Here is a 40,627-nt window from a genome sequence, read left to right on the forward strand (position 1 = left end):
TTCCCTTCTGCGATTCCACCGCGCATCCACTGACTTACTGCCTGATTAATCATCGCCAGCACGCTGAGCAGCAGCATCCGCTGCTGCGCTTCCAGCCGCAGATAACGGCGCAGCGGCGGCATTTTACAGACCACTTCGCTGGCGGCCCAGGGTTCAATGCTGCAGCGCCAGCCGCTACTATCAAAGGTCAGCGAAAAGCGGCGGTAATCCAGCTCGCTTAAGGTCTGCTGGAGATTAGGAAAACCGTTGAGATAGCTGGCGAGTTCCTCGCTGCCTTTGCCGCCGATAAAGCGGATCGGCTGGCGTTTCCACCAGCCGGATTGATGGGCGCGAATGTTACCGCGCACGGGCCGGGTCACCGGCCCCTCGACGACAAACTCGCAGCTGTGAATGCTGGCCATAAACAGCCGCTTCTGACGCACGCTGAAGGTCACGGCGGTGGCGTCGTTCAAGCGCAGCAGCGCGCTGCGTTCGCTCAGCTTTTCGCACGGCCAGCCCGCCAGATCGCGCTGCACCGCGTTCATTAACGGCGTCTCAAACCAGGGGACGGAGGACATCTGGCGTCATCTCCCCGCGGGTCTGTTTTTCATAATTGTTGATGGCGCGCTCCACCACCTCTTCCACTACCAGCGGCTTGAACGGATTGACGCGCTGCACGCACACCGTCCAGAACAGGGCGTAGGTGGCGGTCAGGCCGAGCATAATGCCGAACGGCACCAGCACCTGGCGGCTGTCCATCCCCGGTGGCGTGATATTGACGATAGCGATGATGATCCCGACGCTGGAGATAATCTGCGGCAGCGGGAACCACGGCGAGCGGTAGGCGCGCGGCAGGTCCGGGCGGCGAATGCGCAGCATCACCACCGACAGCGTCACCAGCAGATAGGCGACGCCCCAGGCGCAGACCGCGGCGAGGATCAGCGGCACGATGCGGTCCAGATCGCCGTTCAGATACCAGGCGTGCAGGCAGGGGATCGCCACCCCGATGGCAATGGCGATCACCGGCGTCTTAAAGCGCGGGTGCAGCCAGGTCAGGAAGCGGGGCAGCGCGCCGTCCAGCGCCATGCCGTAGATAATACGCGGCACGGCGGCCATCAGCGTATTGATGGTGGCGCAGCCGGCCAGCAGCAGCCCAACCCCCAGCCAGTACTGGCCGGCGTGGCCCATCACCCGTTCGGCGAAGGCCGGGATCGCCATCGGTGTATCCAGCAGATGGACGTTGTTGGCCGCGTCGAGCACGGTATTCTCCACCTGGCGGTTGATCGCCGCGCCGTAGATAAACATGCAGCTGGCGACTCCCAGCAGGCCCAGCGCCATCGCCCGCGGAATAGTGCGGTGGGCCTGTTTAATCTCCGGCGCCATCGGCGTCACCAGTTCGCAGCCGACGAACATAAACATCGCCATGCCGATATAGCCGAACAGACCGTTGATATCGCTGATGTTCAGCGGCGTGCCGAACCAGCCGGAAAGATGAGTCACCGGCGCCATAAAAATGCCACACAGGCCGAAAATAGTCAGTGTGGTCCACATGCCGAAGGTCAGCACCACTTCGACCTTGCCGAAGATTTCCACGCCGATGGCGTTGAGCAAGCCGAAAATCACCACCATGCCGACACCCACCATCCAGGTGTTCTGGTGGGCGGCCATCTGAGCGTTGATCGATTCGAAGTTTACCAGCGCCATAATGCCCGCCAGGATCGTCTCCGCCGTCCCGGCGAAAATATGGACGATCAGATAGGCGCACAGCGCGCCGGTGATAGCGAAGAAGCGGCCCATGCCGCAGGAGATATAGTCGTACACCGAACCGGTGGTAGGAATGAGCGTCGCCGCCTCGGCAAAGGTGGTGACCTGCGCCTGCATCATAATAAAGGCCAGCAGCACCGCCAGCGCGAAGGTATCGCCGCCCATGCCGAAGCCGCTGGTGACCGTCAGGATCACCGGGCTGGCCATGATCAGCCCGACGGAGCTGGCGAGGGTGGTCGGGAAGCCGACGACGCCGCGCTCAAGATGGCTGGCGAGTCTGTTACTAAACATAGTCAACCTCTGCACAATAATGGGGTAGGGCAGGGAATAGCCAGCGCCACTCCCGGATAGTCATAATTTAGGCGGGCATCCTGCTCAATGAATATCGTCCGGAAGGTGGAGGGCGGCGCATGATTCTGTGACGCAGTCGATGAATGTCGCGGTGGATAAACAACATGACCCCGAAAACCGGGGCCATCCGTCTTGCCACGTTGCGCGTATTTCTGCCGGATGGCGGCTGCGCCTTATCCGGCCTACGGTCCGTGCGGCCTGCCTTTAATTTATTCACCATGCTGACTGAAACGCCGGTGTTGGCGGCCTCAAAACCCCCGGTGGCGCTGCTGCTTACCGGGGCTACAGCGCTGTGCGATTTGGTAGCCCGGAGAAGGCGCAATGCGCCGCCTCCGGGTCCCCCTGTGCGCTCCCTGCGCCGCCGGGCATTATCAGCGTGTTAGCGCGTCTCGACGTTCGCCAGGTAGTGCTTCACAAAGCGCGGCGTCAGGATTTTCCACTCCACTTCGGTGCCCTGTTTAACAAACCAGCTGTCGCCCGGCGCAAAGCGCTGCGGCTCGCCACCGGCGACGGTCAGCTCCACTTCGCCTTCCAGCACGGTGGCATGCTCGGTAAACGGATAGGTCATGGTAAAGCTCCCCTCAGTGGACGAAAACAGTCCGCAGGTAAAGGCGTCCTGCGGCTCGCCGTAGATCATCGCCCCGGCCACCTGCGGGTCTCCCGCGGTCGGCGTCGCGCCGAGCAGGCTGACGCTGCCGATCGGCTGCAGGTCAGGTACCGGGTGTTTAAGTTTAAAAGCGTGCATAGCGTTCTCCTGGTTAACTCCGGCCTTTCCAGAAACCGGCGGTTTGATGCATCAATTTTCCGGCTGTGACTAATAGCAAGCGCAGGCTGTCACGGCCGTGGATGGTCGCGTGGGGGATGCTGCTCAGCAGGCGATAGCGGTCGGAACCGCCGTTGATCCCTTCGGCGAGGATTTTGCACACGATGTGCGACGGGGTGACGCCGAAGCCGGAGTACCCCTGGACGTAAAAGACGTTGTTGTGATCGCGTAGGGTGCCGATCTGCGGGAACAGGTTGGCGCTACAGGCCATCGGCCCGCCCCAGGCGAAATCGATCTTCACATCCTTCAGATAGGGGAAGACCTCCGCCAGCAGGGTGCGATTCCAGGCGGCGAAATCGTTCGGCGTATATTCCACAAAGCGAGTCGCGCTGCCGAACAACAGGCGATTTTCCCGGGTGACGCGGTAGTAGTTAATCACCGGGCGAATATCGCTGAAGGCGCCGCGCAGTGGGCTGATGCGCTCGATCAGTTCATCGGAAAGGGGCTCGGTCGACACCTGATAGGAGTAGGTCACCAGCGTCTTGTTGTAGATCTCCGGCTCCATATTGTTGAGGAAGCTGTCGCAGGCCCACAGTAGTTTGGCGGCTTTGACGCTGCCCATCGCGGTGCGTACCCGCACCTGTTTGCCGTAATTCACCTCCACCACTGGCGAGGATTCGAAGATCTTTACCCCCAGCGAATGGGCGGCCTGCGCCGAACCGAGCAGCATATTGAGCGAGTGGATCTGCCCGCCGCCCATATGTTTCAGCGCGCCGCAGTAGACCTCGGAGCCGACCACCTGCTGTACCTCTTTGCCGGTATACAGTTCGATTTCTTCATCCGGGGTAGCGGCTTTAAACTCCTTCTCCCACTGGCGCAGCGTTTTGAGCTGCCGCTGGTTATAGGCGAGATAGCCGTAGCCGGGGACGAAATCGGCGTCGATATGGTATTTGCGGATGCGTTCGCGAATGATGCCCGCGCCGAGGTTGGCGATTTTAAACAGCGTCTCCAGCCCCTCTTTGCCGACGTGCTTTTTCACCGCTTCGATGTCGTGACCGATACCGGCCATCACCTGGCCGCCGTTGCGCCCGGTACCGCCGTAGCCAAGATGGCGCGCCTCCAGCACCACCACGTTGGTGATACCCTGTTCCGCCAGCTCAAGGGCTGTGTTAATCCCCGAGAAGCCGCCGCCGATAATCACCACGTCGGCTTCAATATCTTCCCGCAGCGCCGGGAAATGGAGGTGGTATTTCTTCGTCGCGCCGTAGTAGTTCAGCGCATCGATTTTAATGTTCATCGCGTTACCCTGTGGTCTTGCCTGGCTCAAGGTCCTCATCACAGCACGCCATGCGGGCGTTGAATATCGTCCGGAAGAATGACGTTCTTTAGAACGATGGGCGGCGCAGAGCAACCGTGCTGTGATAGGCCAACTTTGCTAAAAAAACGGGTGCTGACGATGAGCGAGATAACCTTACTGGCGGAAGTGACCGCCTTTTTACGCCAGCCACACGGGCAGTTTATTGCCGGTCAACGTGAGGCGGGCCACGGCGCGCCGTTCGCGGTGATTAACCCGGCCACCGGTCAGGCAATTGCTGAGGTGACGGCAGCGGATGTGGATCAGGCGGATCGCGCCATGGAGAGCGCCCGCCAGGCGTTCAGTCAGTGGCGCGAGATCCCGACGCTGGCGCGCGGTACGCTGCTGCTGAAGCTGGCGGATGCCCTGGCTGAGCATCGCGAAGCGCTGGCGCAACTGGAAAGTCTCTGCTCCGGCAAGACCATCATGCTGGCGCGGATGTTGGAGCTGGATCAATCGGTGGCGTTTTTGCGCTACTTCGCCGGCTGGGCGGGGAAAGTCACCGGCGAAACGCTGGATGTCTCGCTCCCCTCCATGAACGGTGAGAAATATACCGCCTTCACCCGCCGCCAGCCGCTGGGGGTGGTGGTCGGCATCGTGCCGTGGAACTTCTCCATCATGATTGCCATCTGGAAGCTGGCGGCGGCCCTGGTCTGCGGCTGCACCATCGTCCTCAAACCGAGCGAGTATACGCCGCTGACGCTGCTGCGCGTGGCGGAGCTGGCGAAAGCGGTGGGTATCCCGGATGGGGTGATTAACGTGGTCAACGGCACCGGCGGCGAGATTGCCCAGCGGCTGATGACGCATCCGGCCTGCGCCAAGGTGAGCTTCACCGGCTCGGTGGCCACCGGTGAAAAAGTCCAGCAGTCGGCCTGCGCGTCAGGTAAACGGGTGACCCTTGAACTGGGGGGCAAAAACGCCGCGCTGTTCCTCGATGACCTGACGCCGGAGGCGATGGTCAACGGCATTATTGAAGCCGGCTACCTGAACCAGGGGCAGATTTGCGCCGCTGCGGAGCGTTTTTATCTGCCGCAGGGCAAACTGGATGCAGTGCTGGCGCTGCTGAAAGACAAGCTCAGCGCCTTCGCGCCGGGATCGCCGCTGGATGAACAGACGCTGATGGGGCCGCTGGCCAACCGCCAGCAGTACGAGAAAGTGCTCAAACTGATCCAGACCGCGCGCGACGAGGGGGATACCATCGTCTGCGGCGGCGAAGCGCTGCCGGGAGAGGGGTATTTCCTGCAGCCGACTGCGGTCAAAGTCCGCAGCGAAGAGAGCACCCTGATGCGCGAGGAGACCTTCGGTCCGGTGTGCAGCTTTATCGGCTATCGCAGTGAAGAAGAGGCGCTGGCGCGGATCAATGCGTCGCCATATGGCCTGGCGGCCAGCGTCTGGTCCGATAATATTCGCCAGGCGCTGCGCTACTCGGAGGCGATTGACGCCGGCATCGTGTGGGTCAATATGCATACCTTCCTCGACCCGGCGGTACCGTTCGGCGGCATGAAGGGCTCGGGCATCGGGCGCGAATTCGGCAGCGCGTTTATCGATGATTATACGGAGCTGAAGTCGGTGATGGTGCGCTATTAACCGCCGCTCAGCGACATAGCGCAGGCATTTGTCGTTTTGCGCCAGATGGGCGACACATCCTGCGCCTTCTGGCCCTGAAACCGGGAGGGGGCACTGCCTCGCTTCCGGGACTCTTTTTCCCTTCGCGGATCCTTTCTTCCCCTCGTTATCCGCCATTGCCGTAAAAAAAATCAGCAGATTATCTTTTTTGCCCGCCAGGACTTGTTTGACATTAGATAATGAGTATAGTTCTCATTCTCTTTTTCATTCGTAATTTTGGCAAGGTTCGAGCTGCGCCAGTGAGTCGTTCACTAAGAGTCGCGAAGGCGTAGGGTGACGTAAAGACAGCAGGCTGGAAACAGACAATATCGGTCGCTGCGCGTCCATCGGGTCATTGATTTTTTATAGGGTTGATCCAATGAAATACACACTTCCGACGTTGACGCTGGCCATCAGCGCGGCGTTAAGCGGCTGCGCGACGCCTCATTCCTCTGCCGTTTCCCAACCGGTTGTCGACTCGCCAGCCCCTAACGTGGCGCAACCGCTGCAGCGCCAGCTAGCGGAAGGGCTGTACGAGATGGCGTTAAGCCCGCAGGGTGATGCGCTGTACGTCGCCAGCGCCGAAGGCTTTAAAAATGTGCAGGGCGGGGCGGTCTACACACTGGATCCGCACACCCTCAATACCATCGGCCTGACGCACACCGATCTGAAAAACTTCGCTTTACAGCTCTCTGCGGAGGGTAAAACGCTGTATGTCAGCAATTCGCTGGACGGCGGCATCAGCGCTATCGACACCGCCACCGGCAAGGTAAAAAACCGCCTGCTGTTCAGCGAGCGCAATGAAAAAGGTCGCCCTTATGGGGCCCGCCAGCTGCTGTTGCTGAACAATACTCTCTACGTTGGTGCGGTCGCCGACCCGGCGCAAATCTGGGTGGTTGACGCCACCACTCTGAAGCTGAAAACACGGATTAAAAATACCGGTAAATGGATGACCGGCCTGCACTACTCCGCACAAACCGGTCGCGTGTACGCCGCTAACGGCAGCGGTGAAATTCTGGTGATCAACCCACATAACCAGCGCATTGAACAGCGCTGGAAGCCGCTGGGCGACAAGCCAGCGCTGCTGCTTAATATGGCCGAAGATAGCGACACCGGCCGCCTGTTTGTGACTGATAACTCGAAAGCGAAAACCACTCTGGTGCTGGATATCCACAGCGGCAAGCTGCTTAAACAGCTCGACGTCGGCGATTCGCTGGCAGTGCAGTTCAATAAGAAACGCCACGAAATTTATATTTCGCAGCGTGAATCCGGCAAGGTTATCAGCCTTGACGCCAGCCGCTACACGCTGAAGAAAAGCTGGGCGCTGCCGGCCAATCCCAACAGCCTGCTGCTTTCCGCCGATGGTCAGACGCTATTTGTCACCGTCAAACAGCCCTTCAATAAAGACCACTCCACAAAAGGCCCGGACAGCGTCGTACGCATTGACCTGAACGCGCAATAAAAATAACGGGTCCGGCGACGGGCCCTTTGATTCATTTATCCTCATCCATGGGGCAAATTATGCACACCACGCACTATTCATCCTTCCCGCTGCGTAAAACGCTGCTGGCCTTAACCATCGGCGCTGCCAGTCAAACGGCGATGGCCGCGGACGCTGCCGCCGCGAAGCAACCTGGCGAAGAGACCCTCATCGTCGAGGCTAACGAAACCAGCGATTTTAAATCCGGCGGCAACCTTGTGGTTCCGGCATTCCTCGACGGGCAGATCGCCCACGGCGGTCGTCTGGGGATGCTTGGCGAACAAAAGGCGATGGACGTTCCTTTTAACGTTATCGGCTATACCTCGAAACTGATTCAGGATCAGCAGGCGAAAACCATCGCCGATGTCGTCAGTAACGATGCTGGCGTGCAGGCCGTACAGGGCTACGGCAACTTCGCCGAGACCTATCGAATCCGCGGGTTTAAGCTCGATGGCGATGACATGACCATGGGCGGCCTGGCGGGCGTGGTGCCGCGTCAGGTGATGGACACCCAGATGCTGGAGCGCGTTGAAATTTTCAAAGGAGCTAACAGCCTGCTTAACGGTGCGGCCAGCAGCGGCGTCGGCGGGATGATTAACCTTGAGCCGAAACGGGCGGAAGATCTGCCGACCGCGCGCGTTGGCGTCGACTATACCTCTGATTCTCAGGTGGGCGGCACCCTCGACCTGGGACGCCGTTTCGGCGACAACAACCAGTTCGGCGCCCGGGTCAACCTGGTGCATCGCGAGGGTGAAGGCGCTATCGATAATGATAAACGTCGTACTACGCTGGCTTCGCTGGGGCTTGATTACCGCGGCGACCGTTTCCGCTCCTCGCTCGATTTCGGCTACCAGAAGAAAACGTTCCACGGCGGTACGATGGGCGTCAATATCAGCGGCGTGGATTTCGTTCCGGCGCTGCCGGACAACAGCAAAAACTACAGCCAGAAGTGGGGCTATAGCGATATCGAAAGCGAATTCGGCATGGCGAAGGCAGAATACGACCTGACCGATAGCTGGACGGTATACAGCGCCCTTGGCGGCCAGCATTCGCATGAAATTGGTACCTACAGCGCGCCGAAGCTTCTGAATAAAAACGGCGATGCGACGGTGGGCCGCCTGGATACTAACCGCATTATCGACGCGATCAGCGGCATGGGCGGGGTACGCGGCGATTTCAATACCGGCGCGATTTCGCATAAGGTGAACCTCGGCTATGCGGCGCAGGTGCATACCGATGCTACCGCCTGGCGGATGTCGGCGAAGAATCCGACCACCAATATCTATGACAACCGTGATGTGGCGATGCCGGATAACGCCTATTTTGGCGGCAACTACCACGATCCGCTGGTCACCTCGCGCAGCCGTACGCAGGGCTGGCTGCTGAGTGATACCCTCGGCTTCTTTAACGATAAAGTGCTGTTTACCGCCGCCGCTCGTCATCAGAAAGTGGTTGTGCGCAACTACAGCAACGCCACCGGGCTGGAAGATACCTCTTCGCGTTATACTCAAAGCCGCTGGATGCCGACGTTTGGCCTGGTGTACAAGCCGTGGGAGCAGCTGTCGCTGTATGCTAACCATACCGAAGCGCTGCAGCCGGGCTCTGTGGCGCCGACGACGGCGGCCAATGCCGGGCAGAGTACCGGGATCGCGCACTCGAAGCAGGACGAAGTGGGCGTCAAGATCGACTACGGAACGATCGGCGGATCGCTGGCGCTGTTTGAAATCAAAAAACCGAACGCTATTTCCGATACCGCTGGCAATTACGGCCTCGACGGCGAGCAGCGTAACCGCGGCGTAGAGATGAACGTCTTCGGCGAGCCGATGCTGGGGCTGCGTCTTAACGCCAGTACGGTGTGGCTGGATGCCAAACAGACTAAAACCGCTAAAGGCGCAACCGACGGTAAAGATGCCATCGGGGTGGCTAACTTCTACGCAGTGCTCGGCGCCGAGTATGATATCAAGCCGGTGGAAGGCCTGACCGCCACCGCGCGCGTCAATCATAGCGGGTCGCAGTATGCCGATGCGGCCAATACCAAGAAGCTGGATAGCTACACCACCCTGGATTTAGGCCTGCGCTATCGTATGCGCCTGAACGCCGACCAGAACGAAATGACCTGGCGCGTCGGGGTGACCAACGTGACCAACGAGAAGTACTGGTCTGGCATTGACGATACCGGTACCTATCTGTTCGAAGGCGATCCGCGTACCGTGCGCGTCTCAATGAGCTACGACTTCTGACGCTAAAAAAGCGGGGCGGGCGGCTGACGCTCGCCCCGCGCAACTTGCGACAATTCCCCCTAAGTGATAAAAGGTGCCCCTTCACAAAAACACACAGGGGAACGACGTGAAAGACGCGTCAACGTCGTCGGATGCCGTAGAAGAGAGCGGCCCGACGCTTCATCGCGGTTTACAGAACCGACACATTCAACTTATCGCCCTTGGCGGCGCGATTGGTACCGGCCTGTTTCTTGGCATTGGTCCTGCGATTCAAATGGCTGGCCCGGCGGTCTTATTGGGCTACGCCGTGGCCGGGATTGTCGCTTTTCTGATCATGCGCCAGCTGGGCGAGATGGTGGTGGAAGAGCCAGTATCCGGCTCCTTTGCCCACTTTGCCTACAAATACTGGGGCCCGTTCGCTGGTTTCCTGTCCGGCTGGAACTACTGGGTGATGTTCGTGCTGGTAGGGATGGCGGAACTGACCGCCGCCGGGATCTACATGCAGTACTGGCTCCCCGACGTGCCCACCTGGGTTTGGGCGGCGGCCTTCTTCCTCATTATTAACGCCGTCAACCTGGTCAACGTCCGTCTGTATGGCGAAGCGGAGTTCTGGTTCGCACTGATTAAGGTGCTGGCGATTATCGGCATGATTGCCTTTGGCCTGTGGATGCTGTTTGGCGGCCACGGCGGCAGCAAAGCCGGGTTCGACAACCTGTGGAAACACGGCGGCTTCCTCGCCACCGGCTGGCACGGTCTTATTCTGTCGCTGGCGGTGATTATGTTCTCCTTCGGCGGGCTGGAACTTATCGGCATCACCGCCGCCGAAGCGCAAAACCCGGAAAAGAGCATCCCGAAAGCGGTGAACCAGGTGGTTTATCGTATCCTGCTGTTCTATATCGGTTCGCTGGTGGTGCTGCTGGCGCTCTACCCGTGGGTGGAGATCAAATCCGACAGCAGCCCGTTTGTGATGATTTTCCATCATCTCGACAGCAACATGGTGGCCTCCGCGCTGAACTTCGTCATTCTGGTGGCCTCGCTGTCGGTCTATAACAGCGGTGTGTACTCCAACAGCCGGATGCTGTTCGGCCTGTCGGTGCAGGGCAATGCGCCGACGTTCCTCGCCCGCGTCAGCAAACGCGGCGTGCCGGTGAATTCGCTGCTGCTGTCAGGCGTCATTACCTCGCTGGTGGTGGTGCTGAACTACCTGCTGCCGCATGAAGCGCTGGGGCTGCTGATGGCCCTGGTGGTGGCGACGCTGCTCCTGAACTGGATCATGATCTGTATGGCGCACCTGAAGTTCCGTGCCGCCCAGCGCCGCAAAGGGCGTGAATCGAAGTTCAAAGCGCTGCTGGCGCCCGCCAGCAACTACTTCTGCATTGCTTTCCTTGGGTTGATTCTGGTGCTGATGTGCACTATCGACGGCATGCGCCTGTCGGCAATCCTGCTGCCGGTGTGGATCCTGTTCCTGTTTATCGCCTTCAAACTGCTGCGCCGCCCGGCGTAAGCGAGACGCCCCGCCGTCCGGCGGGGCTGCCTGCCTTTTTATTGTGATCCTCTTCGCAGGTGGGGAATTTGTCTGGCGATCTTCTTTTTGTAATCGATTACTTTTGTGTTGAGTGATTTTGTAATCGATTACTTTTCTGAGGGCGAGCAACATGGTCACAACAACAGAAGGTCGGGAAAGTGTCCGCGTGAGCCACCGTTTTCTGGTGCCGCGGTTGTCGTTAATGATGTTTATGCAGTTCTTTATCTGGGGCAGCTGGTCGGTGACCCTGGGGCTGGTGATGACCCGCTATGAGATGTCACTGCTGATCGGCGATGCGTTCTCCGCCGGGCCGATCGCCTCCATCCTGTCCCCCTTTGTGCTGGGAATGCTGGTGGACCGCTTTTTCGCCTCGCAGAAGGTGATGGCGGTGATGCACCTGGCCGGGGCGGCGATCCTGTGGTTTGTCCCCCAGGCGCTGGTGGCGCAGAACGGCGCCCTGCTGATTGGCCTGCTGTTCGGCTATACGCTGTGCTATATGCCGACCCTGGCGCTGACCAACAATATTGCGTTCCACAGCCTGGCCAATATCGATAAAACCTTCCCGGTGGTCCGCGTGTTCGGCACCATCGGCTGGATTATCGCCGGGATCTGCATCGGGGTGACCGGCATCTCTGATACCACCGGCATCTTCACCGTGGCGGCGCTCTGTTCGGTGGCGCTGGCGATCTACAGCCTGACGCTGCCCCATACCCCGGCGCCGGCCAAAGGCATGCCGGTGCAGTTTCGCGATCTGCTGTGTGCGGACGCCTTCGCGCTGCTGAAAACCCGTCACTTCCTGATTTTCTCCCTCTGCGCCACCTTAATTTCCGTGCCGTTAGGCACCTATTACGCCTATACCGCGTCGTATCTGGCGGATGCCGGCGTCAAGGATGTCAGCACCGCGATGTCGTTCGGCCAGATGTCAGAGATCGTCTTTATGCTGGTGATCCCGCTGCTGTTCCGTCGCCTCGGGGTGAAATATATGCTGCTCATCGGCATGGTGGCGTGGTTTGTCCGCTACGCCTTTTTTGCCCTCGGGGTCAGCGAAGAGGGGCGCTTTCTGCTCTATCTGGGCATTTTGCTGCACGGCGTGTGCTATGACTTTTTCTTTGTCGTCGGTTTTATCTACACCGACCGCGTGGCGGGCGAGAAGGTCAAAGGCCAGGCGCAGAGCATGATTGTGATGTTCACCTACGGGATCGGCATGCTGCTGGGCTCGCAGATCTCCGGCGCGCTGTATAACCATCTGGTGGCCGGCCAGAGCGTGCCGCAGGCCTGGGTGACCTTTTGGTGGATCCCGGCGGTGGCCGCCGCGGTTATCGCGCTGATTTTCCTTTTCTCTTTCCAGTACAACGAGAAAGAGCCGCACTAATTTTTCAGGAGGGGGTATGAAAACGATTAAGGGACCGGGCATTTTTCTGGCGCAGTTTATCGGCCCGCAGGCGCCGTTCAACACCCTGGCGGGGATGGCGCAGTGGGCCGCCGGCCTGAGGTACAAGGCATTGCAGATCCCCTGCAACCACCCGGCGATTTTCGATGTCGAGCGGGCGGCGGCGAGCCAGACCTACTGCGACGAGGTCCGCGGCACCCTGGCGGAGCATGGGCTGGTCATCAGCGAGCTGTCCACTCATCTTGAAGGGCAACTGGTGGCGGTGCATCCGGCGTATGACGCGGCGTTTGACGCCTTTGCCCCAGCCGCGTTACATGGCGATCCGCAGGCGCGCCAGCGCTGGGCGGTGGAGAAAGTGCGCCAGGCGGCAGTGGCCTCCGGCCGTCTGGGGCTGAAGGCCCATGCGACCTTTTCCGGGGCGCTGGCATGGCCCTTTTTTTATCCGTGGCCGCCGCACAATCAGCCGCTTCTGGATGAGGCCTTTGCCGAGCTGGCCCGGCGCTGGCGGCCGCTGCTGGACCACTTCGACGAACAGGGCGTCGATGTCTGCTATGAGATCCACCCCGGCGAAGATCTGCACGATGGCGTGACCTTTGAGCGTTTTCTCGCGCTGGTGGATAACCATCCGCGCTGCAATATGCTCTATGACCCGAGCCACCTGCATCTGCAGCAGATGGACTATCTGACTTATATCGATATCTATCACTCGCGTATTAAAGCGTTTCACGTCAAGGACGCCGAATTTCGTCGCAACGGGCGCAATGGCGTCTATGGCGGATACCAGCCCTGGCAGCAGCGGGCCGGGCGTTTCCGCTCTCCTGGCGACGGGCAGATCGACTTCAAAGGGGTGTTCAGTAAGCTGACCGAATATGATTTTGACGGCTGGGCGGTGCTGGAGTGGGAGTGCTGCCTGAAGGACGCCGAGACCGGCGCGCGCGAGGGCAGCGAGTTTATCCGCCGCCATATCATTCCCGTTGCCGGACGGGCCTTCGATGACTTTGCCGCCGGCGGGAGGGAATAACATGATTCAGGTTGCGATAATCGGGGCAGGGTTTATTGGCCCGGCGCATCTGGAGGCGCTGCGGCGGCTGGGAGATGTCGAGGTCGTGGCGCTGTGCGACAGCCGCCTTGAGGCGGCGCAGCGCAAGGCGCAGGCGCTGAACATTGCCCATGCCTACGACAGCGTGGAGGCGCTGCTGGCCCATCCGGGGCTGCAGGTGGTGCATAACTGTACGCCGAACCATCTGCATGCCCAGATTAACCGGCAGATCCTCGCCGCCGGGCTGCACGTCTTCTCGGAAAAGCCGCTGTGTATGACGGTGGAGGAAGCGCGGGAGCTGGTGGCGCTTGCCGCCCGGGCCGGCGTGGTGCATGGCGTCAGCTTCGTCTATCGCCAGTTCGCCATGGTCCAGCAGGCGGCGGCGATGATCCGCCATGGCGATGTTGGCAGGATCTTCGCGGCGCACGGCAGCTATTTACAGGACTGGATGCTGCTGGAGACCGACTACAACTGGCGGGTCGATTCGGCGCAGGGCGGCGCGTCGCGGACGGTGGCCGACATCGGCTCCCACTGGTGCGATACCGTGCAGTTTATGTCCGGTCGGCGGATTGTCGAGGTGATGGCGGATCTGTCTATCGTCTGGCCGACGCGTAAAGCGCCAGTCAATGGCAAAGCGACCTTCAGCGCCGTTCACGAGGCGCAGGCATATGAAACCCGGCCTGTCGATACTGAGGACTTTGGCTCGGTGCTGTTGCGTTTTGACGATGGCAGCAAAGGCAGCTTGATGGTCTCCCAGGTGAGCGCTGGGCGGAAAAACCGTCTGGCGGTGGAGATTAACGGCAGCCTCTGTTCTCTGGCCTGGGATCAGGAAGTGCCCCAGCGACTGTGGATCGGCCACCGCGAGCAGCCGGATCGCCTGCTCAGCGACGACCCGAGCCTGCTGCGGCCGGAGGCCGCCGCCAGCGCCCATTATCCCGGCGGCCATATTGAGGGCTGGCCGGATGCCTTCAAGAATATGATGGGGCATTTTTATCAGGCGGTGCGCGCCGGGAAGATGCCGGAGGCCGGGGCCCGGCGCTTCGCCGCTTTCGACGACGGCGCCGATGTGATGTACATCATCGAGGCGATCGTCAAAAGCCATCAGCAGCAGCGCTGGGTCAGCGTCGAACGCTGAGCGCAGGCGGGGCGCAGGATTATTTCACCCCAAGATAGCCGTCGAGATAGGCACCGGAGAGCTCGTTGCCGAACAGGACGGCATCTTTATTTTCCATCGCATTATCCCATTTGTCGCTGGCGTTGCCGGTAAAGGCGTGCTCGGTGCGGGTGCCCTGCGCCGCCTGTTGTTTGATGGCCTCAGCGGTGCGGCGGGCGTCGCTTTCACTCATGCCAGCGGCTTTATCCTGCTGGCCGCGGGCGTACATTGCCGTGAAGGTCGGCAGGTTTAAACGGTAATTTTCCTGGCGGTTGACGGTGAAATTGCCGCCGACAAAATCGGAGCGGTGGGCGACAAACGCGTAAGCGTGGCGTTCCGGTGACGATTTTGACGAGGTGCAGCCGGTGATCGTTGCCAGGGCACAGCTGAGGGCGAGAACCGCGGTGGAGAGCCTCATGGAGATATCATCCTTAATCATAAACGAAGAAATAGGGCGCCAGGGGGGCTGTCGCCAGAGCGCGAACCGGGTGGAACGGCAAAAGGATGCGCGTTAACGGCGTGGGAGAGAAGCCCTGATTTTTAATAGTTTTCTCGTGCGTTCCCGCGCTTTCGCGCCAGGCTGGCAGGCTGACCAGAGGTCATTTATGATAGCCTGCAGGATCCACCTCTATCGCAGGAAGTGCAGGGTTTATGTCTATTCAGAAAATTGCTCGTCTGGCCGGCGTCTCGGTGGCCACGGTGTCGCGGGTGCTGAACAACAGCGATACGGTAAAAGCCAAAAACCGTGAGCGCGTGCTGCAGGCGATCAAAGAGAGCAACTATCAGCCGAACCTGCTGGCGCGTCAGCTGCGAACCGCTCGCAGCAATATGATCCTGGTGATGGTCTCCAATATCGCTAACCCCTTTTGCGCCGAGGTGGTGAAAGGGATAGAAGAAGAGGCGGAGAAGAATGGCTACCGCATTCTGCTGTGTAACTCCGGGTCGGATCTGGCCCGCTCGACCTCGGGCCTGCAGCTGCTCTCCGGCAAAATGGTCGACGGCATTATTACCATGAACGCGCTCTCCAGCCTGCCGGAACTGACCACCATGATTGGCGATGCGCCCTGGGTGCAGTGCGCGGAGTATGCCGACACCGGCAGCATCTCCTGCGTCGGGATTAACGACGTCGAGGCGGCTCAGGGGGCGGTGTCCCGACTGGCCGATAGCGGCCGCCGCCGCATTGCGCTCATTAATCACGACCTGAGCTATCGCTATGCCCGTCTGCGCGAGCGCGGCTATAAAAGCGTGCTGCACGTGCACGGTCTGGTGTATCAGCAGGTGACTTACGCGCAGGATCTTAGCGCGGCGGCCGGTAAACGGGCGATGGAGCAGCTGCTGTCGCAAGACGAGCAGCCCGACGCGGTGTTTGCCGTTTCGGACTCACTTGCTGCCGGGGCGCTGCGGGCGATTGACCAGGCCGGACTGCGGGTGCCGGAGGATATCGCGGTGATCGGCTTCGACGGCACCGAGCTGGCGGAAGTGGTCTCCCCGCAGCTGACCACCGTCGAACAGCCCTCCCGGGCGATCGGCCGCACGGCGGTGGATCTGTTAATGAAACGCATCGACGATCCCGACGCCGCCGTCGAGCGGGTGATGATGGACTGGCGCGTGATAGCCCGCGCCAGCGCCTGAGGATCAGCGGGAGAAGGCGCCCGCCAGCGCGCGAATGTCGTTGCCGGTGGGCGTTTGATGAATGCGTAAGCCAAACTCCTCCACCACGGCGAAGACATGGTCGAAAATATCCGCCTGGATCCCCTCATATTCCGCCCACACCACGGTGTTGGTGAAGCAGTAGATCTCGATGGGCAACCCGTTGGCATCCGGCGCCAGCTGGCGCACCATCAGGGTCATATCCTGGCGGATGCGTGGATGATGGCGTAAATACTCCTGCAGATAGGCGCGGAAGGTGCCGACATTGGTCATTCGCCGCTCATTGAGAACCGACTGTTCCCCGGCGTACTGCTGGTTCCAGGCGCTAATCTCCTCGTGGCGCGAATCCATATAGGGCTTAAGCAACTTCGCCCGGATCAGGCGCTGCTGCTCCTGTTCATCAAGAAAATGAATGCTGGTGGTGTCGATGTTGAGGCTGCGTTTGATGCGGCGGCCGCCGGAGGCCGACATGCCGCTCCAGTTTTTAAACGAGTCGGAGACCAGCGACCAGGTTGGAATGGTGGTGATGGTGTTGTCCCAGTTGCGTACCTTGACCGTGGTGAGGCCGATATCGATCACCGCGCCGTCGGCGCCGTACTTCGGCATCTCCAGCCAGTCGCCAAGCTTGAGCATATCGTTGGCAGAGAGCTGGATACCGGCCACCAGACCGAGGATCGGATCTTTAAACACCAGCATCAGCACCGCGGCCATCGCGCCGAGCCCGCTAATCAGGATCGCCGGTGACTGGCCTATCAGCAGGGAAATAATCAGGATGCCGATAATAATCGCCGTCACCAGCTTAATCCCCTGGAATATCCCCTTCAGCGGCAGCTGAGAGGCGGCAGGAAATTTCTGCGCCAGCTTTAAGATCACATCCAGCAGCGAGAAGAAGGACAGCATGGCATATATCATCACCCATAGCTGAGCCACGGTGGTTAATATTTCCGCCGCCTCGCTGCCTTTTTGCAGCCACAGCACCGCCTGCACGTTGACGATGATCCCCTGCAGGGTAAAGGCCAGTCGGTGAAAGAGTTTATTCTGCGTGATGATTTGCAGCCACAGATGGCTGCTGGCCAACGCCCGTTTTTCAAAAGCGCGCAGGACCACTTTGTGCAATATCAGATGCACGACCACGGCGGTGAATAAGATAATGCCGAAGATAATCATCAGCGAGCGGGTGGGGGTTATTTCGATTCCTAAGGCGGCAATTTGCGATATTAATTCCTGCATAACGTCTCCTGAATATCCAGCGGGTATGATGACCGCTGGATAGCTATTATGCAAATCACCGCCGCCGGTATTACGACGCTACCGTCGCCGGCTGTCGGTTGAGATGATGGCGCAGCCACAGCGCGATCGCCCCCAGCAACAGCATCATGGCCACCTCGACCAGCAGAAAATCAATCAGCGCCTGCGGATAGTTTCCGCCGCCGCGACGGGCCAGCGCCAGGAACAGCGAACCAAGGATAGCCGGTCCGAGACCGAGGGTCGCCTGCTGCAGGGTGCTGAGGATGGCGCTCCCGGCCCCGGCGTCGCTGGCGCTGATATCGCGCATGCCAATCCGGTAAAAGCTGTTGACGATCAGCGCCTGACCGTAGCCGATCAGCGCCGTGGCGGGGACCAGCGTCAGGGCGGTGGTGGCGATGCCGAAGCGGGAGAAGGTGGCGCACAGCAGCAGTAGCCCGGCGATCTGCACCGCCAGACCAGTCAACAGGATCCGCCCCATGCTGTGGCGGGCGATAAGCCGCGGGGCATACAGCGCCGAAATAAAATAGGCCACGCCGAGGGCGATAAAGCTATTGCCGGACTGCCACGGCGCCATCCCCAGCCCCTCCTGCATGGTCAGCGCCATGCAGAACATAAAGCCGGACCAGGCGCTGAAAAATAGCAGGGCGATGGCCATCCCGAAGCGGATGCTGGTCAACTGCAGCAGACGCGGCGGCAGCAGGGGATGGTCGCCGCGCTGCTGCTGGCGCAGGGCGCTCTGACGCATGGCGAACAGCAGCGGCAGGACCGCCACCAGCATCAGCTGCAGCCACAGCGGCCAGTGCAGCTCCGGACCGAGGGCCATCGGGAACAGCAGGCAGCAGAGGATCAGCGCGAGGTACAGCGTGCCCTGCCAGTCAATACGCGACGGCGTCTCGCGACGGGTTTCCGGCACATAGCGGCGGCTCAGAGCCAACACCAGCAGGCAGATCGGCACATTGATAAAAAAGGCGTTGCGCCAGCCCAGCCCGGCGATGTCCGCCGATACCAGCCAGCCGCCGCCCATCTGTCCGACAATAAAGGCGATCCCGCCGATGCCGCCATACAGGCTGATGGCCCGGGCGTGGGCGGGGCCTTTGAGGGTCACGTGCAGGGTGGCGAGGATCTGCGGCACAATCAGCGCCGCCCCGGCGCCCTGCAGGGTGCGGGCCGCCAGCAGGGCGCTGATGCTGTTCGCCATCCCGCACAGCAGGGAAGCGATGCCAAAGAGGGCGACGCCCCACATAAACAGGCGCCGGCGGCCATAGTTATCGCCAAGCTTACTGCCCATCGCCAGGCAGACGGCAAAGGCGACGCCGTAGAGCGCGACGATAAGCTCCAGCTGCGTGGCGCTGGCCGCCAGGGTGTGGGTGATGGCGTCCAGCGCCACATTGGTGATCGAGGTATCAATAAGCGGCAGCATCTGGCCGCCCAGCAGCAGCAACAGACCGGCGCGGCCGGGTGAAACAGCAGACGTATTCATGGGATTCTCCATTGCGTCATTCAGCAGACCGACGTAGCATTACCGATAAATTAAACGGGTACCAGTTCCTGTCTATACTGGTACTGGCACTACTATGCTGGAGGGGTGATGACCACGATGCCGCAACGGGAGTTGACGATCGCCGTGCCGGACGATCGACGCAAACAGCTGGGGGCATTTTTGCGCGCCCGCCGCGAAAGCCTCGATCCGCAGCGCCTGGGGTTGCCCCGCGTGGGCCGCCGGCGCACGCCGGGCCTGCGTCGGGAAGAGGTGGCGATGCTCGCCGACGTCGGCGTCACCTGGTACACCTGGCTGGAGCAGGGGCGGGAGGTGAATCCGTCGGAGGCGGTGCTGGTGGGGGTGGCGAATGCTTTACAGTGCAGTCCGCTGGAGACCCGGCACCTGTTCGTACTGGCCGGGCTGACCCCGCCGGAAGCCACCCAGGTGACAGTGTGCGAAGGCATCAGCCCCGGCACCCGCCGGATGCTGGACAGCCTGATGCCGCAGCCAGCCAGCATTCAGAAACCGAACTTTGATATTGTGGCCTGGAACGACAGCTTCTGCCGCCTGATGGGCATCGATTTCGCCACCCTCCCGGAAGAAGATCGCAACTGCATTTATCTCTATCTGACCCATGAGACCTGGCGCAGCCGGATCGAAAATCGCGATGTGCTGCCGACCTTCGTCTCTTATTTTCGCGCCGCGATGGCCGAGCACCGCGGCGATCCGGCGTGGGAAAACAAGCTGGCGCGCTTTTTCGCTGCCTCGTCGGAGTTTGAAACGCTGTGGCATCAGCGCTACGAGGTGCGCGGTGTGGAAAACCAGATTAAACATTTTAACCACCCGCAGCTCGGGCGATTCAGTCTGCAGCAGATGTACTGGTATTCGGCGCCGCGCAACGGTTCGCGCCTGCTGGTCTATCTGCCGATGGACGAGGCGGGCGAGCAGGCGCTGGCGTGGCTGGACCAACATTAATCACAAGGAATCAGATGGCTGGCAATGTGCCATCTTCGGGTATTCCCGGCCGGCGCTGCTGGACGGTTCCCTTACCCTCCGGGAGAGGGGTAGGGAAAGCACTGTCGGGAAGTCCTGTATGTGATCTACGACTTCAGCACACATTGCGCTCCCGATACGCCTTCTGCGTTATGTCACTCATGGCGCAGGGAGCGCACAGGGGGCGGCCAGTCGCCGCCGCCCCCTGTACCCCCGGGCTCCGGCCAGCAACATCGCCACTGCGTGGTGCCTTCGACTTATCCCTGCAGGCTTCGGGTCGGGCCGAGGCAGCGTCCCTGCAAAACACGGCCCTCAGCCCGCATCCATGCGGGCTGCCCCGGCCTGCCGGGAACGTCTCAGCGATTTTGAGGCCGCAACACCGGCAGTTTCAGCAGCCCTGGTGGGTAACTTCCGGCAGGTCGCACGAACCCCAGGGACCGTAGGCCGGGTCAGGCGTAGCCGCCACCCGGCAATATGACGGGTATCGAGCCTGATATCATGCCCGGCGGCGTTGCGCTTACGCGGGCTTACGGTAAGGGGTAACAATCTGATATATAAATGGTTAAGTAGGCCGGGGAAGGCGACAGCTGCTGCCCGGCAGAAAGGCGAGCACATTAGCGAAAACAGGTTTGTCATCAGTCTCAAGGAATGCCTATGAACGTAACCCGAAAAGAGCAGCGCATTATTCAGCGCGCGCTGAACGCCTGGCAGGCCAGCGGGGAGTTAACCCCGTCGGACAGTCAGCGGCTGACGCACACGCTGCGCGTCTCCCCCTTCGACTGGCGGCGCCTGAGCCGCTATGCCTTCTGGACCGCGCTGGCCTGCGTGCTGATTGCTCTGGGCAGCCTGTTCGCCGACAGCGAGCTGGTGGCGTGGCTGCTGAGCCTGTTCAGCCACTCGGCGCTGACGCGGATCCTGCTGCCTGCGCTGCTGGCAGTCGTCTGCTACGGCTGGGGCTTTCGCCGCCAGCGACGGGAAACGCAATGGCACTACAGCACCGAGGCGATTTTGTTTCTGGGCGTCGTCTTTACCGCCGTGTCGCTATGGCAGCTTGGCGAACGGCTGGATAACGGCAGCGGCCATATCGCGCCGCTGTTTCTGGCCGGATGCGTGATTTACGGCGCCATCGGCTATATTGCCCGCTCCGGGCTGGTGTGGCTCTTTTTTCTGCTGGCGCTGGGCAACTGGTTCGGCGCGGAAACCGGCTACGTCTCGGGGTGGGGCGCCTACTGGCTGGGCATGAACTACCCGATTCGCTTCGTCCTGTTCGGCGGCGCGCTGCTGGCGCTCTGCTACGGCGCGCAATCCCTGCTTCGCCAGCGGCAGCTGTTTACCGTCAGCAAGGCGATGGGCCTCACGTACCTGTTTATTGCGCTGTGGATCCTGTCGATTTTCGGCAATTACGACGCAGACAGCTGGTACCAGGTGAGCCAGGCGCGACTCTTGCCGTGGGGGCTGCTGTTTGCCGTAGCGGCCGGCGTCTGCATTTTTATCAGCCTGAAAACCGATGACGGAATGCTGCGCGGCTTCGGACTAACCTTCCTGGCGATCAATCTCTATACCCGTTTCTTTGAGTTTTTCTGGAACGGGATGCACAAAGTGCTGTTTTTCCTGATCCTTGCCGTCTCGCTGGCGGTGATTGGCCGCTATGCCGAGCGCATCTGGCACGCGGGGAACGTTAAGCCATGAAAAATTAAGCGCTTTTAAAGAAGTGTGGCTGACGGCAGCGACGTCCTGCGCGAATTGTCGTATAAGCGAATTTTACGCTTTTGACAGGGGAGCGAGATGAACAAGGAGTCGATTTTTCGCCAGCTAGAACAACGGATCGCCGGGCGAGCGCTGACGGCGGAAGCGCTGGGCGAGTTTAACGCTATGGCCATTGCCGATAGCTTGAAGCAAAAACGCAGCATCATCAGCCATCATCTGAATAATCTCCATCGCGAGCAGCGGGTGGTCAAAGTGAATGGTCGCCCGGTGCTGTTTTTACCCGTTACCGTTCTGCGCGATCATCACCGCCTGGCGGTTCGGCACGGCGAATACGCCTCCATTCAGGCGCTGTGCGCGGAGCGTCAGGATAGTCTGGCGCAGCTGATTGGCGCGCAGGGCAGCCTGCAGGAAGCATTGCGCCAGTGCAAGGCTGCCATCAGCTACCCTGGCGCAGGTCTGCCTCTGCTGCTGCGGGGCCCTACTGGCACTGGGAAAAGTTTTCTAGCTCGCCAGCTCTGGCACTACGCAATAGATGAAGGCATTTTACCTGCCGATGCGCCTTTTACCGTATTTAACTGCGCCGAGTACGCGAATAATCCAGAACTACTGACCTCGAAGTTATTTGGTCATGCGAAGGGGGCCTTTACCGGCGCCGATAAAGCCGTTCCTGGTCTTATCGAGACCAGCAACGGTGGGGTGTTGTTTATCGATGAGGTTCATCGGCTGCCGCCCGAAGGTCAGGAAAAGCTGTTTCATTTTATGGATAACGGTAGCTGGCGCCGGCTGGGGGAGAGCACCGATGAGCGCAGCGCCACGGTGCGGCTAATTTTTGCTTCAACCGAGGATCTGGAAAAACATTTCCTGGCGACCTTTATTCGCCGTATTCCGGTAATTGTAAAAATTCTGCCGATCGCTGAACGCGGCCAATTCGAGCGGCTGGCGTTTATCCACCACTTTTTCCGCCGTGAAGCCCAGCGTTTGAACCACGATCTGGCGTTGGATGGCGAAATCGTCAGCCAGCTCATGCGTGAAACGCTTGAAGGAAATGTCGGTGGGCTGGAAAATTTGATTCGCAATATTTGCGCCAGCGCCTGGACATTTGGCGAACGTGATAGCGGTCTTTTACACATAAAAGCGGGTTTGCTGCCCGACCGATTACTGGCGGATGCGCCTTTTTCCCTTCAGCAAAATAGCGAGCGGGTTATGATTTACCGCGATGGCGACGCGCAGCCTCTTTTTTCTGGTCGTCACCATGAATACCAACGGCTAACGGAAAATATTTGTAGCCTGTGCGAGGAGTTGGCTCAGGATAATATTAGCGTGCGGACCTTTGAAAAGCTTATTTATCAGAACGTGACGCTCTATCTTGATGCGCTGATGAATCAGGAGAGTACGGTCTCTCTGCAGGACAAACGGCTGCGCTTTATTGAAGATGTGGGCAAAGCAATCGCTGTCAATTATGACCTTCAGCTAAATGTCGAATTCGCTTATCTTACCGGCCGCTACCTCACCAGCCTCCCTCTGGCGCCGCGTAGCGTTGCTGAGCCCGTGCGTCTGGTGATGCAGCGCTGGCTGGACTCCTCGGCGGGGCTGGCGCAGCGTATCGCGGAGAAACTACTGGATGTCGTCAATAATAAATACGATCTGCTCATCGATACGCTTGACCGCCTGGCGGTTGCCGCTATCGTCAGCAATGCGATTGATGCGACCAGCGGCGGAAAAGTGAAAGCGCTGATAATCGCCCACGGTTATTCGACCGCCAGCAGCATTGCCGGCGTTGCCAACCGCCTGATTGGCGAGAAGATCTACCAGGCCATGGATATGCCGATGGAGGTGGCGTTTAACGATGTCAGTCGCGCCGTGGTTGATTATCTCCAGCATACGGACACGCGTGCGGGTGTGATGGTGCTTATTGATATGGGCTACACCAAGGAGATTGCCGATGCGCTTTTGTCGGTGATTCACGGCCCGCTGGTGGTGGTGGATAACGTAACGACCCGCATGGCGCTGAACGTTGCCAGCGAGATCGCGCTGGGAAAAAACATCGAACAAATCGCCGAAGAGATCGTGCCGCTTAATCAGTCGCGTTGGGATGTGTTCTGGCCCGCAGAAAAAAAAGAGCGTGCGCTGCTGGTGACCTGTATTACAGGTATCGGTACCGCATTTAAATTTAAAAATCTGATGGAGAAGAGCCTGCTCAACGATTTTGATATTAACATCATCGCCTGCGAGTATACGCGCTTAAAAAACAGTCGTACGGCGGTATCGTTACTCCACCAGTATGAAGTTATTGCGGTCGTGGGTACCCACGACCCGCAGCTGGCCGGAGTGCCCTGGGTTGGCATTGAGGAACTACTTGGCGAGCAGGGGCATCGACATCTGAGTCAGCTCTTAAGTGGCTATCTTAATGAAAAGCAAATTGCGCTGATTAATAAAAATATGGTTCGTGAGTTTTCGCTGCATAACGTTGTCAACTCTCTGACGATACTGAATGCCGGAAAAACCATGGGCCATATCGAAACCATTATCGCTGAGTGGCAAAATACGCTTGGTTTTCATTTTAATAATAACTTAATTATCAGTTTATATGTGCATCTCAGCTGTATGATTGAGCGTCTGGTAATGCGTAATGAAATTAGCCATTATAAAGATCTTGAGCAATTTACCCGCCAGCATGGCGAATTTATTGCCATGGTGAATCACTCGTTCCAGCGCCTGAAAATACTCTATAACGTGGCGCTACCGGTAGCGGAAATTGGCTATATTCACGATATTTTTGAATTACGTATTGAAGATTTTAGCTGGTAATTCTCAACGCAGCCCCGGAGAATTACGCCGGGGCTGGCAGGCGGCTAGCGAATCAATATTCGACTTTCCACATATAGCGGCGGGTGGTCAGCGGGTGGTTGCGGGCGGTGGCCAGCGCCAGGTTGTAAACATCCAGTACGCAGTTGTGCAGCAGGCCGCAGAAATATTCGCGCACGCTGGTGTGCAGTGTGTCGATTCCCACCTTTTCCACGTCAATAATCTGCAGTTTTCCCTGGTAACGTTCGATAAAGCGGATCGCGCGGTCATCCAGCGGGCGTGTGCGGCCGCTGCTTTTTAATAAAATAAACGGCGTTCCCGCTTCGGTAATCTCAAAGGGACCGTGGAAATACTCGCCGCTATGGATGCTCGCGGAGTTAATCCACTGCATCTCCAGCAGAATACAGATGGATTCCTGATGCGCGGCGCCGAATGAGGGGCCGCTGCCCATCATGTAGATGACCTTTTCGCTCTTCCAGGCTTCGGCAAAATGGCGCGCATCCGCCTGAACCTGCTGCTGAGCGCCGCGTACCACGGATTCAAAACTGGCAAAGGCGCTGACCATCTGATCGTAATGGGCGTATCCCTCAGTTTGCGCAAGCACTTCCAGCGCCAGCCACAGGCTGTATGCCGCTTTTTGCTGCGTCGGATCGACGGTTTCGGGATAGCGCGCCCAGCAGTATTCAATAGTGTAATCGCTGTGTTCGCACAGCGGCGTGCCGGGGGTATATACCAGTCCAATAGTGGCGGCGCCTTTCTGACGCGCGATGCGGGCGGCTTCCACCGTTTCAGCGGTGTTGCCCTGCTGCGAGGCGAGGATCACTACGCTGTTTTTACCTAACGCGTTCGGCGTCGCGTGGACAAATTCATTACTGGTAACATAGCCGACGGCCAGCTTTTTAGCTTCACAATCGAGAAAATATTTCCCCGGCCAGAAACCGGTTAATGAACCACCGCAGCCAACAAACCATACGCGCTCAATGTGCTGCTTAGATAAAATATCGCGAATAATAGTATGTGCGTTTTTATGAGCTATAGACATATTGGTCTCCTTGAGATGTAACGGGTCCTCCGCTGAATAGCGGATAACTTTTACTATGCGTCAATTAATTGGGTTGTTTACTTTTCATTTTCTGGTGGAACTGCGGATCCTTCGGTATCGCGGGATCGATGCCCTTCACTGGTGGCAGTCGGGCACAAACCATTTGTAACGGAATGATATATTCAAAGACCGCAAAGTCGGGATCGTTAATAAATGCGAAGGGCATATTTTTGCCGTTATTTTCGACTTGTGGACCAATGCGATAAATATGCTGAGTCCAGCCGCCAAGTATTTCCGCCAGGCGATCCTGACGCTCATCGGGAAACGGATCGAGCATGATCAGGGTAGAGCGCTCGTCGAAGGCGTTATAGATCCCGTGGATGAACTCCTCAAATTCATAACCGGCAACCGGACAGCGTAGCGTTTCAAGCATCTTTAGCGCACCTTCCTGAACGGTGCCAAACAGCCTTGCCGGACCGGTCAGGCGAATGTCCGCGCTGTCGATAAGCGGTCGGGCATGATTGAGAACCCACGCCTGCGAGGCCTCAATGAGCGTCGGCAAATGATTAAACGTGGTATCCATGCGGATGAGTAGCGCTTTGCGCTCCTCATCGCTCAGGCGCCGCTGGCGACTGGCGACAGCAAGCGCCAGCAGCATCAGATTAAGTATGGTGCAGTGATACCCTTTGGTTTTAGCGCCAGCCCGCTCTTCTCCACAGGGTACTGTTAAGACCAAATCTGCCGCCCGGTCGATAACGGCTGGCGCTTCCCCGGCCATGGAAGCGGTGAGATGCCCGGCTGCCCGGGCGCGTTCCATTGCGGCGAGGGTAGAGAGGCTGCCGCCTCCCTGAGAAATGCCGATGACCAGCGCTTTGTCGCTGAGGGTCAGCGCCGAATCATCCAGCAGAAAAGGCCAGTAGACATCAACGGGTAGCCCGCACCACTGCTGCATAAACGAGCGGGCGGTCAGCGCGCCGTGATAAGAGGTACCGGAGCCGGTCAGGATAATACGCGTGATGCCGCGCTCCGTTAGCGCTTTCGCCGCCTGCCAGAGATCTTCCCGCGTCTGCGTCAGCATAGCGAGCAGACGGGCGGGTGTTTCATTCATATAGTCTTCTACGTGCATGGGTGATATTCCTCTTCTTAAAGCAGGCCTAGCGCGCTGGCCGCCATGCCAAACGCGACGGTTCCTAGCAGGATCCAGTTAATATTGACTCCCTTACGGATCAACTTGTACATCCCGAGGGTGAAAAGCAGCGGCAGCAGCGAAGGAAGAATTTTGTCAATAAACTCCTGCGCCTTCATGGTGGTCTGCCCGGCGGTAAAGCTGAGCGGGGTGGTGATATCTATCATGCTGGCGGTCATCGCGCCGACGACCATGAGGCCAACAATTGATGCGATATAGGTCACCCGGTCCATAAGGCCGCTTTGGTAAATTCTCATCAGCCAGGTCGTACCCGCCCGGTAGCCGAGCTTCAGGCCATACCAGCGGCACAAAAGATGCGGCAGGTTATAAACTAACAGCGCCAGTATCGGTCCCAGCAGGCTGCCCTGCTGGGCGAAATAGATACCCATCCCGGCGGCGATAACCTTTAATGATCCCCAGAAAATGGAGTCGCCGATGCCCGCCAGCGGTCCCATCAGGCTGGTTTTAATCGCGTTTATCGACTCCTCATTAAATTCGGGGTTACGCTGGTTCTCTTCTTCCATGGCAATCGACAGGCCGAAGATAAAGGTCGAGAGATGGGGCGTGGTGTTAAACAGCACCAGATGACGCTGCAGGGCGCGCCCCAGCTCCGTTGGGTCCTGATAGATACGCTTCAGGGCTGGCGACATGGCAAAGGCGTAGCCCATATGCTGCTGGCGCTCGTAGTTCCACGAGCCCTGTAGCGTAAAGGAGCGCCAGAACACGCTGCGTAAATCGCGGGCGGTGATGCGGCTTGCGTCATCGCTTTGCGGCTGGGTAGCGCCAGTCACAGTTTGCGTCATTTCGCTCATGATTAGCTCTCCTGCTGCTTAAGATTAAGGAACTGGCTGATGATAAATGCCAACACCACAGCGAACAGCGCAATGGCGATGATATCCAGTTTGGTATATGCCGCTATCAGAAATCCCAGACCGAGGTACGGCATTAGTTTGCTGCTGAGCATCATGCTGATCAGCAGGGCGAAGCCGAGCGCTGGCAGGATCTTACTGGCGACGATCAATCCGTTGGTTATCACCGGTGGAATGGCCTCCAGGAACCAGCTTACCGCCGAAGAACCAAGCAGAATGGCAAAAAATACCGGTAGAAATCCGTTTAAAAAATAGAGTAGCGTCGGACCGGCGAGGTGCATCAGGCCGACCATTCGGGTATTACCCTGTGCCGCATAGCGATCCGCCAGATGACCAAAGCGGGCGTTCACCACGCGCACCAGGATGCCTAGCGTCTGCGCCAGCATTGAGACAGGGATGGCGATGGTGAGCGCAGCCTCCGGACCGCGGCCGGACATGATCGAAAACGCGGTGGCCAATACGGAGCCGGTCACGATATCTGGCGGGTGCGCGGCGCCGATGGCGACGTTGCCGAGGAAAATAAGCTCCAGCGTAGCGCCAATCAGAATCCCCTCATGCAAATTACCGCAAACCAGACCGGTGAGGGCGCACATCACCAGCGGTCGATCGATCATTGATACCCCAAGCAGGCGGCCATCAAGTATCCCCAGGGCGGCGATCAGGCCGAGTAACGTTGCGGTGAGCAACATAGTGACCTCCGAAGTTAAAGTTGGTCGTTAAGGAGTTCAGCCGAGTGGGCGGGTACCTGACGCATCTCCAGCCGAATGCCTTTTTCTTTTAGCGCTCTGCTATGGGCGATTTCCTCGTCGGTCAGATAGATGGCCTTGCCGAATTGTCTTGCCCCTTCCTTCTGTGGCAGACCACCGTAATTAATTGCGCTAATTCCCGGGATTTTTTCCACTAGCGCGAGGGTTTCCGCAGTATTGCCAAGGACCACCATGACTTTTTTATGATCCAACTTGCCGCTGTTAAGCTTTTCCGCCGCCTGTTCAACGGTGGCGATGTCCAGCGTGACGCCCGCTGGCTTTGCCAGGTTAAGCGACATCGTAATGAAGGCATCCGCCGCGGCTTTGGCGTTGGCGACGATGATATGGTCGATATCCAGCGCTCGGGTCCAGGCAAAAACCACCTGGCCGTGCAGCAGCCGATAATCAATGCGCACGAGTTTAATCATGAGATTCTCCCTGTGGGTCAGAGGATGGTTGTGTTATTAGAGGATTGATGAAAACAATGGATTCACGCGCCGCGCTGGTGGCGTAGATAATCGCGGCCTCGGTAGTGGCTTCTTCGCACAGCAGAAACTCCAGCAGCAGAGTCAGATTGATGCCGGCGACCACGAAAACGTTGCGATGTCGCATCAAGACGCTCACGGCGCTATTGTTGATACTGCCGCCAAGCAGGTCGGTGAAGATCACCACTTCATCACCATTCGCCTGGACGATGAGATGCTCCAGGGTTTGCTCCAGCTGTTCGGTGGTCACGATATCTTCGTCATAGGCGCAGACCGGGATAACGCCGTGTTCGTCGCCAATCAGCAGCGACAAACTGTTCACCAGTCCGCGAGCAAAATGGCCGTGGCTGGCCACATAGATATGTTTCACCCGGTTTCTCCTTCATCCAGATAGCGGTATCTGTTAAGAGCAAAGGGCGTGCCAGAAATAAAAAGTATTATTTATCAATTAATTAAATCGGCTGGTTCACACTAAAGTCGTTATTCCTGGCACAAGCGGGCTCATTAGCGCCAGAAACCTGGCACAAACGGCAGAATAAGAGGGGAAAGAGTGGGGGGAAGAAAGTCCCGGGCGAGACGCTGCTGCGCTATGGCCCGGGCGTTCCCGGCAGAAGGGAATTAAATCTCGGTAATGGTCGTCGACTGCGGCAGACGCGACTTCGGCAGGGTGGCGTTGAAATCTTCCACGCTATGGTGGCCGACCGGGACCACCACCAGGCTGGTGTAGCCCTGGGCTTTCAGGTCAAATTCCTCATCGAGGATCGCAAAATCAATCCCTTCGATCGGCACGGCGTCGAGGCCCATCGCCGCCACGCCCAGCAGGAAATTGCCGACGTTGAGATACACCTGCTTCGCCATCCACTGATCGTCATCTTTCAGCTCTTTGCGGTGCATATCGGCAAAGAAGGTACGACCCTTGTGGTTAGCGGCTTTTGCGTCCGGTGTGGCGAAACGGCCATCGGCCTCTTCCTGATCCACCACACGCTGCAGCCAGGCGTCGTCCATCGCGGTTTTCGCGCAGAACACCACCACGTGCGAGGCGTCGAGAATTTTGCGTTCGTTGAACACGTAGGTGCCGCTGGCGGCTTTGGCTACGCGAGCTTTCCCTTCATCGGTGCTGGCGACGATAAAGTGCCACGGCTGGGAGTTGGTGCTAGACGGGCTGTACTGCAGCAGCGTTTTCAGCTGTTCGGCTTCGCTGGCAGTCAGCTTTTTCGTGGCGTCAAAGGCCTTGGTGGAATAGCGCGTTAAAGCGACCGATACGATATCCATAACTCTTCCTCACAGTTTACAGCACCTTACCGGTGCGTTAAGGAGAGGAAGAGTACAGCGAAGATCGCCAAATGATAAGGGTGAAAAATGCGATAACACTTATCGCATTTGGCTGAAAATCAGCGCGGACGCAGGCGCTGCTGGGCCTTTTTACTCAGCTTGTTCACCACCTGATGCCACGAATCGTCAATCAGCTCGGCCAGCAGATCCTCGCTGATATCCTCTCCCGGCACCACCGTGATCCAGTGTTTCTTGTTCATATGGTAGCCCGGTTCGATACTGCGATAAATTTCCTGATTGAGCAGCGCCTTCTGCGGCTCAGCCTTCAGGTTGACCAGCGCCCGGCCGCGAATGGTCATGGTGATCATAAAGATACGGCCATCGACCTTAAACACGTCGTACTCTGGCCCAAAAGGCCAGCAGTGCTCGGTAAACGGGTAGGTCAGGGCGATACGATGAGCGCAGGGATGCAGCATCTCGGGGGTCATTAGGCGTCCGCCTCATGCAGGGCGTTCCACATGGCTTCAAAGCCGAGGGCGATAATCTCCCGGGCGCGCTGCGGATCGTGGCTGGCGAATTCGATGGTGGTCTCCGCCAGCGACAGAAACAGGGCATCGCCAAAGGCGCGGTACGCCTCGCTGAGAAAAATCTCTTTCACCGACAGCTGGCACATTTCGTTGAGCTCCGGGAAGCTCTCTTTTACCTGGCGACGGGTTTCGTCGGTGATGCGCTCGCTGAGCGCCATCCGGCGGATCGCCTTGTGCTCCATCGGGTTGCGCACGCCCCAGTCGATATAGCTGTTCCAGATATTGCGCGCGTTCTCTTTCGGGCGCTTCTCGTGCGGATCCAGCCCGGCGATCATTGTGCGCACCAGGCGCAGCTTAATCGCGAGGTACAGCTCGTTGAGCAACTCATCCTTGGTGGCGAAATAGCGAAACAGCGTCCCCTCGGCCACCCCAGCGCTGCGGGCGATGGCCGACGTCGAGGCGGCGATGCCGGACTGGGCGAAAGCCGCGGTGGCAGCTTCCAGTAACGCTTGCTTTTTATCTTCACTCTTTGGACGAGCCACTACTTTTTTCCTCACGCAGGTTTAAAAAAACCGCCGATCTTTGCACGTCTGACCAGGTCGCTGCAACGGCGGAACGCAAAAATTGAAAATCGTCTTGACGACTTTCATCACTTTCCTAATAATGAGTGCGTACTCACTCATAATCAAGTTATATCACAAAGCCTCCGGGATGGGGGCTTTTGTCTGGTCAGGATATGAACCGTGTCACTTTTAGCGTGGTCGCCATCATGTTACTCGCAGCAGCAACGACATTGCCGTTTGTCCTCAATGCCGGTTTTGGTAAGGCGCCGCAGGGGGCACAGCTTAGCCAGGTGGAAGCGTCTCCCCACTACCGGGACGGCCAGTTCCATAACCAATTGCCCACGCCAGGGTTCACCGGGCAGAAAAATATGCTGGCGGCGTGGTGGGATTTCCTGATGACCAAACGGGAAAACGCCCGTCCCGCTCAGCCGCTGCCGCTGGTGAAGACCGACCTGGCGACGCTGCCCCTGGGGCAGGATGTGATGGTCTGGCTCGGCCACTCCTCCTGGTACCTGCAGCTGGCAGGAAAACGTATCCTGATCGATCCGGTGTTCAGCGATTACGCGGCGCCGTTCTCCTTTATCAATAAAGCCTTTCCCGGCGACTATCCGTGGCGGGCGGAAGGGATGCCAGACATCGATCTGCTGATCATCTCCCACGATCACTACGACCATCTGGATTACGCCACCATCCGCGCCTTGCTGCCGAAAATTAAGCGGGTCATTACGCCGCTGGGCGTCGGGTCGCATCTGCGCTACTGGGGGATGGACGGGGCGCTGATTACCGAAGCGGACTGGCAGCAGGCGATCCCGGTCAGCGATGAATTCACCGTTCACGTTCTGCCGGCGCGGCACTTTTCCGGCCGTGGACTGAAGCGTAACCAGACGCTGTGGGCCAGTTTTCTGTTCGTCACCCCGCAGCAAAAAATTTATTACAGCGGCGACAGCGGCTATGGGCCGCACTTCAAAGCGATTGGTGATGAATTTGGTCCGGTTGATCTGGCGATTATGGAGAACGGGCAGTATGACCAGGACTGGAAATATATTCACATGATGCCGGATGAAACGGCTCAGGCTGCCGACGACCTGCGCGCCCGCGCGGTGCTGCCTGGGCATGCAGGACGGTTTGTTCTGGCGAAACACAGCTGGGATGAACCGTATCAACGGCTGGCGGCTGCCAGCGAAGGAAGGGCCTGGCGTCTGCTGACGCCTATGCAGGGCGAGCCGCTGTGGGTCGCCGATAAGACGCAATCATTTAACGCCTGGTGGCGCTAAGCGCCAGTGCAGTTTCAGAGGAGAGAGCATATGACGATTTCCGCTCAGGTGATTGACACTATCGTCGAGTGGATTGATGACAACCTGCATCAACCGCTGCGTATTGATGATATCGCTCGCCATGCCGGGTATTCGAAATGGCATCTGCAACGGCTGTTTTTACAGTACAAGGGAGAGAGCCTTGGGCGCTATATTCGTGAAAGGAAGCTGCTGCTGGCCGCCCGCGATCTGCGCGACACCGATCAGCGGGTCTACGATATCTGCCTGAAGTATGGCTTCGATTCGCAACAGACCTTTACCCGCGTCTTCACCCGGACCTTCAACCAGCCGCCGGGCGCCTACCGCAAAGAAAACCACAGCCGCGCCCACTGAGGCGCGCTCTCCTGGTTTACCGTTCGAGGGAAAACCAGCGACGCCACACCCAGCGCAGCACCAGAAATTCAAGGGTGCCCAGCGCTAAGAACCACAGACAAAACAACACCGTATAGAGCTGGTTGAGATCCATCATATGGAATGTCTCAACCAGCTTTTGCGCCAGCGTCAGGCCCAGCGAAGGCGCGGGCAACAGCAGACAGGAGAGCAGGGCCAGCAGTAAGATCCCGGCGGCGGAGAGAAGCGTTTCCAGCGGATGTTTCATGTCATGTTAATCATCAGTTAAAAAACATATTGTCCGGTAAAATAATGCTTAACGCAATATGCTTTGTTTTTTTACTCTCTATAACACGGCTATTTTAAATATTATTGCCTGCCTTTCGCTCTCATGTTAATTAATTTGAAATAATTTGTAATTAAGTTAATTGCAGCTGGGTGTAAATTAACGTCATTATTATGCCAGCGCTTTTACAAAACTATAAGTGCTATATCCCACCAGCGTGGCAACAATGATGGCCAGCAGGATGTACAGCGCCAGACGGCGTCCGCGGTAGATTCCAAACATATTTAACCTCGTTTAGTTTTGGTTTATTAATATTCTGTAATATTTATCTTGTGAATTAACTTATCACACATTTTGTATTTTGCGAAAAATTTAGGCGGATATTGGATCACATTTTTACCGGCTTTTTAGCCACGTTTTACTTCATTGGCCAGGAATGATTTCAGGCTTTCCGATTCACGGAATTTATAAGGAAAATGTAATTTGACCAAGATGAATAACCCAAAGTTTACGACGCCCTCGGGCGACACCGCGCCACGGCAGGTCTGGCAGCAGACCGTTGACGCAGTGCTGGCGCAGACAAAAAGCCAGGCCGCTGGGTTAAATTCCGCAGACGCCGCCGAGCGCCTGAATACCTTTGGTCCGAATGCCCTGCCGGAAAAGAAGGGTAAACCGGGCTGGCTGCGCTTTCTCGCCCACTTTAACGACGTACTGATTTACGTGCTGCTGGCTGCCGCAGCGCTGACCGCCATCATGGGTCACTGGGTCGATACCCTGGTGATCCTCGGCGTGACGGTGATTAACGCCCTGATCGGTCATATCCAGGAGAGCAACGCCGAAAAATCCCTGCAGGGGATCCGCAACATGCTCTCCAGCGATGCCCGCGTCCAGCGTAACGGCAAACATGAGACTATCCCGACGCGCGACCTGGTTCCAGGGGACATCGTTATCCTGCGCGCCGGCGACCGCGTACCAGCGGATATGCGCCTGATTGAAACCCACAACCTGCGGGTGGAAGAGGCGATCCTCACCGGCGAGTCGACGGTGGTGGATAAAATCACCGACGCGCTGGAGGGCGACCTGCCGCTGGGCGACCGGGTGAACATGGTCTTCTCCGGCACCACCGTCAGCGCTGGCGGCGGCATCGGCGTGGTGACCGCCACCGGCGCGGAGACCGAACTCGGCCATATCAACCAGATGATGGCGGGCATTGAGAAGCACCGTACCCCGCTGCTGGTGCAGATGGATAAGCTCGGCAAAGCGATTTTTGTCATTATCCTCGCCATGATGGTGGCGCTGTTTATCTTTAGCCTCGCGCTGCGGGATATCCCGATGGGCGAGCTGCTGCTGTCGCTGATTAGCCTGGCGGTGGCCGCGGTACCGGAGGGGCTGCCGGCGATCATCTCGATTATTCTGTCGCTGGGCGTGCAGACGATGGCGCGCAAGCGGGCGATTATTCGTAAGCTGCCGACCGTGGAAACTCTCGGCGCCATGACCGTGGTCTGTTCGGATAAAACCGGCACTCTGACGATGAACGAAATGACCGTCAAAGCGATCATCACGGCAGACTGCTGCTACCGGGTGGAAGGCGACAGCTATGAGCCGCAGGGACGGATCTTCCTTGAGGGGAGCGACGAGCCCGTGCAGGTTCAGCCCGGCACCGTGCTGGAGACCTGGCTGCGCACCATCGACCTGTGTAACGACAGCCAGCTTACCCAGGATGAGCGCGGTCTGTGGGGGATCACCGGCGGGCCGACCGAAGGGGCGCTGAAGGTGCTGGCGGCGAAAGCGCAGCTCCCGGCGGTGGAGGCCCGTCTGGTGGCCAAGATCCCCTTTGACTCACAGTACAAATATATGTCGACCCTGCAGCACATCGATGGCGAGGCCCGGGTGCTGATCACCGGTGCGCCGGACGTTATCTTCGCCATGTGCCGCGAGCAGATGAGCCGCCACGGCGCGGTGCCGTTCGAGGCGCAGTACTGGGAAGAGGAGATGGCGCGCTTCGCCCGTCAGGGACTGCGCATGGTGGCGGCGGCCTGTAAGCCTGCCAGCCTTGATGCCACCACCCTCAACCATGAGGACCTGCAGGAGGGGCTGATTTTCCTCGGCATCGCCGGGATGATGGATCCCCCGCGTCCGGAAGCCATTGACGCCATCCATGCCTGCCAGACCGCCGGGATCCGCGTGAAGATGATCACTGGCGACCACCCGCAGACGGCGATGAGCATCGGCCAGATGCTGGGGATCACCAACAGCAGCCAGGCCATGACCGGCTACCAGCTGGAGCACATGGACGATGCGGCGCTGGCGAAGGCGGCGGTGGAGTACGACATCTTTGCCCGTACCAGCCCGGAGCATAAGCTGCGCCTGGTGAAAGCCCTGCAGGATAACGGCGAAGTGGTCGGCATGACCGGAGACGGCGTCAACGACGCGCCGGCGCTGCGCCAGGCCGACGTGGGTATCGCCATGGGTATCAAAGGTACCGAAGTCACCAAAGAGGCGGCTGACATGGTGTTGACCGATGATAACTTCGCGACCATCGCCAGCTCGGTAAAAGAGGGCCGTCGGGTCTATGACAACCTGAAGAAGACCATCCTCTTCATCATGCCGACCAACCTGGCGCAGGGGCTGCTGATCATCATCGCCCTGCTGGCGGGGAACATTATTCCGCTGACCCCGGTGCTGATCCTGTGGATGAACATGGCGACGTCGGCGACGCTCTCCTTCGGCCTGGCCTTTGAAGCCGCAGAGCGCAACGTGATGAACCGCCCGCCGCGTAAAACCGGCCAGCACGTTATGGATGGCTTCGCCGTGTGGCGAGTGGCTTTTGTCGGGTCTATGATTGCTATTGCCGCCTTTATCCTTGAGGCTTGGCTGGCGCCGCGCGGCCACAGTCCGGAGTTTATCCGCACCGTGCTGCTGCAGATGCTGGTGACGGCGCAGTGGGTCTACATGATCAACTGCCGCAGCAGCGACAGCTTCTCCCTGAGCATGGGTCTGCTGCGCAACAAAGGCATCTGGCTGGTGACCGGTGTCCTGCTGCTGATGCAACTGGTCATTATCTATGTCCCGCTGATGCAGAGCATGTTTGGTACGGAAGCGCTGCCGCTGCGCTACTGGTTTATCACCCTGGTCATCGGCGTCGCCATGTTCCTGGTGGTGGAAGTTGAGAAGCGCCTGACGCGCCGGTTCCGCAAAACGGCTTGATTGATCTCGCGCGCCTCGCTGCAGGCGCGCGTTACTTTCGCAAGGATCCCCCTATGATTAAAACCTTCCGCTTTGCTCTGCTGGCCTGCGGTCTGGCCGGCGGCGCCCTGACGGCGACCGCCGCGCCGGCGGTGCCGGTCCGCGTCGCCACGGTCGAACTGGCGCCTCATGCTGAAGAACGCGCGATCCCCGGGCGGGTCGAGGCGATCCGCGCCGTCGACATTCGCGCGCGCACCGAAGGGGTGATAGTTCAGCGCCACTTCCAGGATGGCCAGTATGTTACCGAGGGCGACCTGCTGTTTACCCTCGACGACGCGCAGCCCCGCGCGGCCCTGGCCCTGGCGCAGGCCGAGCTGAAAAGCGCCGAAGCCTCATTACGTCAGTCGCAGCAACTGCTCACTCGCTACGAGCGGCTCATTAACAACCACTCCATCAGCCGCAACGACGTCGACACGGCCCGGATGCAGCGCGACGTCGCCGCCGCCGCCGTGCAGCAGGCGAAAGCCCGCGTCGAGGCCCAGCAGATTGTGCTCAGCTACACCCGGATTGCGGCGCCGGTGACCGGTCGCGTGGGCCACAGCGCCTTTCACGTCGGGACGCTGATTAACCCATCCAGCGGCGTGCTGGTGGACATCGTGCAGCTGGATCCGGTGCGGGTGTCGTTCGCTCTCGACGAAGCCGCATTTTTCAGCAAATCCGGCCAGCATGCCGACATCCACGCCCTGAAGCAGGCGTGGCTGGCGCAGATTGAGGTGGATGGCAAACGGCGCGATGGGGTGTTGACCTCCATCGATAACCGGATTGACGCCCGCACCGGCAGCGTGGCGGTGCGGGCGGAGTTCGCCAATCCGCAGCACCGTCTGCTGCCGGGCGGCAGCGTAACAATCCTGTTCCGTCCGCAGGAGCTGCAGTCACGGGTGATGATCCCGGCCGCCGCCGTGCAGCAGGATCCGCAGGGCTTTTTCAGCTGGGTGCTGAAGCCGGACCACACCGCCGGGCAGCGTCGTCTGACCCTCGCGGGGCAGCAGGGGCAGCAGTTTGCGGTTGAGAAAGGGCTGCAGGCGGGCGAGCAGGTGATCACCGACGGCGCGCAGCGTTTACGCGAAGGCGCCGCGGTACAGGTGCTGAACTAAGTAAGGAGAAGGGATGCTGACCTTTTTTATCCGTCGTCCGCGATTTGCCATGGTGATCGCGCTGCTGCTGACCTTTGTCGGCGCGGTGTCGCTGAAGCTGATCCCGGTGGAGCAGTACCCGGCGATCACCCCGCCGGTGGTGAACGTCAGCGCCAGCTGGCCGGGCGCCAGCGCGTCAGATGTGGCGGAAGCCATCGCCGCCCCGCTGGAGACCCAGCTCAACGGCGTCGATCATATGCTGTATATGGAGTCCACCAGCTCGGATGAGGGAACGTACCGCCTGAGCATTACCTTCGCGGCGGGCACCGATGCCGACCTGGCGGCGATCGACGTGCAAAACCGGGTGGCGCAGGCGCTGGCGCAGCTCCCGGCGGAGGTGCAGCAGAATGGCGTCCAGGTCCGCAAGCGCGCCAGCAACCTGCTGATGGGGGTGAGCCTCTACTCGCCGCTGGGCACGCTGTCACCGCTGTTTGTCAGTAACTACGCCAGCACCCAGGTGCGCGAGGCGCTGGCCCGCCTGCCCGGCGTCGGCGAGGTGCAGATGTTTGGCGCCCGGGATTACAGTATGCGCATCTGGCTGCGTCCGGACCGCATGAATGCGCTCAACATCACCACGGATGACGTTACCCAGGCGCTGCGCGAGCAGAATGTGCAGGGCGCGGCGGGGCAGGTGGGCACCCCGCCAGTATTCAACGGCCAGCAGCAGACGCTGACCATCAACGGGCTGGGGCGTCTGAACGAGGCGGCCAGCTTTGGCGAGATTATCCTCCGCCGCGGCGCGCAGGGGCAGCTGGTTCGCCTCGCTGACGTGGCGACCATTGAGCTGGGTGCCCGCAGCTACAGCTCCGGCGCGCAGCTGAACGGTAAAGCGTCGGCCTATCTGGGGATCTACCCGACGCCCACCGCCAATGCCCTGCAGGTCGCCAGCGCAGTGCGTGCGGAGCTTAACCGCCTGCACACTCGCTTTCCGGCGGATCTCACCTGGGAGGTGAAGTTCGATACCACTCGCTTTGTGGCGGCGACGATCAAAGAGATCGGCGTCTCGCTGGCGCTGACCCTGCTGGCAGTGGTCGTGGTGGTGTCGCTGTTCCTGCAGAGCTGGCGAGCGACGCTGATCGTGGTGCTGGCGATCCCGGTGTCACTGATCGGCACCTTTGCGGTGCTCTATCTGCTGGGCTACAGCGCCAACACCCTCAGCCTGTTCGCGATCATTCTCGCCCTGACGATGGTGGTGGATGACGCCATTGTGGTGGTGGAGAATGTGGAAACCAAAATGGCGGAAGGGCTGGATCGCCTGCAGGCCACCGCCCAGGCGCTGCAGCAGATCGCCGGGCCGGTGATCGCCACGACCCTGGTGCTGCTGGCGGTATTTGTGCCGGTGGCGCTGCTCCCGGGGATCGTCGGCGAGCTGTACCGGCAGTTTGCCGTGACGCTCTCCACCGCGGTGGCCCTGTCGAGCCTGGTGGCGCTAACCCTGACGCCGGCCCTCTGCGCGCTGCTGCTGCGCCCGCGTCCTGCCCGGCCAGCGGCGGTGTGGCGGGCGTTTAACCGTCTTCTCGACGGCACCCGCGACGGCTATGGCCGACTGGTAGGCTGGATGAACCGCCGTCCCTGGCTGGCGCTGGCGGCGACGGTGGCGGCAGGCGCGCTGGTGGCGTTTAGCTTCACCTCGATGCCGAAAGGCTTCCTGCCGCAGGAAGATCAGGGTTACCTGTTTGCCAGCGTGCAGCTGCCGGAGGCGGCGTCGCTGGAGCGTACCGAAGCGGTGATGGCCCAGGCGCGCAAGCTGCTGATGGCTAACCCGGCGGTGGAGGATGTGATTCAGGTGTCCGGGTTCAACATTCTCAACGGCACCAGCGCCTCTAACGGCGGGTTTATCTCGGTAATGCTCAAGGACTGGCACCAGCGGCCGCCGCTGGATGCGGTGATGGCAGATATTCAGCGCCAGCTGCTGTCGCTACCCGAGGCGACGATCATGACCTTCGCGCCGCCGACCCTGCCGGGCCTGGGCAATGCCTCGGGGTTTGACCTGCGCATCCTGGCGCAGGCCGGTCAGTCGTCGGCGGAGCTGGAGCAGTTGACGCGGGAGATCCTCCAGCTGGCGAACCAGCATCCTCAACTGAGCCGGGTGTTTACCACCTGGAGCAGCAACGTGCCGCAGCTAACCCTGACGGTCGACCGCGACCGGGCGGCGCTGCTGGATGTGCCGGTGGCGCAGATTTTCAGCAGCCTGCAGACGGCGTTCGGCGGCACGCGCGCCGGCGATTTCAGCCGTAACAATCGTGTCTATCATGTGGTGATGCAAAATGAGATGCAGTGGCGCGAACGGGCAGAGCAGATTAGCGAGCTGTACGTCCGCAGCCGCGACGGCGAGCGGGTGCGGCTGAGCAATCTGGTCACCATTACGCCGACGGTGGGGGCGCCGTTTATTCAGCAGTACAATCAGTTCCCGTCCGTTTCAGTGAGCGGTTCAGCGGCCGAGGGGGTCAGCAGCCGCACGGCGATGGCGGCCATGGAGCAGATTTTGCAGGCCCATCTGCCGCCGGGATATGACTACGCCTGGAGCGGGATCTCCTGGCAGGAGCAGCAGACCGGCAATCAGGCAGTGTGGATCGTGCTGGCGGCGGTGGCGATGGCGTGGCTGTTCCTGGTGGCGCAGTATGAGAGCTGGACGCTGCCGGCGAGCGTCATGCTCTCGGTGCTGTTCGCCATCGGCGGAGCGCTGCTCTGGCTGTGGACCGCGGGCTATGCCAACGATGTGTATGTTCAGATAGGGCTGGTGCTGCTGATTGCCCTGGCGGCGAAGAATGCGATTCTGATTGTTGAATTCGCCCGCAGCCGGCGCGAGGAGGGGCTGTCGATAGTTGACGCCGCGCGCGAGGGGGCCACCCGCCGCTTCCGCGCGGTGATGATGACCGCGGTGTCGTTTATTATCGGCATCATGCCGATGATGCTCGCCACCGGCGCCGGGGCGCAGAGCCGGCGGATCATCGGCACCACGGTATTCAGCGGTATGCTGGTGGCGACGTTGATTGGCATCCTGTTTATCCCGTCGCTGTATGTGCTGTTTCAGCGTATGCGTGAGTGGGCGCATCGGCGGGGGTAAGCGTTGCGCCACAGCGTCTGCCTGTCGATCCCCTCTCCCTGTGGGAGAGGGTTAGGG

Annotated in this window: 33 protein-coding genes (1 of these 33 running past the window's edge); 16 read left to right on the top strand and 17 right to left on the bottom strand. The window is 59.3% G+C overall.

The annotated features are described in order from the left end of the window. The 4 genes from HMPREF3096_RS23755 to HMPREF3096_RS23770 form a co-directional block, all read right to left on the bottom strand. Positions 1–557, bottom strand: partial view of a DUF3156 family protein gene (locus HMPREF3096_RS23755; RefSeq protein WP_016160426.1) — the 5' portion only. It extends 37 nt beyond the left edge of the window; the window shows 557 of its 594 coding nt (coding positions 1–557); the start codon lies at positions 555–557; the stop codon falls past the left edge of the window. Next, on the bottom strand, positions 535–2,034 hold the full coding sequence (locus tag HMPREF3096_RS23760; protein ID WP_032729522.1) for an APC family permease: 1,500 nt from the start codon (positions 2,032–2,034) through the stop codon (positions 535–537). The genes HMPREF3096_RS23755 and HMPREF3096_RS23760 overlap by 23 nt, the downstream gene beginning before the upstream one ends. Positions 2,035–2,473: 439 nt before the next feature. Further along, positions 2,474–2,839, bottom strand: a complete 366-nt coding sequence (locus HMPREF3096_RS23765) for a cupin domain-containing protein (RefSeq protein ID WP_002892824.1) — start codon at positions 2,837–2,839, stop codon at positions 2,474–2,476. Positions 2,840–2,852: 13 nt separating this feature from the next. Next, positions 2,853–4,154 carry an NAD(P)/FAD-dependent oxidoreductase gene (locus HMPREF3096_RS23770; protein ID WP_012542535.1) on the bottom strand — a complete coding sequence of 434 codons (1,302 nt, stop codon included), beginning with the start codon at positions 4,152–4,154 and terminating at the stop codon, positions 2,853–2,855. A gap of 159 nt (positions 4,155–4,313) precedes the next feature. Between HMPREF3096_RS23770 and HMPREF3096_RS23775 the strand changes: the two genes are divergently transcribed. The 7 genes from HMPREF3096_RS23775 (at position 4,314) to HMPREF3096_RS23805 (ending at position 14,604) form a co-directional block, all read left to right on the top strand. Next, positions 4,314–5,798: an aldehyde dehydrogenase family protein gene (locus HMPREF3096_RS23775; RefSeq protein WP_032729524.1), complete on the top strand. Its 1,485-nt coding sequence runs from the start codon at positions 4,314–4,316 to the stop codon at positions 5,796–5,798. A 397-nt stretch (positions 5,799–6,195) separates the two neighbouring features. Then, positions 6,196–7,278 (top strand): YncE family protein, encoded by a 1,083-nt coding sequence (locus tag HMPREF3096_RS23780; RefSeq protein WP_022065420.1) that lies wholly within the window; start codon positions 6,196–6,198, stop codon positions 7,276–7,278. Positions 7,279–7,337: 59 nt separating this feature from the next. Continuing rightward, positions 7,338–9,536: a TonB-dependent receptor gene (locus HMPREF3096_RS23785; protein ID WP_032729527.1), complete on the top strand. Its 2,199-nt coding sequence runs from the start codon at positions 7,338–7,340 to the stop codon at positions 9,534–9,536. A 106-nt stretch (positions 9,537–9,642) separates the two neighbouring features. Next, positions 9,643–11,019 (top strand): phenylalanine transporter, encoded by a 1,377-nt coding sequence (gene pheP / locus HMPREF3096_RS23790; protein WP_012968762.1) that lies wholly within the window; start codon positions 9,643–9,645, stop codon positions 11,017–11,019. A 187-nt stretch (positions 11,020–11,206) separates the two neighbouring features. Beyond that, a complete protein-coding gene (locus HMPREF3096_RS23795) occupies positions 11,207–12,412 on the top strand; it encodes an MFS transporter (protein WP_012542531.1) in 1,206 nt (401 codons plus the stop codon). A gap of 16 nt (positions 12,413–12,428) precedes the next feature. Then, positions 12,429–13,451: a sugar phosphate isomerase/epimerase family protein gene (locus HMPREF3096_RS23800; protein WP_032729529.1), complete on the top strand. Its 1,023-nt coding sequence runs from the start codon at positions 12,429–12,431 to the stop codon at positions 13,449–13,451. 1 nt (position 13,452) lies between these two features. Next, on the top strand, positions 13,453–14,604 hold the full coding sequence (locus HMPREF3096_RS23805; RefSeq protein ID WP_032729532.1) for a Gfo/Idh/MocA family protein: 1,152 nt from the start codon (positions 13,453–13,455) through the stop codon (positions 14,602–14,604). 19 nt (positions 14,605–14,623) lie between these two features. On the opposite strand, the gene HMPREF3096_RS23810 is transcribed toward HMPREF3096_RS23805, so the two are convergent. After that, positions 14,624–15,040: an Exc2 family lipoprotein gene (locus HMPREF3096_RS23810; RefSeq protein ID WP_004183289.1), complete on the bottom strand. Its 417-nt coding sequence runs from the start codon at positions 15,038–15,040 to the stop codon at positions 14,624–14,626. Positions 15,041–15,273: 233 nt separating this feature from the next. On the opposite strand from HMPREF3096_RS23810, the gene HMPREF3096_RS23815 reads away from it, so the two are divergent. Then, positions 15,274–16,254, top strand: coding sequence for a LacI family DNA-binding transcriptional regulator (locus HMPREF3096_RS23815; RefSeq protein ID WP_012968759.1), 981 nt, complete (start codon positions 15,274–15,276; stop codon positions 16,252–16,254). A 3-nt stretch (positions 16,255–16,257) separates the two neighbouring features. Here the strand turns inward: HMPREF3096_RS23815 and HMPREF3096_RS23820 are convergent, their stop codons facing one another. Continuing rightward, positions 16,258–17,502: a mechanosensitive ion channel family protein gene (locus tag HMPREF3096_RS23820; RefSeq protein WP_004202471.1), complete on the bottom strand. Its 1,245-nt coding sequence runs from the start codon at positions 17,500–17,502 to the stop codon at positions 16,258–16,260. Between the two features lie 70 nt (positions 17,503–17,572). Further along, complete coding sequence (locus HMPREF3096_RS23825) at positions 17,573–19,000, bottom strand: MFS transporter (RefSeq protein WP_023297179.1); 1,428 nt, start codon at positions 18,998–19,000, stop codon at positions 17,573–17,575. A 108-nt stretch (positions 19,001–19,108) separates the two neighbouring features. On the opposite strand from HMPREF3096_RS23825, the gene HMPREF3096_RS23830 reads away from it, so the two are divergent. The 3 genes from HMPREF3096_RS23830 (at position 19,109) to HMPREF3096_RS23840 (ending at position 24,508) form a co-directional block, all read left to right on the top strand. Then, positions 19,109–19,975: a helix-turn-helix transcriptional regulator gene (locus HMPREF3096_RS23830; protein WP_022065427.1), complete on the top strand. Its 867-nt coding sequence runs from the start codon at positions 19,109–19,111 to the stop codon at positions 19,973–19,975. 672 nt (positions 19,976–20,647) lie between these two features. Then, the gene (locus tag HMPREF3096_RS23835) at positions 20,648–21,682 is read left to right on the top strand and encodes a hypothetical protein (protein WP_032729537.1); all 1,035 of its coding nucleotides are present in this window, start codon (positions 20,648–20,650) and stop codon (positions 21,680–21,682) included. A gap of 96 nt (positions 21,683–21,778) precedes the next feature. After that, positions 21,779–24,508, top strand: coding sequence for a sigma 54-interacting transcriptional regulator (locus HMPREF3096_RS23840; protein WP_008805532.1), 2,730 nt, complete (start codon positions 21,779–21,781; stop codon positions 24,506–24,508). A 52-nt stretch (positions 24,509–24,560) separates the two neighbouring features. Here the strand turns inward: HMPREF3096_RS23840 and HMPREF3096_RS23845 are convergent, their stop codons facing one another. The 9 genes from HMPREF3096_RS23845 to HMPREF3096_RS23885 form a co-directional block, all read right to left on the bottom strand. Continuing rightward, positions 24,561–25,547, bottom strand: a complete 987-nt coding sequence (locus HMPREF3096_RS23845; protein ID WP_004176978.1) for an SIS domain-containing protein — start codon at positions 25,545–25,547, stop codon at positions 24,561–24,563. A 64-nt stretch (positions 25,548–25,611) separates the two neighbouring features. After that, entirely contained in the window at positions 25,612–26,673 is a 1,062-nt protein-coding gene (locus tag HMPREF3096_RS23850; protein WP_004176977.1) for a glutamine--fructose-6-phosphate aminotransferase, read from the bottom strand. A gap of 17 nt (positions 26,674–26,690) precedes the next feature. Next, the gene (locus tag HMPREF3096_RS23855; RefSeq protein WP_004176976.1) at positions 26,691–27,545 is read right to left on the bottom strand and encodes a PTS system mannose/fructose/sorbose family transporter subunit IID; all 855 of its coding nucleotides are present in this window, start codon (positions 27,543–27,545) and stop codon (positions 26,691–26,693) included. A gap of 2 nt (positions 27,546–27,547) precedes the next feature. Beyond that, positions 27,548–28,291, bottom strand: a complete 744-nt coding sequence (locus HMPREF3096_RS23860) for a PTS mannose/fructose/sorbose/N-acetylgalactosamine transporter subunit IIC (protein WP_004183295.1) — start codon at positions 28,289–28,291, stop codon at positions 27,548–27,550. Positions 28,292–28,305: 14 nt separating this feature from the next. Further along, positions 28,306–28,776: a PTS sugar transporter subunit IIB gene (locus tag HMPREF3096_RS23865; protein ID WP_008805534.1), complete on the bottom strand. Its 471-nt coding sequence runs from the start codon at positions 28,774–28,776 to the stop codon at positions 28,306–28,308. After that, positions 28,769–29,203, bottom strand: a complete 435-nt coding sequence (locus tag HMPREF3096_RS23870) for a PTS sugar transporter subunit IIA (RefSeq protein WP_002893017.1) — start codon at positions 29,201–29,203, stop codon at positions 28,769–28,771. The genes HMPREF3096_RS23865 and HMPREF3096_RS23870 overlap by 8 nt, the downstream gene beginning before the upstream one ends. Before the next feature lie 248 nt (positions 29,204–29,451). Beyond that, on the bottom strand, positions 29,452–30,105 hold the full coding sequence (nfsB, locus tag HMPREF3096_RS23875; RefSeq protein WP_032729541.1) for an oxygen-insensitive NAD(P)H nitroreductase: 654 nt from the start codon (positions 30,103–30,105) through the stop codon (positions 29,452–29,454). Positions 30,106–30,224: 119 nt separating this feature from the next. Beyond that, on the bottom strand, positions 30,225–30,593 hold the full coding sequence (locus HMPREF3096_RS23880; protein ID WP_032729544.1) for an MmcQ/YjbR family DNA-binding protein: 369 nt from the start codon (positions 30,591–30,593) through the stop codon (positions 30,225–30,227). Continuing rightward, positions 30,593–31,174 (bottom strand): TetR/AcrR family transcriptional regulator, encoded by a 582-nt coding sequence (locus HMPREF3096_RS23885; RefSeq protein ID WP_012968754.1) that lies wholly within the window; start codon positions 31,172–31,174, stop codon positions 30,593–30,595. Before HMPREF3096_RS23885 ends, HMPREF3096_RS23880 begins: the two co-directional genes overlap by 1 nt. Before the next feature lie 179 nt (positions 31,175–31,353). On the opposite strand from HMPREF3096_RS23885, the gene HMPREF3096_RS23890 reads away from it, so the two are divergent. Together HMPREF3096_RS23890 and HMPREF3096_RS23895 are read left to right on the top strand one after the other, a co-directional pair. Then, positions 31,354–32,469, top strand: a complete 1,116-nt coding sequence (locus tag HMPREF3096_RS23890; protein WP_162493283.1) for an MBL fold metallo-hydrolase — start codon at positions 31,354–31,356, stop codon at positions 32,467–32,469. A gap of 30 nt (positions 32,470–32,499) precedes the next feature. After that, complete coding sequence (locus tag HMPREF3096_RS23895) at positions 32,500–32,841, top strand: RamA family antibiotic efflux transcriptional regulator (RefSeq protein ID WP_002893035.1); 342 nt, start codon at positions 32,500–32,502, stop codon at positions 32,839–32,841. Positions 32,842–32,857: 16 nt separating this feature from the next. On the opposite strand, the gene HMPREF3096_RS23900 is transcribed toward HMPREF3096_RS23895, so the two are convergent. Continuing rightward, a complete protein-coding gene (locus HMPREF3096_RS23900; protein WP_008805539.1) occupies positions 32,858–33,106 on the bottom strand; it encodes a DUF1158 domain-containing protein in 249 nt (82 codons plus the stop codon). Positions 33,107–33,607: 501 nt separating this feature from the next. Here HMPREF3096_RS23900 and HMPREF3096_RS23905 point away from each other — a divergent pair. Genes HMPREF3096_RS23905 through HMPREF3096_RS23915 form a run of 3 tightly spaced genes read left to right on the top strand, consistent with a single transcriptional unit; the run spans position 33,608 to position 40,570 of the window. Further along, on the top strand, positions 33,608–36,331 hold the full coding sequence (locus tag HMPREF3096_RS23905; protein ID WP_012542521.1) for a cation-transporting P-type ATPase: 2,724 nt from the start codon (positions 33,608–33,610) through the stop codon (positions 36,329–36,331). Between the two features lie 53 nt (positions 36,332–36,384). After that, complete coding sequence (locus HMPREF3096_RS23910) at positions 36,385–37,464, top strand: efflux RND transporter periplasmic adaptor subunit (RefSeq protein WP_032729548.1); 1,080 nt, start codon at positions 36,385–36,387, stop codon at positions 37,462–37,464. 13 nt (positions 37,465–37,477) lie between these two features. Then, positions 37,478–40,570 (top strand): efflux RND transporter permease subunit, encoded by a 3,093-nt coding sequence (locus HMPREF3096_RS23915; protein WP_032729550.1) that lies wholly within the window; start codon positions 37,478–37,480, stop codon positions 40,568–40,570. Positions 40,571–40,627 lie beyond the last annotated feature (57 nt).

The sequence above is a fragment of the Klebsiella sp. HMSC25G12 genome (assembly GCF_001807705.1).
Lineage (GTDB): Bacteria > Pseudomonadota > Gammaproteobacteria > Enterobacterales > Enterobacteriaceae > Klebsiella > Klebsiella variicola.

Bases quoted from the DNA above. Each gene is read 5' to 3' on its own strand.
- HMPREF3096_RS23900 (WP_008805539.1), bottom strand. From the start codon at position 33,106: ATGAAACATCCGCTGGAAACGCTTCTCTCCGCCGCCGGGATCTTACTG.
- HMPREF3096_RS23845 (WP_004176978.1), bottom strand. From the start codon at position 25,547: ATGTCTATAGCTCATAAAAACGCACATACTATTATTCGCGATATTTTA.
- HMPREF3096_RS23765 (WP_002892824.1), bottom strand. From the start codon at position 2,839: ATGCACGCTTTTAAACTTAAACACCCGGTACCTGACCTGCAGCCGATC.
- nfsB (WP_032729541.1), bottom strand. From the start codon at position 30,105: ATGGATATCGTATCGGTCGCTTTAACGCGCTATTCCACCAAGGCCTTT.
- HMPREF3096_RS23810 (WP_004183289.1), bottom strand. From the start codon at position 15,040: ATGAGGCTCTCCACCGCGGTTCTCGCCCTCAGCTGTGCCCTGGCAACG.
- HMPREF3096_RS23895 (WP_002893035.1), top strand. From the start codon at position 32,500: ATGACGATTTCCGCTCAGGTGATTGACACTATCGTCGAGTGGATTGAT.
- HMPREF3096_RS23860 (WP_004183295.1), bottom strand. From the start codon at position 28,291: ATGTTGCTCACCGCAACGTTACTCGGCCTGATCGCCGCCCTGGGGATA.
- HMPREF3096_RS23770 (WP_012542535.1), bottom strand. From the start codon at position 4,154: ATGAACATTAAAATCGATGCGCTGAACTACTACGGCGCGACGAAGAAA.
- HMPREF3096_RS23840 (WP_008805532.1), top strand. From the start codon at position 21,779: ATGAACAAGGAGTCGATTTTTCGCCAGCTAGAACAACGGATCGCCGGG.
- HMPREF3096_RS23760 (WP_032729522.1), bottom strand. From the start codon at position 2,034: ATGTTTAGTAACAGACTCGCCAGCCATCTTGAGCGCGGCGTCGTCGGC.
- HMPREF3096_RS23800 (WP_032729529.1), top strand. From the start codon at position 12,429: ATGAAAACGATTAAGGGACCGGGCATTTTTCTGGCGCAGTTTATCGGC.
- HMPREF3096_RS23780 (WP_022065420.1), top strand. From the start codon at position 6,196: ATGAAATACACACTTCCGACGTTGACGCTGGCCATCAGCGCGGCGTTA.
- HMPREF3096_RS23785 (WP_032729527.1), top strand. From the start codon at position 7,338: ATGCACACCACGCACTATTCATCCTTCCCGCTGCGTAAAACGCTGCTG.
- HMPREF3096_RS23830 (WP_022065427.1), top strand. From the start codon at position 19,109: ATGACCACGATGCCGCAACGGGAGTTGACGATCGCCGTGCCGGACGAT.
- HMPREF3096_RS23815 (WP_012968759.1), top strand. From the start codon at position 15,274: ATGTCTATTCAGAAAATTGCTCGTCTGGCCGGCGTCTCGGTGGCCACG.
- HMPREF3096_RS23825 (WP_023297179.1), bottom strand. From the start codon at position 19,000: ATGAATACGTCTGCTGTTTCACCCGGCCGCGCCGGTCTGTTGCTGCTG.
- HMPREF3096_RS23855 (WP_004176976.1), bottom strand. From the start codon at position 27,545: ATGAGCGAAATGACGCAAACTGTGACTGGCGCTACCCAGCCGCAAAGC.
- HMPREF3096_RS23880 (WP_032729544.1), bottom strand. From the start codon at position 30,593: ATGACCCCCGAGATGCTGCATCCCTGCGCTCATCGTATCGCCCTGACC.
- HMPREF3096_RS23805 (WP_032729532.1), top strand. From the start codon at position 13,453: ATGATTCAGGTTGCGATAATCGGGGCAGGGTTTATTGGCCCGGCGCAT.
- HMPREF3096_RS23775 (WP_032729524.1), top strand. From the start codon at position 4,314: ATGAGCGAGATAACCTTACTGGCGGAAGTGACCGCCTTTTTACGCCAG.
- HMPREF3096_RS23820 (WP_004202471.1), bottom strand. From the start codon at position 17,502: ATGCAGGAATTAATATCGCAAATTGCCGCCTTAGGAATCGAAATAACC.
- HMPREF3096_RS23910 (WP_032729548.1), top strand. From the start codon at position 36,385: ATGATTAAAACCTTCCGCTTTGCTCTGCTGGCCTGCGGTCTGGCCGGC.
- HMPREF3096_RS23915 (WP_032729550.1), top strand. From the start codon at position 37,478: ATGCTGACCTTTTTTATCCGTCGTCCGCGATTTGCCATGGTGATCGCG.
- HMPREF3096_RS23865 (WP_008805534.1), bottom strand. From the start codon at position 28,776: ATGATTAAACTCGTGCGCATTGATTATCGGCTGCTGCACGGCCAGGTG.
- HMPREF3096_RS23850 (WP_004176977.1), bottom strand. From the start codon at position 26,673: ATGCACGTAGAAGACTATATGAATGAAACACCCGCCCGTCTGCTCGCT.
- HMPREF3096_RS23835 (WP_032729537.1), top strand. From the start codon at position 20,648: ATGAACGTAACCCGAAAAGAGCAGCGCATTATTCAGCGCGCGCTGAAC.